Raw genomic sequence first — 48,437 nt, 5'->3', positions numbered from 1 at the left:
AGTAGGACGTCGCCAAGCAAGCTAAAACACGAATCAAATGATTCGTGTTTTTTTGTGTTTTCAAACAGTACGTAAAAAGAAGTCATGATAATACAAACACGTTGCCCACGAATGAATCATATTATATAAGAAATCGATGTATATTTTTCTGGAAATTGTTAAGGAATAGAAGTATGAAATATGTTCATTTGAATAGGGAGGGAAGGATATGAAATCACAAAACGAAGTTTGTATTGTTTGTGAGACAGAAAGAAAAGAAGGAATATATGTTTATAATAATTTAATATGTTATGAATGTGAAAAAGACATGGTGAATACGGAGACAAATGATCCGAAGTATATATATTATTTAAAACAACTTCGGAAATTAGAAGTATCATATTTTTAAATAGGCATATGCCTATTATTTTTTTTGTTCTGTATAATAGAGAAAGAATGAAATAATAAGGAAGAGATATAGATGAATCAAAATCGCATACCTTTATATGAGGCATTAATACAGTTTAAAGAAAGGGGGCCATTATCCTTTTATGTTCCAGGTCATAAAAATGGTTTAAACTTCCCTCAGGAGGCAGTAGAGGAGTTTAAAGATATACTATCTATCGATGTAACTGAATTATCAGGGTTAGATGATTTACATAGTCCGTTTGAATGTATAGAAGAGGCACAACAATTATTAGCTGATGTATATAAAGTGAAAAAAAGTTATTTTTTAATTAATGGTTCAACAGTCGGGAACTTAGCAATGATTTTGTCTTGCTGTGGGGAACATGATATTGTTCTTGTACAAAGAAATTGTCATAAATCAATTATTAATGGTTTAAAATTAGCAGGAGCAAATCCAATTTTTTTAGATCCGTGGATTGATGAAGCTTATAACGTACCCGTGGGAATTCATAATGAAGTTATTAAGGAAGCAATTGAAAAATATCCAAATGCGAAAGCACTTATTTTAACACATCCTAATTATTATGGTATGGGGATGGATTTAGAGGAAAGCATTGCTTATGCACATGCACATAAAATCCCTGTTTTAGTAGATGAAGCACATGGGGCTCATTTTTGTTTAGGCGGGGCATTTCCAAAGTCAGCTTTAGCATATGGTGCAGATATTGTAGTTCATTCCGCACATAAAACATTACCTGCGATGACGATGGGATCCTATTTACATATAAATAGCAGTTTAGTGAAAGAAGAAAAAGTTTCTATTTATTTAAGTATGCTACAATCTAGTAGTCCATCGTATCCAATTATGACTTCTCTTGATATTGCACGCTTTACATTAGCGCGTATAAAAGAAAAGGGACATGATGAAATTGTCGAGTTTTTACGGGAATTTAAAGCAGAATTGTCTTCTATTCCACAAATAGCTATTTTACAATATCCATTACAAGACGAGTTAAAGGTTACCGTACAGACACGTTGTCAGTTATCGGGATACGAATTACAGTCTGTATTAGAAAAGGTCGGTATATATACGGAAATGGCAGATCCATATAATGTCTTATTTATTTTGCCCTTGCAAGTAAATAAGAAGTATATGAAGGCTATAGAGATGATTCGGATGGCATTGCAATCTTATGAGGTGAAAGACAAGAAGGAATCTATTCGTTATACTTATAAAGGAGAAATTTCTCCTTTACTGTATACATATAAACAACTGGAAGGGTATGAAACAAAAGTAGTATCTGTAGAAGAAGCAGTTGGGATGATAGCGGCGGAAATGGTAATTCCGTATCCACCTGGAATTCCATTGATTATGTATGGAGAAAAAATTACTTCAGAGCATAAAGAGCAAATTATGTATTTAGAGAAAGCAGGCGCTCGTTTTCAAGGCAACACGAAATATATGAAAGTGTATGATATAGAAAGTAGGTTTTAGGATGAAGGGATTATTTGTAACAATTGAAGGCCCAGAAGGCTCGGGTAAAACAACGTTAATTCAAAGTTTATTACCATACTTTGAACAAAGAGAACAAAAGGTAATGGCGACAAGAGAACCAGGTGGTATTGCAATTTCTGAGGACATTAGAACGATTTTACATAAACAAGAGTATACGATGATGGAAGCACGTACAGAGGCGCTTCTGTATGCCGCTGCACGTAGACAGCATTTAGTAGAAAAAGTTATGCCGGCGCTTAACCAGGATTACCTTGTATTATGTGATCGCTTTATAGATAGCTCTTTAGCATATCAAGGATATGCAAGAGGATTAGGTATGGATAAAGTGTTCGAAATAAATCGTTTTGCAACAGAGGACTGTATGCCTGGTTTAACAATTTACTTAGATATTGAGCCAGAGGTTGGCTTAGCTCGAATCGCAAAAGATGCAGGACGTGAAGTGAATCGATTGGACATGGAAGATATCTCTTTCCATAAACGTGTGCGTGAGGGCTACTTACAAGTTGTAGAACGTTTCTCGGATCGTATTGTATTGGTAAATGCTGATCAACCAATGGAAAAACTTATAGAAGAAGTTATTCAGGTTATAGAAGATAAATTGTTATAATAGAAGGAAAGAATGAAATAAGTGAGGTATGCATTATGACGAAGACGTGGGAGCAGCTTTCTGCTATACAACCCATCGGTGTAAAAATGTTGATGAATAGCATTGCAAAAGAGCGTATATCCCACGCTTATTTGTTAGAGGGAGGGAAAGGGACAGGAAAGTTTGCGACAGCAATTCAAATGGCAAAGAGTTTCCTCTGTTCTCAGCGGAATGGGGTAGAGCCTTGTCATGTATGTACAAATTGTAAGCGAATTGATTCAGGTAACCACCCAAACTTACATATTGTAAAACCAGACGGATTATCTATTAAGAAGCAGCAAATTCATGATCTACAAGAAGAGTTTTCAAAAACAGGATTAGAAGCAAATAAAAAAGTATATGTTATTGAACACGCAGACCGTATGACAGCAAATGCGGCGAATACACTCTTGAAATTTTTAGAAGAACCAAGTAGTGATACAACAGCTATTTTACTTACTGAACAAAGTCATCAAATTTTAAATACGATTTTATCTCGCTGTCAAGTTGTTACATTTAGACCTTTACCTACGGAATCTTTAATTAGAAGATTACAGGATGAAGGTGTTACGGCATCTTTATCGACACTTGCTGCACAACTCACAAATAGTTTTGATGAAGCTTTAGCTTTATGTAGTGATGAATGGTTTGCACAAGCACGAGCTTTAGTGATAAAATTATGTGAAGCGCTCGAAAAAGATAAAGCCTCTATTTTTTTTGTACAAGAAAAATGGGGAAAACACTTTGGAGAGAAAGAACAATTACAGCAAGGTTTAGATATGTTACTCCTTATTTATAAGGATTTATTATATGTTCAACTTGGAGAAGAAGATCGTCTTGTTTTTCATGAGCAGAAAGAGATGTTTGAATCTTTCTCCTACGCTCAGAAGCGCATTGTATCAGCTCTCTTTAATATATTAGAGGCAAAAAATAGAATCAACGCTAATGTAAATGCGCAGCTTGTGTTCGAACAGTTAGTGTTGCGGTTGCAGGAGGGATGACCGTTTTGTATGATGTAGTAGGTGTTCGCTTTAAGAAGGCCGGAAAGGTGTATTACTTTGATCCAAATCAGTTCGATATCTCTGAAAATGAGTTTGTAATTGTAGAAACGGTAAGAGGTATTGAATACGGAAAAGTAGTTATTACCAAAAAGCAAGTTGATGAAAACGACGTTGTATTACCGCTAAAAAAGGTTATTCGTATTGCAAATGAAAACGATCGTACCATTGTTGAAGAGAACAAACATGCTGCAAAAGAAGCATATCAAGTTTGTCAACAAAAGGTAGTAGAACATAATCTTGATATGAAACTTGTAGATGTAGAGTATACGTTCGATCGCAATAAGATTATTTTCTACTTTACTGCGGATGGTCGGATTGATTTCCGCGAACTAGTGAAGGACTTAGCAGCAATTTTTAGGACAAGAATTGAACTAAGACAAATTGGTGTTCGTGATGAAGCGAAGATGCTTGGTGGTATTGGTCCATGTGGTCGTATGCTTTGTTGTTCTACTTTTTTAGGGGATTTTGAACCTGTATCTATTAAGATGGCAAAGGATCAAAATTTATCATTAAATCCTGCAAAAATCTCTGGTTTATGTGGTCGCTTAATGTGTTGCTTAAAATATGAGAACGATGAATATGAGGCAGCAAAGGAACAACTTCCTGATTTAGATCAACGTATACAAACCCCGCATGGTACTGGCCGTGTTATCGGATTAAATATTTTAGAAAGATTAATTCAAGTGGAACTAGTAGACAAGGAACGGATAGTAGAATATACGTTAGATGAGTTAGTGAATAAAGGGGTCGTTTCGAGTCAAACCACAGATTAATGAGGTGGGTGCTTGTGGAGAAAAAAGATATTTTTGCATCGGTTTCTAGTATGGAAGAGCAAATTGGACATTTATACAAACAGTTGGGAGAATTAAAACAACATCTTGCAGAGTTGTTGGAAGAAAACCAACATATAAAAATGGAAAACGAAAATTTGCGACACCGCTTTGAAGAAGTGCAGATTAAAGAAAAACAAAAAACTCAAAAACGTAAAGAAGTGAAGCCGAAAACAGATATTGGTGAAGGCTACGATAATTTAGCAAGACTATATCAAGAAGGTTTTCATATTTGTAATCTGCATTATGGAAGTGTACGTAAAGAGGGAGATTGTTTATTCTGCCTGTCATTTTTAAATAAAAAGTGAAATTACCTTTCCAATGATAATTGGAAAGGTAATTTTTTATACATGAGAGTAGAATGAAATATGTTTTTATCCCGCTTTAATGGGCAGTAAGACCCCCACCTCAAAATTCAGCGAAAGCAAAGAATTTAGGTGGGGAATCAACTGCCCATAAAAGTCCGATTGGTGAGGGCTAATAATCAGTGGGGATGAAGAAAACCCCCACTGATTAAAGTTTCACTTTATTAGTTGAAGATGAAATAGGGTAGGTTAAGTGTAAGAAAAGGAGTAACATATGAATTTATATGAAGATGAACGTTTAGATTACTTATTAGCACAAGATTTGAAGATTATACAAAGCCCATCAGTATTTAATTTCTCGTTAGATGCTGTTTTACTTGCAGACTTTGCTTGGGTGCCAATTCAAAAAGGTAATTTACTTGATTTGTGTACAGGTAATGCCGTTGTGCCCCTTCTATTAAGTACAAGAACAAAAGGGAATATTACTGGTGTAGAAATTCAAGAACGCTTATATGATATGGGAATAAGAAGTGTCCAATACAATAAGTTGGAAGAAAGAATTCACTTAATACACGGGGATTTGAAAGATATGCCGGAGAAACTTGGACGTCATCAATATGATGTTGTCACATGTAATCCCCCTTATTTCCAAACACCTGCAACTTCTGAAAAAAATATAAATGAACATTTAGCGATAGCTCGTCATGAAATTATGTGTACACTAGAGGATGTTGTATCTGCAAGTAGTCAGCTAGTAAAGCAAGGCGGGAAAGTAGCATTTGTACATCGTCCAGGTCGTTTACTAGACATTGTTACATTAATGCGTAAGTATAAAATTGAACCAAAGCGTGTACGATTTGTTTATCCTAAGGCAGGAAAAGAAGCAAATACATTGTTAATTGAAGGAATTAAGGACGGAAACGCAGATTTAAAAATATTGCCACCTCTTTTTGTATATGAAGAAAATAATGAATATACAAAGGAGATTCGTTCAATTTTATATGGAGAAGAATAAGCATTGTTTTTATGTAGTAGAGTGCTCTGATGGAAGTTATTATGCTGGATATACAAATCATATAGAGAAGCGGATTGAGACCCATAATAGCGGAAAAGGGGCTAGGTATACGCGTGCTAGACTTCCTGTTGCTTTAAAATACGTAGAATTTCATGAAGATAAGCGTACAGCTATGCAAGCAGAGTACTATTTTAAGCAATTAAATAGAAAACAAAAAGAAGAATATATGCAAAAAGGAGAACCTTATGTGGCAACAAAAAAGTTTTCAACAAAATGAAAAGGGCGTTTTATATTTAGTACCAACCCCTATTGGGAATTTAGAAGATATGACATTTCGTGCAATCCGAATTTTAAAAGAAGCGGATTTAATTGCTGCTGAAGATACGAGACAAACGAAAAAACTTTGTAATTACTTCGAAATTGAAACGCCTGTTATGAGTTACCATGAGCATAATAAGGAAGTAAGTGGGAAGAAAATATTAGATAAGTTAGATGAAGGAAAGACAGTAGCACTTGTTAGTGATGCTGGTATGCCGTGTATTTCCGATCCAGGTTACGATATTGTTGTAGAGGCTGTAGCGGAACGGTATCATGTTATCCCGCTTCCTGGGGCAAATGCAGCCCTTACAGCATTAATTGCATCAGGCCTTGAAACAAAACAGTTTTATTTCTATGGATTTTTACAAAGAAATAAAAAAGAAAGAAAAATGGAGTTAGAGAAGCTTCGTTATATACAAACTACAATGATGTTTTATGAAGCACCTCACCGCCTGGATGATACTTTAATCTCGATGCAAGAAGTATTGGGAAATAGAGAAATCGTATTATGCCGAGAGTTAACAAAAAAATTCGAGGAATTTATTCGTGGAACAGTCGAAGAAGCAATTGAGTGGACGAAACAAAATGAAGTTCGTGGTGAGTTTTGTATTTTAGTAGCTGGTTCAACGGAAGAACCTGCTCCAGAAGAACAATGGTGGGAATCTATTTCGGTATATGACCATATTGAACATTATATAAACGAAAAAGGTATGAATTCAAAAGAGGCGATAAAAACAGTCGCTAAAGATCGAGATTTGTCGAAACGCGATGTATATCAAATCTATCATGTCGATAAAAAATAAGCTTCTCATAATTGAGAAGCTTATTTTGCTGTTTCGATATAATCTTGAAGTTCGTTTAAGATTTGCTCAGCGCCTTCTTTGCTTAAGATAATTTTACCTTCAGCTAAAGATAGGTTACCATCAGATACTTCACCAGTTACTTGGCAAGTCATGTTTGGCTTATATTTTTTTAAGATGATTTTCTCGTCATCAACATAGATTTCAAGAGCATCCTTTTCTGCAATACCTAAAGTACGGCGTAATTCGATTGGAATTACTACACGACCTAATTCATCAACTTTACGAACGATACCAGTAGATTTCATAATTCTTTTCCTCCTAAAGAAATAGTTTATAAGTTTCGAGTCTATTTTTAGATTCGTCATTTTTCGACAAAATACCCTATGGACATATGATACCAATCATTTACATTTCCGTCAATTCTTAAATTCTATATTTTTTAAAAAGATTTATAGATTTCTTACTTCTTATATATAATAGAATGTGAGTAATTTCTACTATTATTTCACTTTATTTTCAGAAAAGTTTATAAATTGTAGGTAATGACTGTATATTTTCTTGAAATATGAGTAATAGATGATAAATATAAAAATATGAACTTGTTTTTATCCTGCATTAACGAGTAGTAAGATTCTAAATTTTAAATTCGGCTGGGCCAAAGAAGTTAAGTGGAAGTCGGATTGCTCGTAAAAGTCCGATTGGTGTGGGTTGATAATCCGTGGGAATGAACAAGACCCTCACAGATTAAAGTTTCACTTTATATATAAGTTTTTGATATACTATTTATAAATACATATGAGGTTATCCGGGAGGTCCAAAACAATGACAAAGGAAAACAAATCCTTTTATATTACTACCCCAATTTATTATCCAAGTGGAAAATTACACATTGGACATGCTTATACAACAGTAGCAGGGGATGCGATGGCACGATATAAGCGTATGCAAGGATATAATGTTCATTATTTAACAGGAACTGATGAGCATGGACAGAAGATCCAAAAGAAAGCAGAAGAATTAAATGTTACACCACAAGCATATGTGGATAACATCGTTGCAGGAATTAAAGAGCTTTGGAAGAAGATGGATATCTCTTATGATGATTTTATTCGTACAACGGAAGATCGTCATAAAGATGTTGTTGAAAAAATCTTCAAGCAACTAGTAGATCAAGGCGATATTTACCTTGATGAATATGAAGGTTGGTATTCTGTACAAGATGAGACATTCTATACGGAGCACCAATTAGTAGATCCAATTATGGAAGGTGACAAAGTAGTTGGAGGAAAAAGTCCAGATAGTGGCCATGATGTAGAGCTTGTTCGTGAAGAATCTTATTTCTTTAGAATGGGTAAATACGTAGACAGACTATTAAAATTCTATGAAGAGAATCCACATTTCATTCAGCCAGAGTCTCGTAAGAATGAAATGATTAATAACTTCATTAAACCAGGCTTAGAAGATTTAGCAGTTTCTCGTACTTCATTTGACTGGGGAGTTCGTGTTCCAGGTAACCCGAAACACGTTATTTACGTATGGGTTGACGCGTTATCTAACTATATTACAGCATTAGGTTATGGAACAGAAAATGAAGAGATGTATAAGAAATTCTGGCCAGCAGATGTGCATTTAGTTGGAAAAGAAATCGTTCGTTTCCATACAATTTATTGGCCAATCATTTTAATGGCATTAGATTTACCTCTTCCGAAAAAAGTATTTGCTCATGGTTGGATTTTAATGAAGGATGGAAAGATGAGTAAGTCAAAAGGTAACGTAGTAGATCCAGTTACATTAATCGATCGTTACGGATTAGATGCATTACGTTATTACTTACTTCGTGAAGTTCCGTTCGGATCTGATGGCGTATTCACACCAGAAGGATTTGTGGAGCGTATTAATTTCGATTTAGCAAATGACTTAGGTAACTTATTAAATCGTACAGTAGCTATGATTGATAAATACTTTAACGGAGAAATCCCTGCATTTAAAGCAAATGTAACGGAATTTGATGAAACGTTAGTAGCGTCTGCACAGGATACATTGAAAAAAGTAGAAGAAGCAATGGAGAATATGGAATTCTCTGTAGCTCTAAGCTCAATTTGGCAATTGGTTAGCCGTACGAATAAATATATTGATGAAACACAACCGTGGGTATTAGCAAAAGATGAGAATGATCGTGAAAAGTTAGCTTCTGTAATGGCTCATTTAGCAGAAGTACTTCGCCAAACAGGTATTATGCTTATGCCATTCTTAACAGTAGCACCAAGCAAGATGTTTGCTCAGCTTGGCCTTACTGAAGAAGCACATACATCTTGGGAAAGCCTGTCTACAATTGGATGCATTCCAGCTGGAACAAAAGTAGAAAAAGGTAACCCAATTTTCCCTCGTTTAGAAATGGAAGTAGAGGTAGAGTACATTAAAGAACAAATGAAAGCCTCTGCTCCTAAAGTAGAAGAGAAAAAAGAAGAAGAACCGAAAGCAGAAGAAATTACAATCGATGATTTCTTTAAAGTAGAATTACGCGTAGCTGAAGTACTATCTGCTGAACCTGTGAAAAAAGCAGACAAGTTGTTAAAAATCCAACTAGACTTAGGTACAGAAAAGCGTCAAGTTGTTTCTGGGATTGCAAAATTCTATTCACCAGAAGACCTAAAAGGTAAAAAGGTTATTTGTGTAACAAACTTAAAACCTGTAAAATTACGCGGTGAATTATCACAAGGTATGATTTTAGCAGGTGAAGAGAATGGCGTATTGTCATTAGCATCAATTGACCAAAATCTACCAAATGGTACAAAAATCAAGTAATTAAGACAAGAAAAGAGATGTTTCACGTGTAACATGTGTGAAGCGTCTTTTTTCTTTTTACATTCTCAATTTTTGCATTAAGATTGTAGTATTGTTATCGTTAAGTTATGAAAGAACTTATTTTTGTAGAATAAACTTGATTTCAATATAAAAGGAGTTATGTATGATGTTGTTTGATACACATTCACATTTAAATGCAGAGCAATTTGAAGAAGATTTGCAAGATGTTATTGCCCGAATGAAAGAAGCAGGAGTTACTTATACAGTTGTTGTTGGTTTTGACGAAGTAACGATAAAAAAGGCAATTGAATTAGCGGAAGCTTATGATTTTATTTATGCTGCGGTTGGATGGCATCCAGTTGATGCAATCGATATGACAGAAGAACATTTAGCTTGGTTAGAAGAACTTGCTTCTCATCCTAAAGTCGTTGCACTTGGAGAGATGGGCTTAGATTATCATTGGGATAAGTCCCCAAAAGAAATTCAGAAAGACGTATTCCGTAAACAAATTGCATTAGCTAAAAAAGTAAAATTGCCGATTATTATACATAACCGCGATGCAACTCAAGATATCGTTGATATTCTAGAAGAAGAGAATGCAGCTGAAGTAGGAGGCATTATGCATTGCTTTAGTGGCAGTGTAGAAGTAGCAGAGCGATGTGTTGATATGAACTTTTTAATTTCGTTAGGCGGACCAGTTACATTTAAGAACGCTAAGAAGCCGAAAGAAGTTGCTGCGGAGATTCCATTAGAGAAATTGTTAATAGAGACGGATTGTCCGTATTTAACACCGCATCCATTTCGAGGGAAACGAAATGAACCAAGTTATGTAAAACTCGTAGCAGAAGAAATTGCGAACTTAAAAGGAATTTCTTATGAGGAAGTAGCAGAAATGACAACGAAAAATGCAAAAGCTTTATTTGGTGTTGAATAAAAAGGAGTGGGAGAACCCATTCTTTTTTTATTTTTATAAAAAAGTAGCGGGAGTGACAGAGAAAATACGGGCGAATGGGGAAGTGTTACAATAAGGAGAGAGAACAAAGTTTTGGACATTCTATTTTTTAAAATGTAAGAATGGGGAAAATAATAATGGAAAAGTCGTCATTTTTTTGTTTTACTAAGTAGAGACGAAACGAGTGTGGAGGCAAGCATGAAAATTAAAGAGATTATCGTTGTAGAAGGTAAAGATGATACAGTTGCGATTAAGCGCGCTGTTGATGCGGATACAATTGAAACGAACGGTTCAGCAATCGGTGATCATGTTATTGAGCAAGTTAAATTAGCGCTGCAAAAAAGAGGCGTTATTATTTTCACAGATCCGGATTATCCTGGAGAGCGTATTCGAAAAATTATTTCTGATAAGGTTCCTGGATGTAAACATGCTTTTTTACCGAAGGAAGAAGCACTGGCTAAAAGGAAAAAAGGTGTGGGAATTGAACATGCTTCTAATGAATCAATTCGCCGTGCTTTAGAGAATATACATGAAGAAATGGAAGCTTACACAAGTGAAATTAGTTGGAGCGATCTAGTCGATGCAGGTTTAGTGGGCGGAGAAATGGCAAAGAGTCGCAGAGAAAGAATGGGTAAGCTATTAAAGATTGGTTATACAAACGCAAAACAGTTACATAAACGTTTACAAATGTTTCAAGTTTCAAAGGAATCATTTGCAGAAGCTTATAAGCAAGTCATACAGGAGGAAAGAAAATGAAGGATATCGCAACGCCAAATCGTACGAAAGACATTGTTGAAAAGTATGGATTTTCATTCAAAAAAAGTTTAGGACAAAATTTCTTAATTGATACGAATGTATTAAATCGTATCGTTGATCACGCTGAAATTGGTCCGGAAAGTGGTGCAATTGAAATTGGACCAGGTATCGGTGCATTAACAGAACAATTAGCGAAGCGTGCTAAAAAAGTGGTGGCTTTTGAAATCGACCAAAGATTATTACCGATTTTAGATGAGACGTTAGCTCCATATGGCAACGTTACAGTTATCAATAAAGATGTACTAAAGGCAGATGTACATGAGGTGTTTAGTGAGCAATTTGAAGAAGGCCAAGATGTAATGGTAGTAGCTAATTTACCATACTATATTACAACACCAATTTTATTTAAATTGCTAGAAGAGAAATTACCGGTTCGTGGATTTGTTGTTATGATGCAAAAAGAAGTTGGGGATCGTTTAGCTGCTAAACCTGGAACGAAAGAGTATGGTTCTTTATCAATTGCTATTCAATATTATACAGAGGTAGAAACAGTTATGACTGTACCGCGTACAGTGTTTGTACCACAACCAAATGTTGATTCTGCAATTATCCGCCTCCTAAAGCGCCCGAAACCAGTTGTAGAAGTAACGGATGAGACGTTCTTCTTTGAAGTAGTACGAGCAAGTTTTGCACAGCGTCGTAAAACTTTAATGAATAATTTATCCAATAATTTAAATGGTTTCCCGAAAGATAAAGAGTTGTTGGATCGAATTTTAACAGAGGTAGGAATTGATCCAAAACGAAGAGGCGAGACGCTATCTATCGAGGAGTTTGCAACATTAAGTAATGCATTAGTTCTTCATAAATTATCATAAGAATATAAAAGGGACAGTTCAACTTGAACTGTCCCTTTTGTCACCTTTCCGCTCCTACATTCATACTTTAAAAACAGGTAAGATGGCCTAACGAGTTTGGAGGTAGAAGAATGGCTTTACATGTTGGAGAATTAGTGGAACGATATTCTCATAATAGGGATATTCTTTTTCGTATTATAGAAATAAAAGGCGAGATAGCTATATTATTTGGAGAGGAAATTAGATTGGTGGCAGATGCACCACTTGAAGATTTAATTAGTATAGATCAACGAGAGCATAAAAAGAGAGCGAAGCGTGAGAAAGAAACAATGGAGCGCACGTATCGTTTGTTTCAACAAGATTATGTATTAATGAAACAAAGGCATGAACACACTTCAACTGGTGGATATACAAGTGAGGTGAATTATTTTCAAATGCCAGGGCGTGTACTGCATATAGATGGAGATCCATTATATTTGCGCAAGTGTCTAGACCTATATAATAAAATTGGTGTTCCTGTACAAGGTATTCATTGTAAAGAAACAGAGATGCGTGAAAAGGTGGTAGATTTAATAGACCATTTCCGTCCAGATATTTTAGTAATCACGGGGCACGATGCATATACAAAAGCAAAAGGAGTAAAGGGAGATTTAGCGGCATATAGGCATTCAAGGCATTTTGTACAGGCTGTTCGAGAGGTGCGAAAAAAATATCCATCATTGGATCAACTCGTTATTTTTGCTGGGGCATGTCAATCACACTTTGAAGCATTAATTCGAGCAGGTGCTAATTTTGCTAGTTCCCCATCTAGAATTAATATTCACGCACTAGATCCTGTATATGTGGTTGGTAAAATTAGTTTTACGTCATTTATGGAGAGAGTCAATGTATGGGATGTTGTACGTAATACGATTACTGGCGAAAAGGGACTTGGTGGGATTGAGACAAGGGGGATTTTACGAACTGGATTACCCTTTCAACATTATGAAGAATAAGCAAGGTACATATGTATCTTGCTTTTTTGTATAGAAAGGATTTAAATCAGCTTGGATAAAAAGAGACAAGAACGCACAGACTACATAATGATACTTTTACAATATAGTATTTCTTCTATCTATTCGAACGCATAATGCTTTTATAATGATATTGTCTGTGAGTTGCGGTTAATAATTGGGATAGATATATCGTGTTTTAAGTATTCAATCTAAATTACAGCGAGGTGTAACAAAGTATATGTCAAAACGTTTAGATGAAATTAAAAGCGAATTAGATCACCATCTTGGACAGAGACTGATGTTAAAGGCAAACAGTGGGAGAAGAAAAACTGTAGAACAATCAGGTGTACTTGCAGAAACGTATCGCTCTGTTTTTGTTGTACAACTGGATCAACAAGAAGATGCATTGCAACGTGTATCGTATAGCTATGCGGATGTTTTAACAGAGACAGTAGAGTTAACATTTTATGGTGAACCTCATAATGAAGCGATTTTATAATCCATGTATCGTTACATATATTCCCACAAATGAAAAGCTATATTATTTTGCATACTAATTATACCGTAGCAAAATAAGGAGGGACTCTGCATTGAGTAGACGAAGAGGTGTCATGTCAAATCAATTTAAAGAAGAGCTTGCAAAAGAGCTAGGCTTTTATGATGTTGTTCAAAAAGAAGGATGGGGCGGAATTCGTGCGAAAGATGCTGGTAACATGGTGAAACGTGCTATAGAAATTGCAGAACAGCAATTAATGAAACAAAACCAGTAGTTGTAAGATACTTTCTATGCTACGGTAGCCGAGGAGTGATTCCTCGGCTTTTTGTACTATAAAAGGTGCCATCATTTTACATAAGTAGTTTCATTCTGAATGCTTTTCGTTATAATTAGGGAAGTGTCATCGTCTTACTATAAATTTATGGTAAAATAAACGATAAAAGATTGAGTACATAGAGTGGGTGAATAGATTGAAGCTACTAGTGAAAGCACCAGCAAAGATTAATCTGTCGTTAGATGTACTGGGAAAAAGACAAGACGGATATCATGAAGTGAAAATGATTATGACAACAATTGATTTAGCGGATCGTTTAGAACTAATGGAATTAGCAGAAGACCGTATTGAAATTTTATCCCATAATCGGTATGTCCCAGACGACCAAAGAAATTTAGCTTATCAAGCAGCGAGATTATTAAAAGAGAAGTTTAATGTGAAAAAAGGCGTATCTATTACTATTGAAAAAACGATTCCAGTAGCAGCTGGATTAGCAGGTGGAAGTAGTGATGCAGCAGCGACATTACGTGGCCTTAATAAATTATGGAATTTAGGGCTTACAATTGATCAATTAGCAGAGCTTGGCGCAGAAATTGGATCAGATGTATCATTTTGCGTGTATGGTGGGACAGCAATTGCCACTGGAAGAGGAGAGCAAATTGAGCATATAAAAACTCCACCTTCTTGCTGGGTTATTTTAGCAAAACCTCATATTGGTGTATCTACTGCTGATGTGTATGGGAATTTAAAGTTAAATCGAGTTACACATCCGAATGTAGATAAAATGGTTGATGTCATAAATGCCGGGGACTACAAAGGGATTTGTGATAGTGTTGGTAACGTTTTAGAAGATGTAACGTTTGCGATGCATCCTGAAGTTGCACGTATTAAGGCACAGATGAAGCGATTTGGGGCGGATGCCGTATTAATGAGTGGAAGTGGTCCAACTGTATTCGGTCTTGTGCACCATGACTCGCGAATGCATCGTATATATAACGGATTAAAAGGATTTTGTGAACAAGTATACGCAGTACGTTTATTAGGAGAACGAGAAACGCTTGAATAAAGACGTATAATACGTTATGATTTGTTTAGAATATTCGTGATTTGAGGTGAGAGTATGAAAATTAGACGAAGTACAAGATTAGTCGATATGACTTATTACTTGTTACAAAACCCTCGTCAGCTAGTTTCTCTCACTTTTTTTGCTGAAAGGTATCAATCAGCTAAGTCTTCTATTAGTGAAGATTTAGTTATTATTAAGCAAACGTTTGAACAACAAGGGGTCGGCACATTGCAAACGATACCAGGAGCAGCAGGAGGAGTGAAATATATACCATATATAAGTGAGGAAGAGGCAGATCTAATTATTGGTGAGCTGTGTAGCTTATTTGAAAATCCAGATCGTATTTTGCCTGGTGGTTACTTATATATGACAGATCTTTTAAGTAATCCTCGTCATATTAATGGCGCAGGTCGTTTGTTTGCTTCTGTTTTTGCTAGGCAACCAATTGATGCAGTTATGACGGTGGCAACAAAGGGGATTCCACTTGCTTATGCAGTGGCGAACTATTTAGATGTACCGGTAGTAATTGCAAGGAAAGATAATAAGGTGACAGAAGGTCCAACTGTTAGTATTAACTATGTGTCAGGTTCTTCTAAGCGCATTCAAACAATGACGCTAGCAAAGCGTAGCCTTCCAGAAGGATCAAATGTTTTAATTATTGATGACTTCATGAAAGCTGGCGGAACCATTCAAGGTATGATGAGTATGTTAGAAGAGTTTAAGGCCAATGTTGTTGGTATTGGTGTATTAGTAGAGTCTACTGATATTGAAGAAAGACTAATTAACAACTTTGTATCATTAATTCGCTTATCAGAAGTTGATGTAAAAGAAAAAGCGATTCAAGTAGAAAAAGGAAATTATTCATTGGCACCATTTGATGAGGGGCTTGTAGAGGCTGAGTAAAAAGGTAAAGCAAATAGCTTTATCTTTTTTTATTCTATTTATAAATTATAAAATAGATGGACAAACTGCTTTTCGTGCACTATTTTTAAAGAGTAAAAATAAATAATAAAAGGGTGAAAAATATGAAAGTTGTTCAAACAAACAATGCACCACAAGCGATTGGACCATATTCACAAGGAATTATTGTAAATAATATGTTTTACAGTTCAGGGCAAATTCCGTTAACTGCAAGTGGAGAGCTTGTAGCGGGAGACGTGACAGTACAAACAGAGCAAGTATTTCAAAATTTACAAGCAGTATTAGAAGAAGCAGGTGCTTCATTTGATACAGTAGTAAAAACAACAGTATTCTTAAAAGATATGGATGATTTTAATGCTGTTAATGAAGTATACGGTTCTTATTTCTCTGCTCATAAGCCAGCTCGTTCTTGTGTACAAGTAGCAAAATTACCGAAAGATGTTTCAGTTGAAATTGAGGTAATTGCCCTAGTTAAGTAGTCCTTTGTAAGCGATAACCTCCACTAATCTCTATATTCAATTACATTAAAAATTTTTATCTTAAAAATTTTTAAAAAATTAAAGGGAAATTAGAAATTTTGTGGAATTTATACAAATATATCGCTTATTTAGAAAAGGGTGGTGAACACAAGATGGAAGTGACTGACGTAAGATTACGCCGCGTAAACACAGAAGGCCGCATGAGAGCAATTGCCTCTATTACTCTAGACCATGAATTTGTTGTTCATGATATTCGTGTAATTGATGGTAATAATGGATTATTTGTAGCAATGCCAAGTAAACGTACTCCAGATGGAGAGTTCCGTGACATTGCACATCCAATTAATTCTGGTACACGCTCTAAAATTCAAGATGCGGTTTTAACAGAGTATCATCGTTTAGGCGAGTTAGAAGAGGTTGAGTTTGAAGAAGCGGGTGCTTCGTAAAATTCGAATGAAAAGGGCTTTTTAGAGAAGCCCTATAATTTTGCAACAAACTCCTGTAAGCATTTACAGGGGTTTGTTTTTTTATGTTTATACATATATTTTGTTTAGAAAATTCTAAATTAAATAAAAGAAGAAGGGAAACTTCTAATTTTTTCAAAATCATTTTAAATAGTATAGCTTATTTCTTAAAAAAGATACTAAAGAGTAAAACATCTTATAAGAATTATGGTAAAATTTAATAGTTAAAATGTGTTTCTTGAAATATATGATGATTTAGGATAATATCTTTAATGGATAAATAGGTTGCGATGGAGGGTCTATATGTCAAACAGATTTGCAGTGATTCTAGCTGCAGGTAAAGGCACACGTATGAAGTCTAAGCTATACAAGGTGCTTCATCCTGTATGTGGAAAACCTATGGTACAACATGTTGTCGATCAAGTATCTCAATTAGGATTGCAGAAACTTGTAACAGTCGTAGGACATGGTGCTGAAATGGTACAAGAACAGCTAGGAAACGTAAGTGAGTTTGCATTACAAGCAGAACAACTTGGTACAGCGCATGCTGTAGATCAAGCTGCAAGTGTACTTGCAAATGAAGAAGGAACAACTTTAGTTATTTGTGGTGATACACCGCTAATAACTGCTGAAACGATGGAAGCATTACTTCAGCAACATAAAGAAGCAGGGGCAATGGCAACGGTGCTAACAGCGTACATAGAAGAACCTGCTGGATATGGTCGTATCGTTCGTAATGAGAACGGTCATGTTGAAAAGATTGTTGAGCATAAGGATGCAAATGAGAAAGAATTAGCTATTAAAGAAATCAATACAGGTACGTATTGTTTTGATAATAAAGCTTTATTTGCTTCACTTTCTAAAGTTTCAAATGATAACGTACAAGGTGAATATTACCTGCCAGATGTTATTGAGATTTTAAAAAATGAAGGTCATATTGTATCGGCTTATCAAACAGAGCACTTCGATGAAACGTTAGGTGTTAACGACAGAGTCGCTCTATCGCAAGCGGAAATTATTATGAAAAACCGTATCAACCGAAAGAATATGGTAAATGGTGTTACAATTATCGATCCAAGTAACACATATATTTCTGCTGATGCAATTATCGGTAGTGATACAGTTCTTCATCCAGGAACAATTATTGAGGGAAACACTGTAATTGGTTCTGATTGTGAAATTGGACCGCATACAGTAATTCGCGATAGTGAAATTGGAGATCGTACGACAATTCGTCAATCTACTGTACATGATAGTAAACTTGGTACAGAAGTATCGGTTGGTCCATTTGCACATATTCGCCCAGATTCAGTTATTGGAGATGAAGTACGCGTTGGAAACTTCGTGGAAATCAAAAAAACTGTTTTTGGTAATAGAAGTAAAGCTTCACACTTAAGTTATATCGGGGATGCACAAATTGGAGAAGACGTGAATCTTGGTTGTGGTTCAATTACGGTGAACTATGACGGTAAGAATAAATTCAAAACTGTGATTGGTAACGGGGTATTTATTGGATGTAATTCAAACCTTGTTGCTCCTGTAACAGTTGAAGATGGTGCTTATGTGGCAGCAGGCTCTACAATTACAGAGAATGTTCCATCAAAAGCATTATCTGTAGCACGTGCACGTCAAGTTAACAAAGAAGACTATGTTGATCAATTGCTGAATAAGAAAAAATCATAATGTGGAGGGTTAATCTAGATGTCGACTCAATATCTAAATTCTAATTTGAAAGTATTCTCTTTAAACTCTAATAAGGAACTTGCGGAGCAAATTGCAAAGCACATTGGAGTAGGGCTAGGAAAATGTTCTGTTGATCGTTTTAGTGATGGAGAAGTTCAAATTAACATTGAAGAAAGTATCCGTGGTTGCGATGTATTCATTATTCAATCTACAAGCTTCCCAGTAAACGAACATATCATGGAATTACTTATTATGATCGATGCATTAAAGCGTGCATCTGCAAAAACAATTAATATTGTTATTCCTTACTATGGTTATGCGCGTCAAGACCGTAAAGCGCGTTCTCGTGAACCAATTACATCGAAACTTGTAGCAAACTTGCTTGAAACAGCAGGTGCAACTCGTGTAATCACTCTAGATTTACATGCTCCACAAATTCAAGGGTTCTTTGATATCCCAATCGACCACCTAATGGGTGTACCGATTCTTTCAGATTACTTTGAAACAAAAGGTCTTAAAGATATCGTAATCGTGTCACCTGATCACGGTGGGGTAACTCGTGCTAGAAAAATGGCAGATCGCCTAAAAGCACCAATCGCTATTATTGATAAGCGTCGTCCTCGTCCAAACGTATCAGAGGTAATGAACATTATCGGTAATATTGAAGGTAAAACAGCAATTTTAATTGATGACATCATTGATACAGCTGGTACAATTACATTAGCAGCAAACGCTCTTGTTGAGAACGGTGCTTCTGAAGTATATGCTTGCTGTACACACCCAGTATTATCTGGTCCAGCAATTGAGCGTATTCAAAACTCAAATATTAAAGAGTTAGTTGTAACGAACTCTATCGTATTACCAGAAGAGAAGAAGATCGACAAAGTACATGAACTTTCAGTTGCTCCACTAATCGGAGAAGCAATCATTCGTGTATACGAAGAAGAATCTGTAAGTGTATTATTCAATTAATTGGATAGAATGAGACGTAACCAAGATTGGTTACGTCTTTTCGTATCGAAAAAAGAAAGTAGTGGTACAAGAATGAAATTGATAGTAGGACTTGGGAACCCGGGTAGAGAATATGAATTAACAAGGCATAATATTGGGTTTATGGCAATTGATGAACTTGCAAAGCGTTGGAATATTTCTTTAAACGAACAAAAGTTTAAAGGAGTATTTGGTGCAGGATTTGTTAATGGAGAAAAAGTAATCTTATTAAAGCCACTTACATATATGAATTTATCTGGGGAAAGTATTCGTCCGCTTATGGATTATTACAAAATTGATGTAGAGGACTTCGTTGTTCTGTATGATGATTTAGACATCCCTGTAGGTAAATTACGCCTTCGTATGAAAGGTAGCGCTGGTGGACATAATGGTGTGAAATCAACAATTTCACATTTAGGAACACAAGAGTTTCAACGTATCCGCATGGGAATTGATCGTCCGAAAAATGGAATGAAGGTAGTAGATTACGTATTAGGACGTTTTACATCAGAAGAAATTCCTGATGTTAATCATTCTATTGAAAAAGCGGCGGATGCATGTGAAGAATGGTTAAATAAACCTTTTCTTCAAATCATGAATACTTTCAATAGTTAAGGGTATGATTGAGAATATTTTATTTTATTTTTACCCATACTAGCAGTAATTGGATTTTATAGGAGGCTAGTATGGAAGGGTATTATTATTGCAGACATTGCGGGAGTAATGTAGGCTCCGTTACCGCAGAAAAAGTATATAGCGACGTTTTATTTCAACTAACAGAGCAAGAAGTAGTAGAGATGATTCATTTTCATGAGAATGGAAATATATATATACAAACGATTTGTGAATTGTGTCAAGAAACGCTCGCATCTTATCCTGAGTATTATGAATATGAAAAATTTCTGCAATAAAATGTTGGCGCTTTGGCATGTCCAAAGCATTTTTCTGTTTTCTTTTTCCGAAATATTTGCATAAAATACAGTGGCTTGCTCTTTATGTTGAGAGGGGTTTTGAAAATGATAGGTTTATTAGAGCAATTTTATAAAAATGAAGAGATCCAATCGGTTATTAATGGATTAGAAGATGGTTTAAAAGAGCAACTTGTATCAGGTATGGCAACCTCTTCTCGTTCGTTATTAATGGCGGCCTTATATAAAAAAACAAAAAAATCACAACTTATTGTGACGCATAATTTATATCAAGCACAAAAAGTACACGAAGATTTAGTGGCGTTACTTGGTGAAAAAGATGTGTGGCTATACCCAGTAAATGAATTGATAGCATCAGAACTTGGTGTTGCAAGCCCAGAATTGAAGGCACAACGCATTGAAGTATTAAATCGCTTAGCTGCAGGAGAGCATGGGATTATTGTAGCACCAGTCGCAGGGTTACGCAGATTTTTACCAATGAAAGAATTGTGGAAGCAAAGGCAAATCGAAATCAGTCTAGGGCAAGAGATTGATTTAGATACATTCTTGCATACCTTACATCATATTGGCTATGAGCGTAAGTCGATGGTAGAAGCTCCTGGGGAATTTAGTTTACGCGGGGGAATATTAGATATTTATCCACTAACTGAAGAGTTACCAGTTCGTATTGAATTTTTCGACACAGAAGTCGATTCTATTCGATTATTTGATGTGGATGAACAGCGCTCTCAAGATAAAAAAGAAAGTGTTAGATTCGGTCCAGCAACGGAGTTCTTATTTTCACAGGAAGAAGTGAAATCGGGAATTAAGCATCTTGAAGAAGGCTTAACTAAGACGATGCAAAAACTTTCCGATGATAAATTGAAGACTACAGTGCTTGAGACGGTAAGTCATGAAATTGAGATGTTAAAAAACGGGCAAAGTATAGAACAGATGTTTAAATATTTATCTATTTTCTATAACGAACCTGCTAGTCTGATAGATTATTTACCAGAAGATGGTGTTGTGATTTTAGATGAGATTTCCCGTATTCAAGAAACAGCATCACATCTTGAAACGGAAGAGGCGGAATGGTATATATCACTTCTTGGTGAGGGAACGATTATTCAAGATTTATCTTTCTCCCACTCGTTTGAAGAATTTCTTCATCATAAAAAAAGAAGCTTTGTATATTTAACGTTATTCTTACGTCATATCGCCCATACACACCCACAAAACATTGTGAATGTAACATGTAAAACAATGCAAGATTTCCATGGACAGATGCAGTTATTGAAAACTGAAATTGATAGATGGAACGAAGGGCATTTTACGACGGTTGTGTTAGGTACAGATGATGAACGTGTAAAAAAACTACAACATATTTTAAGTGACTATGATATTGAGGCAGATATTGTAGAGGGCACAGATATATTATTGCCTGGAAGGTTGCAAATTGCTGTAGGTGATTTACATGCAGGGTTTGAAATGCCGATGCAAAAACTTGTTGTCATTACTGAAAAAGAACTTTTTCATAAGAAAGTTAAAAAATCACAACGTAAGCAAAAGTTATCTAATGCTGAACGTATTAAAAGTTATTCGGAATTAAAAGTTGGGGATTATGTAGTTCATGTAAATCATGGTATAGGTAAATTTTTAGGTATCGAGACATTAGAGATTAATGGTGTTCATAAAGATTATTTAAATATTAAATACCAAGGTAATGATAAGTTATACGTTCCAATTGAACAAATTGACCAAGTGCAAAAATATGTAGGATCTGAAGGTAAGGATCCGAAAGTTTATAAATTGGGCGGAAACGATTGGAAGAAGGTCAAAACGAAAGTTGAAAAATCTGTACAAGATATTGCAGATGACTTAATTAAACTATATGCAGAGCGCGAAGCTTCAAAGGGTTATGCATATACACCAGATACGGCAGAACAACAAGAATTTGAGTCTTCTTTCCCGTATCAAGAGACAGAGGATCAATTACGTTCTATTGAAGAGATTAAAAAGGATATGGAACGAGGGCGTCCAATGGATAGGCTTCTTTGTGGCGATGTAGGGTATGGAAAGACAGAAGTGGCTATTCGTGCGGCGTTTAAGGCGATTATGGATGAAAAGCAAGTTGCAATTTTAGTGCCGACAACGATCCTTGCACAACAACACTATGAAACGATTCGAGAGCGTTTTCAAGATTATCCAATCAATATAGGATTGTTAAGTAGATTCCGTACGAGAAAACAGCAAAATGAAACGATTAAGGGCCTAAAAGATGGCACAGTAGACATTGTAATCGGAACACATCGTATTTTGTCTAAAGATGTTACTTATAAAGATTTAGGTCTTCTTATTATTGATGAAGAACAAAGATTTGGTGTAACGCATAAAGAAAAAATTAAACAATTAAAAGCGAATGTCGATGTATTAACATTAACGGCAACTCCAATTCCGCGTACGCTCCATATGTCTATGCTTGGTGTGCGTGATTTATCTGTTATTGAGACGCCGCCGGAAAATCGTTTCCCAGTTCAAACATATGTAGTAGAGTATAATCCAGCATTAATGCGAGAAGCGATAGAACGAGAGCTTGCAAGAGGTGGTCAAGTTTACTTCCTGTATAACCGTGTAGAGGATATCGAACGAAAAGCAGATGAAATTTCGATGTTAGTTCCAGATGCGCGTGTAACTTATGCACACGGGAAAATGAACGAAAGTGAATTAGAATCTGTTATGCTATCGTTTTTAGAAGGGCAGCATGATGTTCTTGTAAGTACAACGATTATTGAGACGGGTGTAGATATTCCGAATGTAAATACGTTAATTGTATTTGATGCGGATCGTATGGGATTATCACAGTTGTATCAGCTCCGTGGACGTGTTGGACGCTCTAATCGTGTTGCGTATGCATACTTTGCATACAAACGAGATAAGGTGTTATCAGAAGTTGCTGAGAAGCGTCTGCAAGCTATTAAAGAGTTCACAGAGCTTGGATCAGGTTTCAAAATTGCGATGAGAGACTTATCAATTCGTGGTGCGGGTAACTTATTAGGAGCCGAACAACATGGATTTATTGATTCTGTCGGCTTTGATTTATATTCTCAAATGTTAAAAGATGCAATTGAACAGCGTAGAGGAACAGACGGAGTTGAAAATACAGTTAATGTTGAAATTGATTTAGAAGTAGATGCATATTTACCGGATGCTTATATTTCAGATAGTAAACAAAAAATTATGATGTATAAACAATTTAGAGGTGTTTCTGCAATTGAGGATATCGAAGAATTGCAGGAAGAGATGATAGATAGATTTGGTGATTACCCGCAAGAAGTTGGTTACTTATTACAAATCGCAAATATTAAAGTGTTGGCAATGAAAGAACAAATTGAGTTAATTAAGCAAAATAAATTTGAAGTAACAATTCTGTTCTCAGAACAAGCGAGTCAAAATATTGATGGTGGAAAATTATTCATGCTTGGAAATAGTTTTGGACGTATGATTGGTCTAGGAATGGAAGGATCACAATTGAAAATCGTTATGAAAACAAATGGCTTAGAGACATCGAAGTGGTTAACAATTGCTGAAAATTTATTAAAAGGCTTGCCAGATGTAAAAAAAGAAGTCATAAATGCCTAATATTAGATAAAAAAATGCAATTCGACGTGCATAGAAGAACTAATGTGTAAAATACTATGTCTAACAGTTGGTGATTTTTACATGAACAGGTAAATTCACCACTTTGATCATCAGTAGAAAGTGAGGCAGCATTAGAATGAAAGCAACTGGAATCGTACGTCGAATTGATGATTTAGGTAGGGTAGTAATCCCGAAGGAAATTCGTAGAACTTTACGTATTCGAGAAGGGGACCCACTAGAAATATTTGTAGATCGCGATGGGGAAGTAATTTTAAAGAAATACTCACCAATTAGCGAACTAGGTGATTTTGCAAAAGAATATGCAGAGGCTTTATATGATAGCTTAGGACATAATGTGCTTGTATGTGATCGAGATTCTATTATCGCAGTATCAGGTGTATCAAAAAAAGAATACTTAAATAAAAGCGTTGGCGATCTAATTGAAAAAACGATGGAAGAAAGAAAGTCTGTTATTATGACGGACGAAAGTGATATTTCCATTATTGATGGCGTAACAGAAAAGGTTCACTCTTATACAGTTGGACCAATTGTTGCAAATGGAGACCCAATTGGAGCTGTCATTATTTTTTCAAAAGAAGCTATTATAAGCGAGATTGAGCATAAAGCAGTTAATACTGCTGCAAGTTTCTTAGCGAAACAAATGGAACAGTAAGGATGTATAATTTTAGAAGTAGCAATCTTTCCTAATTATGATATTTCTTCTTGAGAGATCAATTATTTGGAGATATGTATATTGAATGAAGGTAGCGCTTTGCTACCTTTTTTCGTTGAACATTTCTAGCGTTGCACGAACGTATGGTTACTCGTGTAGGTAAGGAAGCTTGTCCTTTTCTTTATGATATAATACGAGGGGTGAGAATAGAAAAAGGAGTTTTCTTGTATGGAATCGAAGAAGTATCAAGCCTTTTGGCGAGGGGCTATTATATTAACAATCGCAAGTTTTGTTACAAAGGTATTAAGCGCCTTTTACCGTATTCCATATCAAAATATAGCGGGTGACGTTGGTTTTTATATTTATCAACAAATTTATCCGTTTTATGGATTTTGTTTAATTTTAGCTACTTATGGGTTCCCCATTATAATTTCAAAAATGGTTGCGGAACGATTAGAACGAGGGAAAAAGCAAGAAGCAGAGGAAATTATCTGTGTATCTTTTTGGTTTTTATTAGGGATTGGTTTCATAGGGTTTTTTACACTGTTCTTTGGTGCCGAGGCAATTGCAACAGCTATGGGTGATATACACTTAGATAAGCTATTACGTGTTATTTCCTTTTCATTCATATTGATGCCGTTTTTATCTGTAGCAAGAGGATATTTTCAGGGGTTCAATAATATGATGCCAACAGCTGTTTCACAAGTAATAGAACAAACAATTCGTGTTTCTATTATTGTATTTTTATCTCTATTCCTAATTGCTCACGGATTTGATTTATATACAGTTGGTGCAGGTGCTATGTTAGGTTCAATCGCAGGTGGACTGATTGGGATTATCGTACTGGTACTTTATATGCGTCATGATTTTCATTCTATATTCTTCAAAAGCGTAAAGAGAATTAGAGGGAAAAAGAAGATCATTAAAATCCTGTTTTGGCAAGGATTGGCCATTTGTGTTAGTAACTTAGTGCTTATTTTTATACAAATGGCTGATTCTATTTCTTTCTATTCTTTACTTATTGGGGCAGGAGAGCAAGCTGAAAGTGCAAAGGTGTTAAAAGGTGTTTATGACAGAAGTATCCCGCTTATGCAATTAGGTACTGTCGTAACAACTTCTTTCTCGTTGTCGCTTATTCCAATTATAACAGCAGCGAAGGAAAGAGGAGATCTTACCTTTATTCAAGAAAAGGTAAAGTTAGCAATGAAAATAACATTTGTTATTGGATTTGCAGCGGCCATTGGATTAACTTGTATTATTCAGCCTACAAATATTATGTTGTTTGAAAATAGTGATGGGTCAGATGTTTTATCCATTTTATCTTTATCTATTTTATTTAGTTCATTGTCAATTACAACCGCTTCTATTTTGCAAGGGTTAGGACAAACACTAAAACCAGCAATATTCGTTATATTTGGGGGTTGTTTAAAGTTAGCTTTAAATTATATATTAATGCCGTATTTTGGTGTGAAGGGAGCTGCAATTGCAACGCTAGTTGCGTTAATTGTAATCTCTGTACTAAATAGTGTATTACTTATGCGAGCTGTATCTGAATCGCTTATCGACAAACGGAATATGTTAGGTGTAGTTATTAGTGGTATCGGTATGGGATTTGTATTAATAGTCTTTATGCGTATATTGCAAATGTCTGGATTAGTAATTGATACGGAACATAGAGGAATTGCGACACTTGAGGCATTATTAGGTGTAGCTATCGGTGGATTAGCATATATGTTTTTAATTTTAAAATTACGTGTATTTACAAAAGTGGAAATAGGAACCGTTATGAAAAAAGAGACAAAAGAAGGTTCATTGAAGAAGAGTGGATAGAGGTGGCAGGTTGTGAGTGGAATCATTACTATTTTAGGATTAGGTGCTGGTGAATTAGATCAGTTAACGATGGGTGTATATCGAAAAATAAAAGAAGCGGATCACATGTTTGTTAGAACGAAGGAACATCCCGTTATAGAAGAGTTGGAGAAAGAAGGTATACAATATACTGCTTTTGACAATGTATATGAAGCACATGATACATTTGAAATTGTATATGAAACAATTGCGAATACATTGCTAAAACAAGCTGAAGGTGCAGAAATCATCTATGCTGTTCCAGGGCATCCGCTTGTAGCGGAAAGAACGGTTCAGCTACTGTTGGAAAAAAGTGAAGTAGCGAATATTGAAGTGCGAATTGAAGGTGGACAAAGTTTCCTTGATCCTATGTTTGCAAGTCTTAAGATTGATCCGATTGAAGGGTTCCAATTAATTGACGCTACATCATTTGAAAGAGGACAATTAGAATTACGTCAACACTTAATCTTTTGCCAAGTATATGACGCATTCGTTGCATCAGATGTGAAATTAACATTAATGGAGATGCTGCCAGATGATTATGAAGTGTATATCGTAACAGCTGCAGGGACTTCATTTGAACAAGTGAAAAAGGTGCCGTTGTACATGTTAGATCATGAAACGGAATTGAATAACTTAACGAGCGTATATGTACCACCAGTTCAGGAACGAGCGTCCTTGTATCAACAGTTTGATGTACTTCGAGAAATTATTGCAGACCTTCGTGGCCCAAATGGTTGTCCATGGGATAAAAAGCAAACGCATCAATCTTTAAAGAAGTATTTAATTGAGGAAGCTTATGAAGTATTGGAAGCAATTGATGAAGAGGATGACGATCACTTAGTAGAGGAACTAGGTGATGTATTACTACAAGTTATGCTGCATGCTCAAATCGGAGAAGATGAAGGTTGGTTCTCTATAGATGATATTATTCGAACTTTATCTGAGAAAATGGTTCGTCGTCATCCGCATGTATTTGGGAATACAGATGTAAATAGTGCCGATGAAGTACTTGCCAATTGGGAAGAAATTAAAAAACAAGAAAAAGGATTTGTGAAAGAATCCGTTTTAAATGGAGTTCCAAAAAGTTTGCCGCAGTTACTACGTGCGTATGAAATCCAGAAAAAAGCTGGCAAGGTTGGTTTCGATTGGGTTGATGTGCAACCGATGATAGAGAAAGCCTTAGAAGAATGGCACGAGTTCCAACAAGAAGTTACAAACATGGATGAGGCGAAGATGTTAAGTGAATTCGGCGATTTACTATTTGCGTTTGTTAATATAGCTCGTCATTATAAAATAGATCCAGAAGAAGCGTTACGTTCAACAAATGAGAAATTTGTCGGTCGTTTCTTATACATGGAAGCAAAGGTAGCCGAAATGAATAAAGAGATGCAAGATTTATCATTAGAGCAGTTGGATGTTTTATGGGAAGAGGCAAAACAAACAGAGCGTTAATAGGGGGATTTGATATGCGTTTAGATAAGTTTTTAAAAGTATCACGTTTAATTAAAAGAAGAACATTAGCGAAAGAAGTAGCTGATCAAGGAAGAATATCAATTAATGGTCAAGTGGCAAAAGCGAGTTCAGATGTGAAAGTAGCTGATGAATTAACAATTCGTTTCGGTCAAAAAATAGTAACTGTAAAAATAAATGAATTGAAAGAAACGACTAAAAAAGAAGATGCAGCAAATATGTATAGTTTAGTTAGCGAAGAAAAGGTAAAGGCTGAAGAAGGCTTGTTCTAAAATCGATTATCCCTTCATACATTACTATTAGCTAGTATAAATGTATGGGGGGATTTACGTGAATAATGGTTACTCACCTATGTCTTCTAATCAACAAAATGTTTCTGTAGAGCATGATATTATTATGCGTGGCAGGCGTGTAATTGATATTACCGGTGTAAAGCAGGTAGAGAGTTTTGATAGCGAAGAGTTTTTGCTTGAGACTGTAATGGGCTTTTTAACAATTCGTGGTCAAAATTTGCAAATGAAAAATTTAGATGTAGAAAAAGGTGTTGTATCGATTAAAGGGAAAGTTCATGAGATGCTGTATATTGATGAGAATCAAGGGGAGAAAACTAAAGGATTCTTTAGTAAGTTGTTTAAATGAGCCTAACAATTCAGTTGTATACGATGCTCTCAATGATCGGAATGGGTGCTTGGATTGGAGCGTCTTTAGATACATACCAACGATTTTTAAAGCGGCAAGAACGCAAACGTTGGCTTGTATTTATACATGATATACTATTTTGGATTGTCCAAGCATTATTTGTCTTTTACGTATTGCTTCTTGTAAATGAAGCTGAACTACGTGTATATGTATTTTTGGCATTATTATGTGGTTTTGCGGCGTATCAAAGCTTATTGAAAGCAATATACATGAGACTGTTAAATTTTCTCATCTATATTTTTATGCAAACAACACACTTTTTTGTTCAAATTATAAAGCTACTCATGATAAAACCTGTTATTATTATAGCGCAGCTATTTATTGCATTTATATTATTCTTATTTCGTATACTGCTTTCAATTGGACATGTGTTATGGAAAATAGTGATTTGGATATTACTTTTCATATGGAAAGTTTTTTTCTGGCCTGTTCGATTTATTGCTTCGCTCATATGGAAACTTCTCCCTAATCGTGTTAAACTTTTTATAATGAAACATGTAGGGTTCCTGCAATATATAGCAAAATTGAAGGAATATATCTTCCAATTATGGGAGCGTATAAAAAAGAAGTTAGGGGGACCTCGGAAATGAGGGAACTGAGACAAAGAACAATCGAAAAACAGAGTCCAAATCCTGTTAAAGAGCATATAATACAAACGGATGAGAACAGGAAGCGACTTTATCGCCGTTTAGCGGTTTTTCTTGTCTTTGCTTTTACAATTATTGCGAGTATTAGTGTAACGTTTTATCAACAAAACAGTTCCATTAAAGCAAAAGAAGCAAAAGTTAAGGACATGAAAAAAGAACTGGATTCATTAACGAACAAAGAAAAGAGTCTAAAAGACGAAGTTCAAAAGTTGAATGATGAAGAGTACGTATTAAAGATTGCTAGAAGGGATTATTTCTTCTCTGGAAAAGGGGAGATAATTTTTCCTGTTTCTAAGTAGAGTATGTCTTATTGACACTATATTTTAGGATTATATATAATAAAGTAAAATTTGACTTTTTAACCACTAAGGAGGAGCATTTTTTTTATGTCAATCGAGGTAGGCAGCAAGTTACAGGGTAAAGTAACAGGTATTACAAATTTTGGGGCTTTTGTGGAGCTGCCAGAAGGCTTAACGGGTCTTGTTCATATTAGTGAAGTTGCTGATAATTATGTGAAAGATATTAACGATCACTTAAAAGTGGGCGACCAAGTAGAAGTAAAAGTTATTAACGTTGAAAAAGATGGTAAGATCGGTTTATCTATTAAAAAAGCAAAAGAGCGTGAAAAAACAGAAGGAGATCGTCCACGTGGTGAATACCAACGCGGTGGTGATCAACAACGTTCTGGACGTCCACAACGTAATCGTTCTTTCAACAGAGATAACCGTGGTGGCGGTAACGACCGTGCTCCAAAAGAAACATTCGAGCAAAAGATGGCACGTTTCTTAAAGGATAGCGAAGATCGTTTAACTTCTTTAAAGCGTAACACAGAATCTAAACGTGGTGGCCGTGGCGCACGTCGCGGATAATAAGACCGTTTAATTCTTAGTATATAGAGAGGTGCCCAGGGCGATTGCTCGGGGTGCTTTTTTATATGTAAAAATATATTTTTTTAAAAAAATTTTAAGATGTGTTGACTTTAAATTATATCTAGGGTAAGATACTAATTGTCCGTTAAATAAGACGACATGGCGGTGTAGCTCAGCTGGCTAGAGCGTACGGTTCATACCCGTGAGGTCGGGGGTTCGATCCCCTCCGCCGCTATATTTAATTTAACGGCCCGTTGGTCAAGTGGTTAAGACACCGCCCTTTCACGGCGGTAACACGGGTTCGAATCCCGTACGGGTCATCTAAAAAAGATCATGCAAATGTGCATGATCTTTTTTTGTTAAATAAATAAATTAAAACATACAACACTTCTACAAAATCACCCTATATTTTCTGAATGTTCGGTTAAAATGTTAAAAATAAAATACATACCGTGTATATATGTAGAGTTATTTTGAATAAAAAGTCGAACGATTATAAAAGTGAAAACTGTTGTTTTGACAAAAATCCCAATAATTATCTTTTATAATGACAGTAATTAAACTATGCAGGTGGTGTTAAAAATATGCCTAAAGCAGGAAGGAATACTATGAATACAAGTGCATTGGCAATGAATGAAGGTCAGCTTGGAGGAGTAAAGTGGACGAGTAAGTTGCGAATGAAGTTTGAACAAGTTTTCTTTAGATGGGGATTTATTATTGTTGTTATTGGTTTTCTTTTGGGACGAGCATATATATTAACAAACATTTTACCGTTTGCACTACCGTTTTTTGCTGCTGTTTATGTTATGAAGCGGGATAAAATGCCGCTCGCGTTCTTGGCTCTAATGGGAGGCGCACTTTCAGTTTCGATAGATAATTTATTCTTTACCTTTGCATCTATCTTTACTTTCTTCATTTATAATATCTTCTTTAGTCGGTTTACACGTAAAACTGTTGGACTTGTACCATTCCAAGTATTTATCTCCGCATTAACCGCACATTTAGTTGTTGTATATTTTGCACAACAAACTGTTACCATGTACGATTTACTCGTTAGTACGATTGAGGCAGGGCTTAGCTTCGTATTAACTATGATATTTTTACAAAGTGTCCCGCTTTTAGTAGAAAGAAAAGGGAAACAACAAGCATTAGAGACGGAAGAAATCGTTTGTTTAATTATATTACTAGCATCTGTTTTAACAGGTACAACAGATTGGTTTGTATATGACGCTTCTATTCAACATATTTTTACTAGATACTTAGTGCTCGTGTTTGCATTTATCGCGGGAGCTGCTACAGGGTCTACAGTGGGAGTTGTCACTGGATTAATATTAAGTTTGGCGAATGTCTCCAGTTTGTCCCAACTTAGTCTGCTTGCTTTTTCTGGGTTGCTTGGTGGTTTGCTAAAAGAAGGGAAGCGATTAGGTGTTAGTTTAGGTTTATTAATTGGGACGAGCTTGATTACACTATATGTAGACAAGCAAACAAACATTGTGACAACTTTAATTGAATCTGGTGTAGCGATTGCTTTCTTCTTATTAACGCCGAAACTTGTTATGGATCGTATTGCTAAATTCATGCCAGGCACACAGGAGCATTCGCAAGATCAACAACAGTATTTAAGAAGAATGCGTGATGTTACGGCGAATAAAATCAATCAATTTGCCAATGTATTTGCTGCTTTATCTAATAGCTTTTCTGTATATGGATATGTGGAGGAGGAAGATAAAGAGACAGAGGCAGATTTGTTCTTAAGTACAATTACTGCAAAAACATGTCAAACATGTTTTAAGAAAGATCAATGCTGGGTAGTTAATTTCGATAAAACGTACGATTATATGAAACAAATAATGAGCGAAACGGAAGAAGGAACTCTGCAGCATAATCGGAAGTTAGTTCGTGAATGGGACAAGCACTGCGTGAGAGGCAAGAAAGTGACGGATTTAGTAGCAGGTGAATTAGATCACTTCTATGAGGGACAAAAATTACGAAAACAAATGAAAGAAAATCGTAGAATAGTAGCGGAGCAACTATTAGGTGTATCAAAAGTTATGGAGGATTTTGCCAAGGAGATACAAAGAGAAAGAGAAAATCATCAAGTACAGGAAGAACAGATTCTGCAAGCATTTCGTGATTTTGGTGTAGAAATAGAGCATGTTGATATTTATTGTTTAGATAGAGGAAGTATTGATATTGAAATGTTGATTCCAGTTGCCTCTAATGAACATGGAGAGTGTGAAAAATTAGTTGCACCAATGCTTTCTGATATCTTAAAGGAAAATATAGTTGTGAAACATGAAGAAAAATCTTCTTACCCGAACGGTCATAGCTTAATATCATTTGGTTCAGCAAAAACGTATTCTCTTGATACCGGCTTGGCCACAGCTGCGAAAGGCGGTGGGTTTGTTTCGGGTGATTCTTATGCAATGATGGATTTAAGTGTTGGGAAATATGCCCTTGCAATTAGTGATGGCATGGGAAATGGGCAAAGAGCTCATATGGAGAGTAAAGAAACAGTGAAATTATTACAAAAAATACTTCAGTCAGGCATTGATGAGGAGATAGCGATTAAATCTATTAACTCTATTCTTTCTTTAAGAACAACAGAAGAGATGTTTACGACATTAGACTTAGCTATGGTAGATTTGCGGGATGCGAGTGCGAAGTTTTTAAAGATTGGATCGACGCCAAGTTTTGTGAAACGCGCAAACAATATTTTGAAAATTGAAGCAAGTAATTTACCAATGGGAATTATTGAGGATGTTGAAGTTGATGTAGTGGGTGAGCAATTAAAGACGGGCGATATTCTTATTATGATGAGTGATGGGATTTTTGAGGGTGCGCAACATGTGGAGAATCATGAGTTATGGATGAAGCGGAAAATTAAAGAGTTACAAACTGAAGATCCGCAAGAAATTGCTGATATCATTATGGAAGAGGTGATTCGCTCTGGCGATGGTTATATAAATGATGATATGACTATTGTAGTAGCGAAGGTGAAGAAAAATATGCCGAAGTGGGCTACCATTCCAATTGTAGGAATGCAAGCGCAATAAACTTGAAGTGTGATATTTCTTTCTAAAAACCTAGGTGGATGCCTAGGTTTTTTTGCTTTAAAAGATAATATTATTATTTTTGTGAATATGTACGGATGATGTAAGATAAAAATGTAATTTTTGTATATCTTTTTTTTGCACAATGTTTGTAAAAGTTGTACCATTATAAACAAGGTAACTAACGTTGCTGTTCTTGTTTAATGAAAGGTGATTACGAAGTTGAAAGATACATTTGTTGAAAAGGTAGATGACTTTGTAAAGCAGCATGATGTATTAAAGGAACGCTCAACAATTGTTGTAGGGGTTTCTGGTGGTCCTGACTCTTTGGCTCTTCTATATTATTTGTTAGAAAAAAGAGCGGCAAAACAGTTTGAGATTGTAGTGGCGCATGTGGATCATATGTTTAGAGGTGATGAATCTCATGAGGACCTACAGTTTGTGCAGGACCTTTGTAAAGGACTGGGAGTTATTTGCGAAACGATAAGGATTAATGTGTCGCAATATCAACAGCAATACGGGATGAATGCACAAGTTGCTGCTAGAGAATGCAGATATGCATTTTTGGAAAGAATAATGAAGAAATATGATGCGAGGTATGTAGCCCTTGGGCATCATGGTGATGATCAAGTAGAGACGATTTTAATGCGCCTTGTACGAGGGAGTACTCCGAAAGGATATGCAGGAATTGCAGTGAAGCGTCCTTTTCATAATGGGTATTTAATTAGGCCGTTACTTGGAGTAACGAAGGAAGAGATTGTTGATTACTGTCATAAGCAAAAAATAATTCCTCGTATAGATCCAAGTAATAAAAAGGAAGTATATACAAGGAATCGATTACGTAAATATGTTCTTCCTCATTTGAAAGAAGAAAATCCACAAGTGCATGAGAAGTTCCAAAAATTTAGCATGCAGATGCAAGAGGATGAGGCGTATTTGCAGGAATTAGCTTTTGAGAAAATGAATAAAGTAATTACAAAAAAAAGTGATAAACAAATTAGCTTATCAATTCCTGCCTTTGAATCCATGTCTATGCCTTTACAAAGAAGAGGGATTCAACTAATATTAAACTATCTTTATGAATATAAGATTCCATCTTCTCTTTCCTCTATACATATTGACAAAGTGATTGAGTTTTTTAAGCGGACACAACCTTCGGGTTCACTTGATTTCCCAGGTGATTTAAAAATTGTTCGCGCATACGAGGAGTGCAGCTTTGGATTTAAACAAGAAATTATTCCCCCTTTTTTACAAGATTTATCAGTGCCCGGGACAATTACGCTATCGAACGGGGATATGCTTGTAACAGAGGTGAGCGAAGATATGCCAAGTAACATGAATGAAACAATTTTTGTTGCTAAGTATAATGATATATCATATCCACTTCGTATTCGTTCTAGGGAAAATGGAGATCGCATGTCAATACAAGGTATGAATGGCACCAAAAAGATAAAAGCTATTTTTATCGAAGCGAAAGTACCGAGAGAAAAAAGAGAAGAATGGCCGGTCGTTTGTGATGCAAGTGGGAACATTATTTGGATACCCTTGTTGAAGCGATCTGCATTTGCTATCTCGAAAGAGGTAACAAAGAAAGATAAATATATGATTATTCACTACAAAAGCAAGGAGTCTTCCGGGAGGATAATGAAATGATGAATCAAGATATCGAAAAAGTATTAATTTCTGAAGAACAAATACAAGAAAAGGTGCTCGAGTTAGGTGCAATTATTGCAGAGGATTATAAAAATACAGTACCTCTTGCGATTGGTGTACTAAAGGGTGCAATGCCATTCATGGCAGATTTATTAAAGAGAACAGATACATATCTTGAAATGGATTTTATGGCTGTATCTAGTTACGGTCACTCAACTGTTTCAACAGGCGAAGTGAAAATTTTAAAAGACCTTGATACTTCTGTAGAAGGTCGCGATATTTTAATCGTTGAAGATATTATTGATAGCGGTCTTACGCTAAGCTACTTAGTAGACCTATTTAAATATCGTAAAGCGAAGTCTGTAAAAATTGTTACGTTATTAGATAAACCAACAGGCCGTAAGGTAGATTTGAAAGCGGATTATGTTGGATTTACTGTACCGCATGAATTTGTTGTAGGGTATGGATTAGATTATAAAGAGCAGTACCGTAATCTTCCTTATGTAGGAGTATTAAAACCAAGCGTTTACTCAAATTAATTAAATACAGGCGTCACAATTGTATAGGAAAGTTTTTCTATGTTACGATTTACTATAGTGTTTATGCCGTGAGAGGAGGTTAGGAATGAATCGTATCTTCCGTAATACCATCTTTTATTTACTGATATTCCTAGTAGTAATTGGAATCGTGAGCTATTTTAATGGTTCGACACAAAAAACGACATCAGTTAGCTACGATAAATTCATTACTAAACTAGAAAAAGGTGAAGTTCGTAATGTGCAACTTCAACCGAAAAATGGTGTGTTTGAGGTAAAAGGACAATTTAACAACTCTAGCCAAGGAGAACAATTTGTTACTTATGCACCAAATACTGAGGAATTACAAAAGAAAATTAATGACAAAGCGCAAGGTGCTGAAGTTAAGTATCAACCAGCAGAAGAAACAAGTGCTTGGGTAACATTCTTTACTTCTATCATTCCGTTTGTTATTATCTTCATTTTATTCTTCTTCTTATTAAACCAAGCTCAGGGCGGCGGTAGCCGTGTTATGAACTTCGGGAAAAGTAAGGCGAAGTTATATAATGACGAAAAGAAAAAGGTTCGTTTCAGAGATGTTGCTGGGGCGGATGAAGAGAAACAAGAGCTTGTTGAGGTAGTTGAATTCTTGAAAGATCCTCGTAAGTTCGCTGAGGTTGGTGCCCGTATTCCAAAGGGTGTTCTATTAGTTGGACCTCCAGGTACAGGTAAAACTTTATTAGCACGTGCTGTTGCAGGTGAGGCAGGCGTTCCGTTCTTCTCTATCAGTGGTTCTGACTTCGTAGAGATGTTTGTCGGTGTCGGTGCATCACGTGTACGTGATTTATTTGAAAATGCAAAGAAAAATGCTCCTTGTATCATTTTCATTGATGAAATTGATGCGGTAGGACGTCAGCGTGGTGCAGGTCTTGGTGGTGGCCATGATGAGCGCGAGCAAACGTTGAACCAATTACTTGTTGAAATGGATGGATTCGGTGCAAATGAAGGTATTATTATCATCGCTGCGACAAACCGTCCTGATATTCTTGACCCAGCATTATTACGTCCAGGTCGTTTTGACCGTCAAATTACAGTAGATCGTCCAGATGTAAATGGCCGTGAAGCTGTACTTAAAGTACATGCTCGTAATAAACCACTTGATGAGAATATTAACTTAAGAGCAATTGCAACTCGTACGCCAGGATTCTCTGGTGCCGATCTGGAAAACTTATTAAACGAAGCTGCGTTAGTAGCTGCGCGTCAAGATAAGAAGAAAATTGATATGAGTGACATTGATGAAGCAACGGATCGTGTTATTGCAGGTCCGGCTAAGAAAAGTCGTGTTATCTCTGAAAAAGAACGTAATATCGTCGCTTTCCATGAAGCGGGCCATACTGTAATTGGTGTTGTTCTTGATGAAGCTGATGTCGTTCATAAAGTAACAATTGTCCCTCGTGGTCAAGCTGGTGGATATGCAGTAATGCTTCCGAAAGAAGATCGTTACTTCATGACAAAGCCAGAGTTACTTGATAAAATCACTGGTTTACTTGGTGGTCGAGTAGCTGAGGAGATTGTATTTGGTGAAGTGAGTACAGGTGCTCATAACGACTTCCAACGTGCGACTGGTATCGCAAGACGTATGGTTACGGAATTCGGTATGAGTGATAAGCTTGGACCGATGCAATTTGGTAGTTCGCAAGGTGGTCAAGTGTTCTTAGGAAGAGACTTCCATTCAGAACAAAACTACAGTGATGCAATTGCACACGACATCGATGTGGAAATGCAAACAATTATGAAAGAATGTTATGCTCGTGCAAAAGACATTCTTACTGAAAATCGTGATAAGCTAGATCTTATTGCAAAAACGTTACTTGAAGTAGAAACGTTAGATGCTGAGCAAATCAATCATTTATGTGATTACGGCAGATTACCAGAACGTCCAACATCTTCAGCTGATGTGAAAGTGAACATCAATATGAAGAAGGACGATGAAGAATCAGAAGATAAGTAAGAGATGAAGGAGTGACGGTGGTCACTCCTTTTTTTATTTGTGTAACGAAATGAAGTAGAAAAAGAATTTAAATAAATATAGTATTAAAAATTGAAATAGAGCGTAATCTTTTTGTAAAATGATGAGGATAGAAAAGCTGATTATATAAGTATGTGTGATATGATGTTTTTATAAGTTTTATACATACTGCACAAATATAGATTAAATAAGATAAGTGGTGAGAATATGATTTTTGTATTGGATGTAGGGAACACAAATGCTGTACTAGGCGTGTTTGAAGAGGGGGAACTTCGTCAACATTGGCGCATGGAAACAGATCGTCATAAGACAGAAGATGAATATGGAATGCTTGTAAAGCAGTTGCTTGAGCACGAGGGTCTTTCGTTTGAAGATGTGAAAGGTATTATCGTGTCTTCAGTCGTACCACCAATTATGTTTGCTTTAGAGCGCATGTGTGAAAAGTACTTTAAAATTAAACCGCTTGTAGTAGGTCCTGGAATAAAAACTGGGCTAAATATTAAATATGAAAATCCACGTGAAGTAGGTGCGGACCGAATTGTAAATGCAGTAGCTGGAATCCACTTATATGGAAGTCCGCTTATTATTGTCGATTTCGGTACGGCTACTACATATTGTTATATTAACGAAGAAAAGCATTATATGGGTGGCGTTATTACACCGGGAATTATGATTTCAGCAGAGGCTTTATACAGTAGAGCGGCAAAACTTCCTCGTATTGAAATCACAAAACCAAGCAGTGTTGTTGGGAAAAATACGGTAAGTGCGATGCAATCTGGTATTCTTTATGGTTATGTTGGACAAGTGGAAGGTATTGTTAAGCGTATGAAAGAGGAAGCTAAACAAGAACCAAAAGTTATTGCAACAGGTGGATTGGCGAAATTAATTTCAGAAGAATCGAATGTAATTGATGTTGTAGATCCATTCTTAACATTAAAAGGTTTGTATATGTTATACGAGCGTAATGCAAATTTACAGCATGAGAAAGGTGAATAAATAAGTATGAAAGATTATTTAGTAAAAGCGTTAGCGTTTGATGGAGAAGTGCGTGCGTATAGTGTACGTACTACTAACACGGTAAGTGAGGCGCAAAGACGTCATGATACATGGAGAACAGCTTCAGCGGCACTTGGTCGTTCTTTAACTGCAGGTACAATGATGGGCGCAATGTTAAAAGGTGACCAAAAGCTAACGATTAAGGTAGAAGGTAATGGCCCGATTGGTCCTATCTTAGTAGATGCTCATGCAAATGGGGATGTACGTGGTTACGTAACGAATCCACATGTTGACTTTGAAGGAACGGAACAAGGAAAATTACGTGTATATCAAGCTGTAGGTACTGAAGGATTTGTAACAGTAATTAAAGATATTGGTATGCGTGAGCCGTTTATTGGTCAATCTCCAATTGTTTCAGGAGAATTAGGGGAAGACTTCACGTATTACTTTGCAGTTTCTGAGCAGACGCCTTCTTCTGTAGGTGTTGGCGTTCTTGTAAATGGAGATGACAGCATATTAGCGGCAGGTGGATTTATCCTTCAAATTATGCCGGGTGCGCAGGAAGAAACAATTTCGTTCATTGAAGATCGTTTGCAGAAGATTCCTCCTGTATCAACATTGATTGAACAAGGGCTTTCTCCAGAAGAGTTACTGTATGCAGTTCTTGGAGAAGATAAAGTAAAAGTATTAGAAACGATGGACGTTCAATTTAATTGCACATGCTCACGCGAACGTATTGAGAGTGTATTAATTAGTTTAGGTAAAACAGAGTTAGAGCAAGTTCGTGAAGAAGAAGAAGAAACAGAAGTTCATTGTCATTTCTGTAATGAGCGATATAAGTTTTCTAAAGAAGATATTACAAATTTAATTGAGAATTTATAATAAGGGAAATTAAGGGAATTCACCCTCTAAATAGATTGACAAACAGGGAATTTTCTGACAAAATCTAAATATAGACAAAACCAATAAAAATACTCGGTGTTAGGAGTGACAGGAATGCGAGTGGCACAATCAGTTTCAGAATTAATCGGGAAAACGCCGATCGTTAAGTTGAACCGCATCGTAGAATCAGACAGCGCAGATATATACTTAAAATTAGAATTTATGAATCCAGGGAGCAGTGTTAAAGATCGTATTGCATTAGCTATGATTGAAGATGCTGAAAAAAGGGGATTATTAAAAGAAGGCGATACAATCATTGAGCCAACAAGTGGTAACACAGGAATTGGTTTAGCGATGGTAGCGGCTGCTAAAGGATATAAGGCAATTTTAGTAATGCCAGAAACAATGAGTGTTGAACGTCGTAATTTATTACGTGCTTACGGTGCTGAATTAGTATTAACTCCAGGTCCTGAAGGAATGGGTGGAGCAATTCGTCAAGCGACTGAATTAGCAAAAGAGCATGGCTACTTTATACCACAACAGTTCAAAAACCAATCGAATCCAGAAATTCATCGTTTAACAACAGGTCCAGAAATTGTTGAACAAATGGGCGACCAATTAGATGCGTTTATTGCAGGAATTGGTACAGGTGGAACGATTACTGGTGCTGGTGAAGTACTGAAGGAAGCATATAAAGATATTAAAATTTATGCAGTAGAACCTGCGGATTCACCAGTATTATCTGGTGGAAAACCAGGTCCACATAAAATCCAAGGAATTGGGGCGGGATTCATCCCAGAGACGTTGGATGTAGAAGTATATGATGAAATTGTTCAAGTAAAAACAGAACAAGCATTTGAATATGCAAGAAGAGTGGCGAAAGAGGAAGGTATTTTAGTGGGTATCTCTTCTGGAGCAGTTATTTATGCAGCAACAGAAATTGCGAAAAAGTTAGGTAAAGGGAAAAAGGTACTTGTTATTATCCCAAGTAACGGTGAACGTTATTTAAGTACACCACTTTATCAATTTGAATCTTAATTATATGTGATTGAAAAAGCATCCTTGAAAAAGGATGCTTTTTCTTTTTGGATTGGAAATAGGAAAAGAGTGAATGACTAGAAAACTTCATGTAAAATAAGAGGTAGTATAATTAATTTATTTTCACTAGCCTTCGAGTGTAACCCTTCTGCATACATAACGAATATAGTTTGAAGTGGTTACTTTAAGAAGGTGGGATAAAAGAAGACGGGGTGTTGATATGCAACGAAGAAAATCTTTAGCGCTTTCTATTCCATATCAGTTAGATTTCTTTAAGCAATATAAATTTCTTTCTAAGGATAAACCGCAACATATTTTGTTAGAAAGTGGACGTGGCGGTCGTTATAACATTGTGGGGTTGAACCCAGTAGCGGTAATCCAAGGGAAGGGTGAAACGTTACATATAAGTGAAAGTGGTAAGGAAACAATAAAGCGAGGAAATCCATTAGATTTAATGCAGGAATATATGGAGCAATGGAAAACAGACTATAATCCAGGGTACCCGCCATTTCAAGGTGGTGCAATTGGCTACTTTAGTTATGATTGCATCCGTTATATTGAAAAATTACCTTCTCTTGCAGAGGATGATATTAATATACCTGATATATTCTTTTTATTATTTGATGATGTGTTTGTGTATGATCAAGAAGAAAAAGTATTATGGATTATTACACATTATGTAGATAAGCATGAAGAGGCAAAAGAGCGATTAAATGAATGGAAGGTTCTTTGGGCGAAAGAAGCGCCGGAAGTGACTATACCGTTTGCATGCCCTGAAAAGAAAAGTGAAGCAGTTGCATTTACAGAAGAAAGCTTTATGAAGGCGGTTGAATGTATTCAAGAATATATTGGGGCTGGTGATGTGTTTCAAGTAAACTTGTCGACGAGACAAGAAAGAACGTTACAAACACACCCGTTAGAAATTTATACAAGCCTTCGTGAAATTAATCCATCTCCATATATGGGATACTTGGAGCTTGGGGATTTTCAAATTGTTAGTGCTTCGCCTGAATTGCTAATTAAAAAACAAGGGCAAGAAGTAAGTACAAGACCAATTGCTGGTACAAGATCCCGCGGTGCGAATGAACAAGAGGATAAAGAATTAGCAAGGGAATTAATTGAGAATGAAAAGGAACGAGCAGAGCATGTTATGCTTGTAGATTTAGAACGAAATGATTTAGGGCGCGTTTGTAAATATGGCACTGTAGAAGTAGATGAATTTATGGTAATTGAAAAGTACTCACATGTTATGCATATCGTTTCTAATGTGCGTGGTGAGGTGGAAGAAGATAAGGATGCTTTCGATTTAGTGAAAGCTGTATTCCCTGGTGGAACAATTACTGGTGCCCCGAAAATACGTACGATGGAAATCATTGAAGAATTAGAGCCTGTTCGCAGAGGGATTTATACAGGTTCAATTGGTTGGATCGGTTATTCTGGAGATACAGAATTGAATATTGTAATTAGAACACTTCTTGCTAAAGATGGGAAAGCTCATGTACAAGCAGGAGCGGGAATTGTAATTGATTCAAATCCGGAAAATGAATATAAAGAGTCGCTCAAAAAGGCGATTGCTTTATGGCGTGCAAAAGAACGTAGCGAAGAAACGGTTAGGTGAGAGAAATGATATTAATGATTGATAATTATGATTCTTTTACATTTAATTTAGTACAGTTTCTTGGAGAACTTGGACAAGAGCTTGTTGTTAAACGTAACGATGAAGTGACTATTTCAGATATTGAGAATATGAAACCAGAATTTTTAATGATTTCGCCAGGCCCATGTAGTCCGAATGAGGCAGGGATTAGTATGGAGGTTATTCGATACTTCGCTGGAAAGATTCCGATTTTTGGGGTTTGTCTTGGGCATCAATCTATTGCGCAAGTGTTTGGCGGAGAGGTTGTCCGTGCAGAGCGATTAATGCATGGGAAAACGTCACCTATGCATCATGATGGAAAGACGATTTTTTCGGATATCCCTAATCCATTTACTGCGACGCGCTATCATTCCCTTATTGTTAAGAAAGAGACATTACCGGAGTGCTTAGAGGTAACATCTTGGACAGAAGAAGGGGAAATTATGGCGCTCCGTCATACAACATTACCGATTGAAGGTGTACAGTTCCATCCGGAATCTATTATGACTTCCCACGGAAAAGAGTTGTTGCAGAATTTCATTCGTAAATACAGTCCAAGTGTGACGTCATGTTAATTTACGTAAACGGTCAGTATGTAGAAGCGAGTGAAGCGAGAATTTCACCGTATGACCACGGTTATTTATATGGTCTTGGAGTTTTTGAGACGTTTCGTATTTATAATGGCCATCCTTTCTTATTGGATGATCATTATGATCGTTTAATAGATTCGCTTGATACGTTGCAAATTAAATGGTCGATGACGAAAGATGAAGTAATGCTTATTTTGAAGAATTTACTCATTAAGAATAAATTAGAGAATGCGTATGTCCGTTTTAATGTATCGGCGGGTATAGATGAAATTGGATTGCAAACAGAAATGTATGAAGAGCCGTCTATTATTGTTTTTATAAAACCTTTAGCGGCCCCGGGAGATGTAGTGGAAAAAGAAGGGGTTGTCTTAAATCAAGTGCGAAATACACCAGAGGGTGCATCTCGCTTGAAGTCTCACCATTATTTAAATAACATTTTAGGGAAACGTGAAATAGGAAATGTTATGAATAAGGAAGGTATTTTCCTTACTGAAACAGGTTATGTTGCAGAGGGTATTGTTTCGAATCTCTTTTTTGTAAAAGGTGATATTTTATATACACCTTCGTTAAAAACGGGGATTTTAAATGGTATCACTCGTGCGTTTATTATAAAGGTTGCTGAAGAACTAGGCATAGAAGTAAAGGAAGGTTTCTTTACAAAAGATGAATTACTTTCAGCTGATGAAGTCTTCGTAACAAACTCGGTTCAAGAAATTGTTCCGCTTAATCGTATAGAGGGACGAGATTTCCCGGGTAAAGTAGGTATGGTTACAAAAAGGTTTATGAATCTGTATGAAATGCAGAGAGAGAAGTTGTGGAGCAGAAATGAATTGCGAAGAGGAGATGTGTAGTTTGAAGTGGGATTATGATTTGCGCTGCGGCGAATATACATTGAACTTAAATGAAAACACTTTAATTATGGGGATTTTAAATGTAACGCCAGATTCATTTTCCGATGGTGGAAGTTACAACGAGGTAGAAGCTGCGGTGCGCCATGCGAAAGAAATGCGAGATAAAGGTGCTCATATTATCGATATCGGTGGTGAGTCTACTCGCCCTGGTTTTGCTAAAGTATCAGTGGAAGAAGAAATAAAGCGAGTTGTTCCGATGATTCAGGCAGTTTCAAGAGAAGTGAAATTACCTATTTCTATCGACACGTATAAAGCTGAAGTTGCAAAACAAGCACTCGAAGCTGGTGCTCATATTATTAATGATATTTGGGGAGCAAAGGCGGAACCCAAAATCGCTGAAGTTGCAGCTCATTACGATGTACCTATTATCTTAATGCACAATCGCGATAACATGAATTACCGCAATTTAATTGCTGATATGATTGCTGATTTATATGGCAGTATTAAAATTGCTAAAGATGCTGGCGTACGAGATGAGAATATCATTTTAGACCCAGGTATCGGCTTTGCTAAAACACCAGAACAAAATTTAGAAGCGATGCGTAATTTAGAACAGTTAAACGTACTAGGTTACCCGGTTCTCTTAGGGACTTCAAGAAAGTCCTTTATTGGGCATGTGCTAGATTTACCGGTAGAGGAACGTCTTGAGGGAACAGGAGCTACCGTTTGTCTCGGTATTGAAAAAGGTTGTGAGTTTGTTCGTGTTCATGATGTGAAGGAAATGGCGCGTATGGCTAAGATGATGGACGCGATGATTGGTAAGGGGGGAAAGTAATTGGATAAAATTTATATTCATGATATGGAGTTTTACGGTTACCATGGTGTATTCCCAGAGGAAAATAAATTGGGCCAAAGATTTAAAGTGGACTTAACGGTGGAATTGGATTTGAAGCAGGCCGGAGAAAGTGATGACCTAGAGCATTCTGTCAATTATGGAGAGCTTTTTGAATTATGTAGGAAAGTTGTTGAAGATAGAACGTATAAGCTTGTAGAGAGCATTGCTGAAAATATCGCTGCAGATATATTGAAACAATATGAGAGCATTTCAAGATGTACAATAAAGGTGATTAAACCAGATCCGCCGATACCGGGGCATTATCGTGCTGTAGCAGTGGAAATTACGAGAGAACGTCCATGAATAATGTAGCGTACATTGCATTAGGTTCAAATATTGGAGAGCGTTATACGTATTTAACTGAAGCGATTCAGTTTCTAAATAAAAATCCGTATATCCAAGTTGAGGATGTTTCTTCTGTATATGAAACGGAACCAGTTGGTTATACTGACCAAAGTTCCTTTTTAAATTTAGTTATAAAAATTTCTACCAATTTATCACCACAAGAATTATTGAAAGTAACGCAAAAAGTAGAGAATGACCTAGGAAGAAAAAGGGAAATCAGGTGGGGTCCGAGGACTATCGACCTTGACATTTTACTATATAATCAAGAAAATATTGAAACAGAGAATCTTATTGTTCCGCATCCGCGGATGTTCGAAAGAGCTTTTGTTATCGTTCCGTTGTTAGAGATTAATCAAGATATAAAACAAAACATTTCACGTTCACAAGTAGAAGAAATGAAAAGGCGAGAGGGAGTAACGGTATGGAAGCAGAAAAATGGGGAAGACGCATTCGTGCTTTTCGAAAGCTAAAAGGTTATACGCAAGAAAGTTTTGCAAAAGAATTAGGGGTATCTGTATCTGTTTTAGGTGAAGTTGAGAGAGGAAATCGATCGCCTTCCCAAGATTTTGTAGTGGAAGTTGCTAAAGCATTAAAGGTCTCGATAGATGAGTTAATGCCAAAGTGACCAGGAAGGAAGGAGTAAATCGAGTGTTAAAAATCGCAAATATTGAGATGAAAAATCCAGTTGTATTAGCACCGATGGCGGGAGTGTGTAACTCTGCATTCCGTTTGACAGTAAAAGAATTTGGTGCCGGTCTAGTTTGTGCCGAAATGGTAAGTGATAAGGCAATACTACTGAACAATAAAAGAACGTTAGATATGTTATATATTGATGAGAGAGAAAAGCCATTAAGTTTACAAATTTTTGGTGGAGAAAAAGAGACTCTTGTAGATGCTGCGAAATATGTAGATCAATATACGACAGCAGACATCATTGATATAAATATGGGGTGTCCGGTACCGAAAATCGTTAAGTGTGATGCAGGAGCAAAGTGGCTGTTAGACCCAAATAAAATATATGAAATGGTAGCGGCAGTTGTAGATGCTGTAAAAAAACCAGTTACAGTTAAAATGCGTATTGGTTGGGATGAGGATCATATTTTCGCAATCGAGAATGCAAAAGCTGTTGAACGTGCTGGCGGACAAGCGGTAGCGGTTCATGGACGTACACGAGTGCAAATGTATGAGGGGAAAGCGGATTGGGATATTATTAAACAAGTAAAGCAAGCTGTAAATATCCCGGTTATCGGAAATGGTGATGTCGCAACGCCACAAGATGCAAAACGCATGATTGATGAAATTGGTGTAGATGGCGTTATGATTGGTCGTGCTGCCCTTGGAGATCCTTGGATGATTTATCGTACGGTAAAGTATTTAGAGACAGGTGAATTAATGCCGGAACCGACAGTACGTGAGAAAATTGACGTATGTATGTTGCATCTAGATCGTCTAATCGATTTAAAGAACGAAAGTGTCGCTGTAAGAGAGATGAGAAAGCATGCAGCTTGGTATTTAAAAGGTATTCGTGGTAATGCAAATGTACGTAATGGTATAAATGCTTGTAATACGCGTGAAGACCTTGCGAATGTATTAGGTGCATTTGTAGAAGAAGTAGAAGCGAAACAACAAACAATTCACGTTGGTTAATAATAGATAGGGAAGATTGACATTCTTCTATACACTTCCTATAATTACGTGAAAGAAAGAAGAACTGCCAGTTAGTTGCTGGCAGTTTTTCTAGTTGAGTAGAAAATGCTATACTGTATATATTGTAAAAATTAATAGAGCTGGAGTGATATCAATACCATGGATAACATGAACCACGAAGAATTAAACGACCAATTGCTTGTTCGTCGTGAAAAGCTACATAACTTACGTGAGCAAGGAATCGATCCGTTCGGTAAACGATTTGAACGTACAAATGCAACAAATGACTTATTAAGTTTATATGGAGAGTTCTCTAAAGAAGAATTAGAAGAGAAAGAAATCTCTGTTTCTATCGCTGGTCGTATTATGACAAAGCGCGGTAAAGGAAAAGCTGGATTTGCGCATATTCAAGATTTACATGGACAAGTTCAGATTTATGTTCGTAAAGATGCTGTTGGAGATGAAGAGTACGAATTATTTAAAACAGCAGATTTAGGTGACTTAGTAGGTATTGAAGGTAAAGTGTTCAAAACGAACGTTGGAGAACTTTCAGTGAAAGCAACTGGCTTTACGCTATTAACGAAATCTCTTCGTCCATTACCGGATAAATATCATGGATTAAAAGATGTTGAACAGCGCTACCGTCAACGTTACTTAGACTTAATTACAAGTATGGAAAGCCGTGAAACATTCGTTACTCGTAGTAAGATCATTCGTGAAATGAGAAGATACTTAGATGACAACGGTTATCTTGAAGTGGAAACACCTATGATGCATGCAATTGCAGGTGGAGCTTCTGCGCGTCCTTTCATTACGCATCATAATGCGTTAGATATGGAATTATATATGCGTATCGCGATTGAACTTCATTTAAAACGCCTTATTGTGGGTGGGTTAGAAAAAGTTTATGAAATCGGCCGTGTATTCCGTAATGAGGGTGTATCAACTCGTCATAACCCTGAATTTACGATGATTGAATTATATGAAGCGTATGCTGATTATAAAGATATTATGAAACTAACAGAAAATATGGTTGCTCATATCGCCAAGCAAGTACTAGGTACAACGACAATCCAATATGGTGATTATGAAATTAATCTAGAACCAGAATGGACACGTCTTCATATGGTAGATGCAATTAAGGAACATTCTGGAGCAGACTTCTGGAATCCGATGAGTGTAGAAGAAGCGCGTGAACTTGCGAAAGAACATAATGTAGATATTAAGGATACAATGGAAGTTGGTCATATTATAAATGAATTCTTCGAACAAAAAGTAGAAGATAAATTAATCCAACCAACATTCATTTACGGTCACCCTGTAGAAATTTCGCCACTTGCGAAAAAGAATGACGAAGATCCACGATTCACAGATCGTTTCGAATTATTTATCGTTGCACGTGAGCATGCAAATGCGTTCACTGAGTTAAATGATCCAATCGATCAAAAAGAACGCTTTGAAGCGCAATTAAAAGAACGTGAACAAGGTAATGACGAAGCTCACATGATGGATGATGATTATATCGAAGCTCTTGAGTACGGTATGCCTCCTACAGGTGGACTAGGAATTGGTATTGATCGTCTTGTTATGCTATTAACAAATGCACCATCTATTCGTGATGTACTACTATTCCCTGCTATGCGTCATAAACAAGACTAAGCTTTGGAGATTTCTCCAAAGCTTTTTTTATTTAAGTGTGAGTAGTAAAGTTTGATGGTGCAAGAAATTATATTTATATAGAAGAAATATGCTGTTTTTATACTTTTATACTAAGTTAAAAATTTTATTAGAAAAACTATTGCATTTTAATAATCAAACTGGTATATTTATATTCGTTGCCACGAAAGGTAACAAACAAAACAAACGAAAAACAACTTATTAAAAAAAGTTGTTGACGAAAATGTAACGAAATGTTATATTGATAAAGTCGCTTCTGAGCGGCAGACAAGTTCTTTG

General features: G+C 36.2%; 50 protein-coding genes and 2 tRNA genes. 51 read left to right on the top strand and 1 reads right to left on the bottom strand.

Features of this window, described 5'->3' with window-relative positions; translation table 11 throughout:
• Window positions 1–208 precede the first annotated feature (208 nt).
• The 9 genes from COL05_RS06665 to rsmI all read left to right on the top strand — a co-directional run bounded on the left by COL05_RS06665 (window position 209) and on the right by rsmI (window position 6,860).
• Entirely contained in the window at window positions 209–388 is a 180-nt protein-coding gene (locus tag COL05_RS06665; protein WP_000842028.1) for a sigma factor G inhibitor Gin, read from the top strand.
• A 72-nt stretch (window positions 389–460) separates the two neighbouring features.
• A complete protein-coding gene (locus tag COL05_RS06660) occupies window positions 461–1,882 on the top strand; it encodes an aminotransferase class I/II-fold pyridoxal phosphate-dependent enzyme (RefSeq protein ID WP_098668020.1) in 1,422 nt (473 codons plus the stop codon).
• A 1-nt stretch (window position 1,883) separates the two neighbouring features.
• The gene (gene tmk, locus COL05_RS06655) at window positions 1,884–2,510 is read left to right on the top strand and encodes a dTMP kinase (RefSeq protein ID WP_098668019.1); all 627 of its coding nucleotides are present in this window, start codon (window positions 1,884–1,886) and stop codon (window positions 2,508–2,510) included.
• A 35-nt stretch (window positions 2,511–2,545) separates the two neighbouring features.
• A complete protein-coding gene (gene holB / locus COL05_RS06650; protein ID WP_087951393.1) occupies window positions 2,546–3,529 on the top strand; it encodes a DNA polymerase III subunit delta' in 984 nt (327 codons plus the stop codon).
• Between the two features lie 5 nt (window positions 3,530–3,534).
• On the top strand, window positions 3,535–4,362 hold the full coding sequence (locus tag COL05_RS06645) for a PSP1 domain-containing protein (protein ID WP_000272429.1): 828 nt from the start codon (window positions 3,535–3,537) through the stop codon (window positions 4,360–4,362).
• A 14-nt stretch (window positions 4,363–4,376) separates the two neighbouring features.
• On the top strand, window positions 4,377–4,727 hold the full coding sequence (yabA, locus tag COL05_RS06640; RefSeq protein WP_000412056.1) for a DNA replication initiation control protein YabA: 351 nt from the start codon (window positions 4,377–4,379) through the stop codon (window positions 4,725–4,727).
• Between the two features lie 271 nt (window positions 4,728–4,998).
• Window positions 4,999–5,739, top strand: coding sequence for a tRNA1(Val) (adenine(37)-N6)-methyltransferase (locus COL05_RS06635; RefSeq protein ID WP_098668018.1), 741 nt, complete (start codon window positions 4,999–5,001; stop codon window positions 5,737–5,739).
• Complete coding sequence (locus COL05_RS06630) at window positions 5,726–6,016, top strand: GIY-YIG nuclease family protein (protein ID WP_098668017.1); 291 nt, start codon at window positions 5,726–5,728, stop codon at window positions 6,014–6,016. Before COL05_RS06635 ends, COL05_RS06630 begins: the two co-directional genes overlap by 14 nt.
• Window positions 5,985–6,860 carry a 16S rRNA (cytidine(1402)-2'-O)-methyltransferase gene (gene rsmI, locus COL05_RS06625; RefSeq protein ID WP_098668016.1) on the top strand — a complete coding sequence of 292 codons (876 nt, stop codon included), beginning with the start codon at window positions 5,985–5,987 and terminating at the stop codon, window positions 6,858–6,860. The genes COL05_RS06630 and rsmI overlap by 32 nt, the downstream gene beginning before the upstream one ends.
• Window positions 6,861–6,880: 20 nt before the next feature.
• Here the strand turns inward: rsmI and COL05_RS06620 are convergent, their stop codons facing one another.
• Window positions 6,881–7,165 carry a transition state genes transcriptional regulator AbrB gene (locus tag COL05_RS06620; protein WP_000843036.1) on the bottom strand — a complete coding sequence of 95 codons (285 nt, stop codon included), beginning with the start codon at window positions 7,163–7,165 and terminating at the stop codon, window positions 6,881–6,883.
• A gap of 517 nt (window positions 7,166–7,682) precedes the next feature.
• Between COL05_RS06620 and metG the strand changes: the two genes are divergently transcribed.
• The 42 genes from metG (at window position 7,683) to lysS (ending at window position 48,140) form a co-directional block, all read left to right on the top strand.
• Window positions 7,683–9,665, top strand: a complete 1,983-nt coding sequence (gene metG, locus COL05_RS06615) for a methionine--tRNA ligase (RefSeq protein WP_098668015.1) — start codon at window positions 7,683–7,685, stop codon at window positions 9,663–9,665.
• A 166-nt stretch (window positions 9,666–9,831) separates the two neighbouring features.
• The gene (locus COL05_RS06610; RefSeq protein WP_098668014.1) at window positions 9,832–10,599 is read left to right on the top strand and encodes a TatD family hydrolase; all 768 of its coding nucleotides are present in this window, start codon (window positions 9,832–9,834) and stop codon (window positions 10,597–10,599) included.
• 216 nt (window positions 10,600–10,815) lie between these two features.
• On the top strand, window positions 10,816–11,373 hold the full coding sequence (gene rnmV, locus COL05_RS06605; protein ID WP_000692830.1) for a ribonuclease M5: 558 nt from the start codon (window positions 10,816–10,818) through the stop codon (window positions 11,371–11,373).
• Entirely contained in the window at window positions 11,370–12,248 is an 879-nt protein-coding gene (gene rsmA, locus COL05_RS06600; protein ID WP_071758545.1) for a 16S rRNA (adenine(1518)-N(6)/adenine(1519)-N(6))-dimethyltransferase RsmA, read from the top strand. The genes rnmV and rsmA overlap by 4 nt, the downstream gene beginning before the upstream one ends.
• A 110-nt stretch (window positions 12,249–12,358) precedes the next feature.
• Entirely contained in the window at window positions 12,359–13,222 is an 864-nt protein-coding gene (gene yabG / locus COL05_RS06595) for a sporulation peptidase YabG (RefSeq protein WP_098668013.1), read from the top strand.
• Between the two features lie 238 nt (window positions 13,223–13,460).
• Window positions 13,461–13,721 (top strand): biofilm formation stimulator Veg, encoded by a 261-nt coding sequence (veg, locus tag COL05_RS06590; protein ID WP_098668012.1) that lies wholly within the window; start codon window positions 13,461–13,463, stop codon window positions 13,719–13,721.
• Between the two features lie 91 nt (window positions 13,722–13,812).
• Complete coding sequence (gene sspF / locus COL05_RS06585) at window positions 13,813–13,992, top strand: acid-soluble spore protein SspF (RefSeq protein ID WP_001985066.1); 180 nt, start codon at window positions 13,813–13,815, stop codon at window positions 13,990–13,992.
• A 196-nt stretch (window positions 13,993–14,188) separates the two neighbouring features.
• Window positions 14,189–15,058: a 4-(cytidine 5'-diphospho)-2-C-methyl-D-erythritol kinase gene (ispE, locus tag COL05_RS06580; protein ID WP_142337377.1), complete on the top strand. Its 870-nt coding sequence runs from the start codon at window positions 14,189–14,191 to the stop codon at window positions 15,056–15,058.
• Window positions 15,059–15,112: 54 nt separating this feature from the next.
• The gene (gene purR / locus COL05_RS06575) at window positions 15,113–15,961 is read left to right on the top strand and encodes a pur operon repressor (protein ID WP_000702473.1); all 849 of its coding nucleotides are present in this window, start codon (window positions 15,113–15,115) and stop codon (window positions 15,959–15,961) included.
• A 122-nt stretch (window positions 15,962–16,083) separates the two neighbouring features.
• Window positions 16,084–16,458 carry a RidA family protein gene (locus COL05_RS06565; RefSeq protein WP_000869808.1) on the top strand — a complete coding sequence of 125 codons (375 nt, stop codon included), beginning with the start codon at window positions 16,084–16,086 and terminating at the stop codon, window positions 16,456–16,458.
• Between the two features lie 152 nt (window positions 16,459–16,610).
• The gene (gene spoVG, locus COL05_RS06560; RefSeq protein WP_000454041.1) at window positions 16,611–16,904 is read left to right on the top strand and encodes a septation regulator SpoVG; all 294 of its coding nucleotides are present in this window, start codon (window positions 16,611–16,613) and stop codon (window positions 16,902–16,904) included.
• Window positions 16,905–17,225: 321 nt separating this feature from the next.
• Window positions 17,226–18,605, top strand: a complete 1,380-nt coding sequence (gene glmU / locus COL05_RS06555; protein ID WP_098668010.1) for a bifunctional UDP-N-acetylglucosamine diphosphorylase/glucosamine-1-phosphate N-acetyltransferase GlmU — start codon at window positions 17,226–17,228, stop codon at window positions 18,603–18,605.
• 18 nt (window positions 18,606–18,623) lie between these two features.
• Window positions 18,624–19,577 carry a ribose-phosphate diphosphokinase gene (locus COL05_RS06550; RefSeq protein ID WP_000107420.1) on the top strand — a complete coding sequence of 318 codons (954 nt, stop codon included), beginning with the start codon at window positions 18,624–18,626 and terminating at the stop codon, window positions 19,575–19,577.
• Window positions 19,578–19,649: 72 nt separating this feature from the next.
• Window positions 19,650–20,210, top strand: a complete 561-nt coding sequence (gene pth, locus COL05_RS06545) for an aminoacyl-tRNA hydrolase (protein ID WP_001979768.1) — start codon at window positions 19,650–19,652, stop codon at window positions 20,208–20,210.
• A 71-nt stretch (window positions 20,211–20,281) separates the two neighbouring features.
• Window positions 20,282–20,506: an anti-sigma-F factor Fin gene (locus COL05_RS06540; RefSeq protein WP_098668009.1), complete on the top strand. Its 225-nt coding sequence runs from the start codon at window positions 20,282–20,284 to the stop codon at window positions 20,504–20,506.
• Between the two features lie 105 nt (window positions 20,507–20,611).
• Window positions 20,612–24,142 (top strand): transcription-repair coupling factor, encoded by a 3,531-nt coding sequence (gene mfd / locus COL05_RS06535; RefSeq protein ID WP_098668008.1) that lies wholly within the window; start codon window positions 20,612–20,614, stop codon window positions 24,140–24,142.
• Window positions 24,143–24,278: 136 nt separating this feature from the next.
• The gene (gene spoVT / locus COL05_RS06530; RefSeq protein WP_000648306.1) at window positions 24,279–24,815 is read left to right on the top strand and encodes a stage V sporulation protein T; all 537 of its coding nucleotides are present in this window, start codon (window positions 24,279–24,281) and stop codon (window positions 24,813–24,815) included.
• A 228-nt stretch (window positions 24,816–25,043) separates the two neighbouring features.
• Window positions 25,044–26,645 carry a putative polysaccharide biosynthesis protein gene (locus COL05_RS06525; protein ID WP_098668007.1) on the top strand — a complete coding sequence of 534 codons (1,602 nt, stop codon included), beginning with the start codon at window positions 25,044–25,046 and terminating at the stop codon, window positions 26,643–26,645.
• Between the two features lie 12 nt (window positions 26,646–26,657).
• Window positions 26,658–28,118: a bifunctional methyltransferase/pyrophosphohydrolase YabN gene (yabN, locus tag COL05_RS06520; RefSeq protein ID WP_098668006.1), complete on the top strand. Its 1,461-nt coding sequence runs from the start codon at window positions 26,658–26,660 to the stop codon at window positions 28,116–28,118.
• 14 nt (window positions 28,119–28,132) lie between these two features.
• Entirely contained in the window at window positions 28,133–28,408 is a 276-nt protein-coding gene (locus tag COL05_RS06515) for an RNA-binding S4 domain-containing protein (RefSeq protein ID WP_098668005.1), read from the top strand.
• 58 nt (window positions 28,409–28,466) lie between these two features.
• Window positions 28,467–28,775, top strand: a complete 309-nt coding sequence (gene yabP, locus COL05_RS06510; protein ID WP_001059101.1) for a sporulation protein YabP — start codon at window positions 28,467–28,469, stop codon at window positions 28,773–28,775.
• Window positions 28,772–29,425, top strand: a complete 654-nt coding sequence (gene yabQ, locus COL05_RS06505; RefSeq protein WP_098668004.1) for a spore cortex biosynthesis protein YabQ — start codon at window positions 28,772–28,774, stop codon at window positions 29,423–29,425. The genes yabP and yabQ overlap by 4 nt, the downstream gene beginning before the upstream one ends.
• Complete coding sequence (gene divIC, locus COL05_RS06500) at window positions 29,422–29,781, top strand: cell division protein DivIC (protein ID WP_001208736.1); 360 nt, start codon at window positions 29,422–29,424, stop codon at window positions 29,779–29,781. The genes yabQ and divIC overlap by 4 nt, the downstream gene beginning before the upstream one ends.
• Before the next feature lie 87 nt (window positions 29,782–29,868).
• Complete coding sequence (locus tag COL05_RS06495; RefSeq protein WP_000021452.1) at window positions 29,869–30,351, top strand: S1 domain-containing RNA-binding protein; 483 nt, start codon at window positions 29,869–29,871, stop codon at window positions 30,349–30,351.
• 161 nt (window positions 30,352–30,512) lie between these two features.
• Window positions 30,513–30,586 (top strand) — tRNA-Met (locus COL05_RS06490).
• Window positions 30,587–30,599: 13 nt separating this feature from the next.
• Window positions 30,600–30,671: transfer RNA gene (locus COL05_RS06485), tRNA-Glu, on the top strand.
• A gap of 264 nt (window positions 30,672–30,935) precedes the next feature.
• On the top strand, window positions 30,936–33,407 hold the full coding sequence (gene spoIIE / locus COL05_RS06480; protein WP_001123533.1) for a stage II sporulation protein E: 2,472 nt from the start codon (window positions 30,936–30,938) through the stop codon (window positions 33,405–33,407).
• A gap of 219 nt (window positions 33,408–33,626) precedes the next feature.
• Window positions 33,627–35,057 carry a tRNA lysidine(34) synthetase TilS gene (gene tilS, locus COL05_RS06475; RefSeq protein ID WP_098668003.1) on the top strand — a complete coding sequence of 477 codons (1,431 nt, stop codon included), beginning with the start codon at window positions 33,627–33,629 and terminating at the stop codon, window positions 35,055–35,057.
• Window positions 35,054–35,596, top strand: coding sequence for a hypoxanthine phosphoribosyltransferase (gene hpt / locus COL05_RS06470; RefSeq protein ID WP_000981838.1), 543 nt, complete (start codon window positions 35,054–35,056; stop codon window positions 35,594–35,596). Before tilS ends, hpt begins: the two co-directional genes overlap by 4 nt.
• Before the next feature lie 85 nt (window positions 35,597–35,681).
• A complete protein-coding gene (gene ftsH / locus COL05_RS06465; RefSeq protein ID WP_001079658.1) occupies window positions 35,682–37,583 on the top strand; it encodes an ATP-dependent zinc metalloprotease FtsH in 1,902 nt (633 codons plus the stop codon).
• A 225-nt stretch (window positions 37,584–37,808) separates the two neighbouring features.
• Window positions 37,809–38,597, top strand: coding sequence for a type III pantothenate kinase (locus COL05_RS06460; protein WP_000578367.1), 789 nt, complete (start codon window positions 37,809–37,811; stop codon window positions 38,595–38,597).
• A gap of 6 nt (window positions 38,598–38,603) precedes the next feature.
• Window positions 38,604–39,479, top strand: a complete 876-nt coding sequence (hslO, locus tag COL05_RS06455; RefSeq protein WP_087931145.1) for a redox-regulated molecular chaperone HslO — start codon at window positions 38,604–38,606, stop codon at window positions 39,477–39,479.
• A gap of 114 nt (window positions 39,480–39,593) precedes the next feature.
• Window positions 39,594–40,517 (top strand): cysteine synthase A, encoded by a 924-nt coding sequence (gene cysK / locus COL05_RS06450; RefSeq protein ID WP_098668002.1) that lies wholly within the window; start codon window positions 39,594–39,596, stop codon window positions 40,515–40,517.
• A gap of 220 nt (window positions 40,518–40,737) precedes the next feature.
• Complete coding sequence (pabB, locus tag COL05_RS06445) at window positions 40,738–42,135, top strand: aminodeoxychorismate synthase component I (RefSeq protein ID WP_098668001.1); 1,398 nt, start codon at window positions 40,738–40,740, stop codon at window positions 42,133–42,135.
• A gap of 5 nt (window positions 42,136–42,140) precedes the next feature.
• On the top strand, window positions 42,141–42,728 hold the full coding sequence (pabA, locus tag COL05_RS06440; protein WP_087959054.1) for an aminodeoxychorismate/anthranilate synthase component II: 588 nt from the start codon (window positions 42,141–42,143) through the stop codon (window positions 42,726–42,728).
• Window positions 42,722–43,594 carry an aminodeoxychorismate lyase gene (gene pabC, locus COL05_RS06435; RefSeq protein ID WP_098668000.1) on the top strand — a complete coding sequence of 291 codons (873 nt, stop codon included), beginning with the start codon at window positions 42,722–42,724 and terminating at the stop codon, window positions 43,592–43,594. Before pabA ends, pabC begins: the two co-directional genes overlap by 7 nt.
• The gene (gene folP, locus COL05_RS06430; RefSeq protein WP_142337376.1) at window positions 43,569–44,429 is read left to right on the top strand and encodes a dihydropteroate synthase; all 861 of its coding nucleotides are present in this window, start codon (window positions 43,569–43,571) and stop codon (window positions 44,427–44,429) included. The genes pabC and folP overlap by 26 nt, the downstream gene beginning before the upstream one ends.
• Window positions 44,430–44,792, top strand: coding sequence for a dihydroneopterin aldolase (gene folB / locus COL05_RS06425; protein WP_048526406.1), 363 nt, complete (start codon window positions 44,430–44,432; stop codon window positions 44,790–44,792).
• Window positions 44,789–45,304, top strand: coding sequence for a 2-amino-4-hydroxy-6-hydroxymethyldihydropteridine diphosphokinase (gene folK / locus COL05_RS06420; RefSeq protein ID WP_098667998.1), 516 nt, complete (start codon window positions 44,789–44,791; stop codon window positions 45,302–45,304). Before folB ends, folK begins: the two co-directional genes overlap by 4 nt.
• Window positions 45,256–45,459: a helix-turn-helix domain-containing protein gene (locus COL05_RS06415; protein WP_098667997.1), complete on the top strand. Its 204-nt coding sequence runs from the start codon at window positions 45,256–45,258 to the stop codon at window positions 45,457–45,459. Before folK ends, COL05_RS06415 begins: the two co-directional genes overlap by 49 nt.
• A gap of 23 nt (window positions 45,460–45,482) precedes the next feature.
• Window positions 45,483–46,481 (top strand): tRNA dihydrouridine synthase DusB, encoded by a 999-nt coding sequence (gene dusB / locus COL05_RS06410; protein ID WP_098254734.1) that lies wholly within the window; start codon window positions 45,483–45,485, stop codon window positions 46,479–46,481.
• Window positions 46,482–46,640: 159 nt separating this feature from the next.
• A complete protein-coding gene (lysS, locus tag COL05_RS06405) occupies window positions 46,641–48,140 on the top strand; it encodes a lysine--tRNA ligase (protein ID WP_048526409.1) in 1,500 nt (499 codons plus the stop codon).
• Window positions 48,141–48,437: the final 297 nt, after the last annotated feature.

The organism is Bacillus sp. AFS059628 (genome assembly GCF_002571225.1).
Classification (GTDB): Bacteria; Bacillota; Bacilli; order Bacillales; family Bacillaceae_G; genus Bacillus_A.
The sequence above is the reverse complement of the archived record's forward strand: the minus strand, read 5'-3'. Positions and strand labels throughout refer to the sequence as shown.

Coding starts and splice junctions, on each gene's coding strand:
- cysK (WP_098668002.1), top strand. CDS start 39,594: ATGCGAGTGGCACAATCAGTTTCAGAATTAATCGGGAAAACGCCGATC.
- rsmI (WP_098668016.1), top strand. CDS start 5,985: ATGTGGCAACAAAAAAGTTTTCAACAAAATGAAAAGGGCGTTTTATAT.
- veg (WP_098668012.1), top strand. CDS start 13,461: ATGTCAAAACGTTTAGATGAAATTAAAAGCGAATTAGATCACCATCTT.
- spoVT (WP_000648306.1), top strand. CDS start 24,279: ATGAAAGCAACTGGAATCGTACGTCGAATTGATGATTTAGGTAGGGTA.
- rnmV (WP_000692830.1), top strand. CDS start 10,816: ATGAAAATTAAAGAGATTATCGTTGTAGAAGGTAAAGATGATACAGTT.
- COL05_RS06565 (WP_000869808.1), top strand. CDS start 16,084: ATGAAAGTTGTTCAAACAAACAATGCACCACAAGCGATTGGACCATAT.
- COL05_RS06415 (WP_098667997.1), top strand. CDS start 45,256: ATGGAAGCAGAAAAATGGGGAAGACGCATTCGTGCTTTTCGAAAGCTA.
- pabA (WP_087959054.1), top strand. CDS start 42,141: ATGATATTAATGATTGATAATTATGATTCTTTTACATTTAATTTAGTA.
- spoVG (WP_000454041.1), top strand. CDS start 16,611: ATGGAAGTGACTGACGTAAGATTACGCCGCGTAAACACAGAAGGCCGC.
- ftsH (WP_001079658.1), top strand. CDS start 35,682: ATGAATCGTATCTTCCGTAATACCATCTTTTATTTACTGATATTCCTA.
- hpt (WP_000981838.1), top strand. CDS start 35,054: ATGATGAATCAAGATATCGAAAAAGTATTAATTTCTGAAGAACAAATA.
- glmU (WP_098668010.1), top strand. CDS start 17,226: ATGTCAAACAGATTTGCAGTGATTCTAGCTGCAGGTAAAGGCACACGT.
- lysS (WP_048526409.1), top strand. CDS start 46,641: ATGGATAACATGAACCACGAAGAATTAAACGACCAATTGCTTGTTCGT.
- COL05_RS06610 (WP_098668014.1), top strand. CDS start 9,832: ATGTTGTTTGATACACATTCACATTTAAATGCAGAGCAATTTGAAGAA.
- yabQ (WP_098668004.1), top strand. CDS start 28,772: ATGAGCCTAACAATTCAGTTGTATACGATGCTCTCAATGATCGGAATG.
- purR (WP_000702473.1), top strand. CDS start 15,113: ATGAAAATTAGACGAAGTACAAGATTAGTCGATATGACTTATTACTTG.
- COL05_RS06525 (WP_098668007.1), top strand. CDS start 25,044: ATGGAATCGAAGAAGTATCAAGCCTTTTGGCGAGGGGCTATTATATTA.
- pabB (WP_098668001.1), top strand. CDS start 40,738: ATGCAACGAAGAAAATCTTTAGCGCTTTCTATTCCATATCAGTTAGAT.
- holB (WP_087951393.1), top strand. CDS start 2,546: ATGACGAAGACGTGGGAGCAGCTTTCTGCTATACAACCCATCGGTGTA.
- COL05_RS06540 (WP_098668009.1), top strand. CDS start 20,282: ATGGAAGGGTATTATTATTGCAGACATTGCGGGAGTAATGTAGGCTCC.
- folK (WP_098667998.1), top strand. CDS start 44,789: ATGAATAATGTAGCGTACATTGCATTAGGTTCAAATATTGGAGAGCGT.
- spoIIE (WP_001123533.1), top strand. CDS start 30,936: ATGCCTAAAGCAGGAAGGAATACTATGAATACAAGTGCATTGGCAATG.
- rsmA (WP_071758545.1), top strand. CDS start 11,370: ATGAAGGATATCGCAACGCCAAATCGTACGAAAGACATTGTTGAAAAG.
- COL05_RS06495 (WP_000021452.1), top strand. CDS start 29,869: ATGTCAATCGAGGTAGGCAGCAAGTTACAGGGTAAAGTAACAGGTATT.
- divIC (WP_001208736.1), top strand. CDS start 29,422: ATGAGGGAACTGAGACAAAGAACAATCGAAAAACAGAGTCCAAATCCT.
- COL05_RS06550 (WP_000107420.1), top strand. CDS start 18,624: ATGTCGACTCAATATCTAAATTCTAATTTGAAAGTATTCTCTTTAAAC.
- hslO (WP_087931145.1), top strand. CDS start 38,604: ATGAAAGATTATTTAGTAAAAGCGTTAGCGTTTGATGGAGAAGTGCGT.
- COL05_RS06630 (WP_098668017.1), top strand. CDS start 5,726: ATGGAGAAGAATAAGCATTGTTTTTATGTAGTAGAGTGCTCTGATGGA.
- pabC (WP_098668000.1), top strand. CDS start 42,722: ATGTTAATTTACGTAAACGGTCAGTATGTAGAAGCGAGTGAAGCGAGA.
- pth (WP_001979768.1), top strand. CDS start 19,650: ATGAAATTGATAGTAGGACTTGGGAACCCGGGTAGAGAATATGAATTA.
- tmk (WP_098668019.1), top strand. CDS start 1,884: ATGAAGGGATTATTTGTAACAATTGAAGGCCCAGAAGGCTCGGGTAAA.
- metG (WP_098668015.1), top strand. CDS start 7,683: ATGACAAAGGAAAACAAATCCTTTTATATTACTACCCCAATTTATTAT.
- folP (WP_142337376.1), top strand. CDS start 43,569: ATGAATTGCGAAGAGGAGATGTGTAGTTTGAAGTGGGATTATGATTTG.
- COL05_RS06515 (WP_098668005.1), top strand. CDS start 28,133: ATGCGTTTAGATAAGTTTTTAAAAGTATCACGTTTAATTAAAAGAAGA.
- COL05_RS06660 (WP_098668020.1), top strand. CDS start 461: ATGAATCAAAATCGCATACCTTTATATGAGGCATTAATACAGTTTAAA.
- COL05_RS06635 (WP_098668018.1), top strand. CDS start 4,999: ATGAATTTATATGAAGATGAACGTTTAGATTACTTATTAGCACAAGAT.
- COL05_RS06460 (WP_000578367.1), top strand. CDS start 37,809: ATGATTTTTGTATTGGATGTAGGGAACACAAATGCTGTACTAGGCGTG.
- yabG (WP_098668013.1), top strand. CDS start 12,359: ATGGCTTTACATGTTGGAGAATTAGTGGAACGATATTCTCATAATAGG.
- mfd (WP_098668008.1), top strand. CDS start 20,612: ATGATAGGTTTATTAGAGCAATTTTATAAAAATGAAGAGATCCAATCG.
- COL05_RS06665 (WP_000842028.1), top strand. CDS start 209: ATGAAATCACAAAACGAAGTTTGTATTGTTTGTGAGACAGAAAGAAAA.
- COL05_RS06620 (WP_000843036.1), bottom strand. CDS start 7,165: ATGAAATCTACTGGTATCGTTCGTAAAGTTGATGAATTAGGTCGTGTA.